The following is a 41,939-nucleotide window of genomic DNA, read 5'->3' on the forward strand; positions in this document are numbered from 1 at the left end:
TGGTCTGATCACCATGCTGCTGGGTGCGGTCATCGCGCTGTTCAAGGATGATCTAAAGGCGCTGCTGGCCTTTTCGACCGTATCCCATCTGGGCCTGATCACCATGCTGCTGGGCTTTGGCACCAAAATTGCCGCCGTGGCCGCCATTTTCCACATCATCAACCATGCGACCTTCAAGGCTGCCCTGTTCATGACCGCCGGGATCGTGGATCACGAGACCGGTACGCGGAACCTGAAACGGTTGGGCGGTCTGCGCCACCTGATGCCGATCACCTTTACCATCGGCACCATCGCGGCCCTGTCCATGGCGGGTCTGCCGCCGCTGAACGGCTTTTTGTCGAAAGAGATGATGCTGGAAGAGACCGTCCATACCACCTGGTTGCATTCACATTATCTGGTTCCGGGACTGGCACTTTTGGCAGCGCTGTTTTCGGCCGCTTATTCTTTCCGATTCGTCAGCCATGTTTTCCTTGGACCCCAGCGAGACGATTATCCCGCCCATCCGCATGACCCGCCTGTCGGGCTGTGGCTGGCACCCGCATTGCTGGTGGTGCTGGTCGTCCTGATCGGCCTGAATTCCGCAGTAATCGTTGGCCCCCTGATCGCCGTGGTTTCCAGCGCGGTAATTGGCGGAGAGAAGCTGCCGTATTACTCGCTCAAACTGTGGCATGGCTTCACGCCTGCACTTTACATGTCGGTTGTTGCGACGTTGGGCGGCCTGTTCCTGCTGGCAATGCACAAACGCGGCGAGCAGGTCTGGAATGCCCTGCCCCGACCCGAGGCCAAGGTGATCTTTGAGGCAATCATCGACGCGCTGACCAGGTTAAGCCGCTGGATAACCGATGAAATGCATAACGGTGTTCTCAGCCGCTATGCGGTCATCTTCGTCGCCTTCACTGTAGGCCTTGGTTATTACGCCTATTCGACAGGCACCATCGGTGTGGAAACACGCGTTCCGCTGCCAGCGCAGATCATTCCGATCATCGGCTGGATCTGTTTGGTGGGCGCGACGCTTGGTATCATGTGGTTCCACCGGAACCGCCTGTTGTCGCTGGTTTTGATCGGTGTCGTGGGCCTGATCGTTTCCATCGCGTTCAACTATCTTTCAGCTCCTGACCTTGCCTTGACGCAAATCTCGGTCGAGGTGGTAACGATGATCTTGTTGCTGCTGTCGCTGAACTTCCTGCCGACCGAGACGCCGTGGGACAGCAGCGCGGCGCGGCGATGGCGGGATGCCGCGATTTCCGTCGTTGCCGGTCTTGGCACCGGCGCGCTGGTCTACGCGATGATGATGCGCGATTTTGCATTTCCAACGATTTCAGAATTCCATCTGGCCAATTCCTATAAGGGTGGTGGCGGCACCAATGTTGTCAACGTGATCCTGGTCGACTTCCGGGGTTTTGATACGTTTGGCGAGATCATCGTGCTGGGCATTGCCGCGCTGATTATCTTTGCGCTGACGGAATCCGTGCTAAGCACCAATGTCCGCAGTTACCTGCTGAATCGCAAACCGCATTGGCCTCAATCCGGTGATTCACATCCGCTGATGATGGTTGTGGCGACCCGCGTGATGATGCCAATTGCGCTGATGGTCGGGGCTTATATTTTCTTCCGTGGGCACAACCAGCCAGGCGGCGGATTTATCGCGGGGCTGATCGTCGCCATCGCCTATCTGATGCAATACATGGCCAGCGGCTATACCTGGGCGATTGAGCGGCAGCGGTTTTATTACCATGGCACCATTGGCTGGGGCGTCCTGATCGCCGCAGCCACGGGTCTGGGGGCCTGGTTTAATGAACGCCCCTTCTTGACCAGTGATTTCGGCTATCTCCACTGGCCGCCACTTGAGGAATTCGAATGGGCCACCGCCATGCTGTTTGACACGGGCGTGTTCCTTGCGGTTCTGGGCGCGGTAATGCTGGCGCTCGACAGCCTGTCCCGCTTTGCATGGCAACCCGGAATGGCACAGGAATTTCCGATGGATATCAACCCTCTGCGGGACTCTCCACCGGAACAAGAACAAGAGAAGGAGCAGGCCTGATGGAAGCGCTCGTAGCCTCTGCCGTCGGTATCTTGACCGCTGCCGGAATATTCCTGATCCTGCGCCGCCGGACGTTCCCTGTTATTCTGGGCCTGTCGCTGATTACTTACGCGGTCAACGTGTTCCTGTTCGCGACCGGGCGCCTTGCGCTGAACGCCCCCCCGGTTCTGAACAAATACAAGGACGTCGCTTATACCGATCCTCTGCCACAGGCGCTGGTGCTGACCGCAATTGTGATTTCCTTTGGGATGACCGCGGTGATCGTGATGATCTCGCTCAGCGCGTACCTGTCCTCCAAGGATGACCATATCGACATGACAGCGCAGGACAGCGTAGATGCAGCAGGAGAAGACGCATGAACCACTGGATCGTTGCGCCGATCGTCCTGCCCGCGATCCTGGCTCCGTTTAACATCATGGTCCTGCGATACCATCTGGATTTGCAGCGCATCTTTTCGGTTGCCGGTGTTGTAGCCCTGTTGGGTATCGCCTTGACGATCACGGCACAGGCCTCGGGCGGAGATATTCAGGTATACGAGCTTGGCAACTGGCCTGCCCCGTTTGGCATTGTCATGGTGCTGGATCGAATGTCAGCCATGATGGTTTTGCTGACAGCTCTGCTTGCCCTGCCGATTGTGCTTTACGCCATTGCAACAGGCTGGGACAACCGGGGCAAGCATTTCCACGCCCTGTTCCATTTTCAGCTTATGGGTGTCTGCGGCGCTTTCCTGACCGGAGATGCCTTTAACCTTTTCGTGTTTTTCGAAGTTCTGCTGATCGCCTCTTATGGCCTGATGACCCATGGTGGCGGTGCGGTGCGGTTGAAGGCGGGTGTGCAATATGTCGCTTACAACCTGTTGGGATCGACTTTGTTCCTGTTTGCTTTGGGCACGATCTATGGCGTGACTGGGACACTGAACATGGCAGATATCGCCTTACGGGTAGCAGAAATCCCGGCCGAGGATACGGCATTGCTGCGGGTTGGCGCGGTTCTTTTGCTGCTGGTCTTTTGCATCAAGGCCGCCGTTCTGCCCCTGCATTTCTGGCTACCTGCCAGCTACGCCAATGCGCCAATGCCCGTCGCGGCCCTGTTTGCAATCATGACCAAGGTCGGGGCTTATTCGATTCTGCGGATGTTCACACTGGCCTTTGGCCCCGATGTCGCCGCAACACAGGGACTGGTGGGTGCGTGGTTGCAACCTGCTGCACTTGTCACTTTGGCTGTCGGGGCTATCGGCATTCTGGGGTCAAAACACATCGCCCGCATGGTGGCGTTCTGCGCGATTGCATCCATGGGCACCCTGTTGATCGCAATCTCGCAATTCACGCCTGATGCAACAGCCGCGGCACTGTACTATGTGTTCCATTCGACACTGGCGACAGCCCTGCTATTCTTGGTTGCCGATCTGGTGATGGCGCGGCGCGGCGGGGCCATCGCACCAACGCCACCCATGCCGCAAAGCGGGCTGGTGTCCGCGCTGTTCTTCGTGGGGGCGATTGCGATGGCGGGGATGCCGCCCTTGTCCGGCTTTATTGGCAAGCTGCTTGTGCTGGACGCCTCGCGCGATGCTTCGGATGCCACGACGGTCTGGGCCGTGATTCTGATCAGCTCGTTCGTCACAATAATCGGGTTGGCCCGAGCCGGAACTTTGATTTTCTGGAAAAGTTACGACACTCAGGCTGTTCCGATAGCTGAGCCAGCGGAAAATGAAGCTGCCCCTGCACCGGTCGCACCTGAACCGCAACCCGGTCTGGCCTTTACTGCCGTGTTTGGCGCCGTAGCCGGCCTGATCCTGCTGACATTGTTCGCGGGTCCTGCGCTGGAATATACAAGCCAAACCGCAGGGCAGCTGTTTATGCCTGAAAACTACATCTCTGCCGTATTGGGAGGGGCCGAGTGATGAAACTGCTACACCGGATTTTTCCGCACCCGCACCTGACCATTTTGTTGACGATCGTCTGGATTCTGCTGGCCAACAGCCCGTCACTGAATTCTCTGGTCTTTGGCCTGATCCTTGGAATCATCATTCCCTTCGTCACACAACCTTACTGGCCCGACAGGCCCAAGCTGCGCAACTGGCCCATGGTCGCCGAATACATGATCGTGGTGCTGTGGGATATTGTCGTTGCAAATATGACGGTGGCCCGGATCGTCCTCTTCAAACGCAATGAAGACCGGCGGCCCAACTGGGTTAGCATTCCGCTGGAGCTTCGGACACCCGAGGCCATAACCGTGCTGGCCGGAACCATCACGATGACGCCCGGCACCGTCAGTTGCGACCTGTCGGCACAGGGGCACAATCTGCTGGTTCATTGCCTGGACGCGCCGAACCCGGATCAGGTGCGCGACGAAATCAAGCAACGCTATGAACGTCGCCTGAAGGAGATTTTCGAATGATCGAATACGCAATCTACTTTGCATTTGCCTGTTTCGGCGCGGCGATCATGATGTGTCTGTGGCGGATAATTACCGCGGACGGCGTTGGGACCCGGGTTCTGGCTCTGGATACGATGGTCATCAATACGATTGCCCTGATGATCCTTTATGGCCTGTCGAAAGGGACCGAGATTTTCTTCGAAGCGGCGATGATCATCGCGATGCTGGGCTTCGTCTCAACCGTGGCTTATGCACGCTTCATGCTGCGCGGCAACATCATCGAATGAGGGCGATATGACATTCCTTGCAGAGCTGCTGATCGCCGTTTTCCTGATAGTCTCGGGTATCTTCGGGTTTGTCGGGTCCTTCGGCATGATCAAGTTGAATGACCCTATGTCGCGCCTTCACGCGCCGACCAAAGCGACAACTTTGGGTGTGGGCGGGGTGTTGCTGGCTTCGATCACCCATTCCGTTCTGCTGGAAGGCAAACTGTCGCTACACGAGCTTCTGATCACGCTGTTTCTATTCCTGACGGCTCCGATCACGGCCCTGTTCATTGCAAAATGGCACATTCACCGTCATGAACTGCCCAGCGACCTGCCCGATGCTGGCGAGGATGAGCTCTGGGCCACCCACGCGGTCGAGCAGGTCGAGGATGTTCCGGACCACAGCGCGAATTAACACAAATGCACACATCTCCGCTGCCCCTGACCCGTGATCTGGTTATTATTGGCGGCGGCCACACCCATGCCCTGCTGCTGCGCAAATGGGGAATGAACCCTTTGCCCGGCGCGCGGGTAACCGTGATCAACCCCGGCCCCACTGCCCCCTACTCAGGAATGTTGCCCGGATATGTCGCCGGTCATTACGACCGGTGGGAGTTGGATATCGATCTTGTCAGATTGGCCCGTTTCGCAGGTGCACGTGTGATCTTGGGTGCGGTCAGTGGCATCGACACCGAAACACATGAAGTGCACGTCCCCGGGCATCCTCCGGTAGGCTTCGATGTGGCTTCGGTCAATGTAGGGATCACGTCGGACATGCCCGCCCTGCCGGGCTTTGCGGAACATGCAGTGCCAGCCAAGCCGTTGGGACCTTTTGCTGCGAAATGGGCCGAGTATCTAAAGGGTCAAGGGCCGGCCTCGGTCGCTGTGATCGGCGGCGGCGTCGCGGGCGTCGAACTGGTCATGGCGATGGCGCACGCGTTAAAGGCCAGGGGGCGGGCGGCACAGATTACCCTGATCGATAGTGCCTCGGCCCTGACTGCAACCAAACCCAAGGCGGCGGCAACAATCCGGATTGCAATGCATGATCTTGGCGTGGAGGTGATCGAAAACACGGTGATCACCCGGATCGGGCAGGATCACGTGGAACTACAGGACGGGCGCACAATTCCGGCTGGTTTCGTGACCGGTGCCGCCGGAGCCCGCGCCTATGACTGGATCGCAAATACAGGGCTTGACCTTCAGGACGGATACATCCGCGTGAACAGCTACCTGCAATCCAGTGATCCGGCTGTGTTTGCCGCCGGGGATTGCGCCCATCTTTCGGAAAACCCCAGACCGAAGGCTGGCGTCTATGCGGTGCGCGAAGCGCCGGTTTTGTTCGATAATCTGCGCGCAGCGCTCGGCGCGGGACGGATGCGAAAATACACACCGCAAAAAGACTATCTCAAACTGATCTCACTAGGTGGCAAGTCTGCACTGGCCGAGCGTTTGGGAACATCGTTCAGCGGCCCGTTGATGTGGGCCTGGAAGAACCATATCGACCAGAGTTTCATGAAAAAGTTTCGCGACCTGCCGCGAATGACACCGCCCGCCCTGCCACGCGACCGGGCCGCTGGGCTTGATGGGGTTTTGGGTGAAAAGCCCATGTGCGGAGGATGTGGAGCAAAGGTCGGGCGCGACGCATTGCAAATCGCCCTGAAATCCCTCCCCGCCCCTACTCGTACCGACGTCGCTACCTTGCCCGGCGACGATGCCGCGCTATTGCAAACGGGCGGGGCGCAGCAAGTCATGACGTCCGACCATCTGCGGGCTTTCACCAACGATCCCGCACTGATGACGCGTGTTGCCGCGGTTCACGCCCTAGGGGATATCTGGGCCATGGGGGCCGCGCCTCAGGCGGCCACGGCAACGATCATCCTGCCGCGCATGTCCGCCCCCCTGCAAAGCCGCACAATGTCCGAAGTCATGTCAGTCGCGAGTGACGTCATGCGCGCTGCGGGCGCAGAAATCGTGGGCGGGCACAGTTCAATGGGCGATGAGATGACTGTTGGTTTCACGCTGACTGGCCTGTGTGAGGCTACCCCGATTACATTGGCGGGCGGGCAGCCGGGAGATCGCCTGATCCTGACCAAACCCTTGGGAAGCGGAGTTCTGATGGCAGCGGAAATGGCCGGTCTTGCCGAAGGGGCCTGGGTCGCGGCAGCCTACAAACATATGACACAGCCGCAGGGCGATGCAGCCCGCATTTTGGCCAACGCCCATGCGATGACCGACGTGACCGGGTTTGGTCTGGCCGGGCATCTGCAAGGCATCTGCGACGCATCGCATTGCGGCGCCATGCTTGATCTGGACGCTGTAAAGGTTATGGACGGTGCTCTTGCGCTGACGGATCAGGGGGTCCGGTCAACGATTTTTGCTGACAACAGCGCGATTGCGCCCAATCTTCCGTCCGGGGGCAAGGCGGCGCTGCTTTTTGATCCGCAATCAGCCGGGGGCCTGCTGGCCGCCGTGAATGCGAAGGACGCCGATACTCTTCTGCAAGATCTTCTGGACGCGGGATATCCGGCAATGATCATTGGCCAACTGACCAGCACACCCGGCTTGCGCATTCACAGCTGATCCAGCAGGCTTTCAATTTGCGCGGCCGCGTTGCTCAGCCCCGCATTGTCCAAAGTTGCGATATTGAGATTGGCCAACACCTGTACCGGGCGGGATTGCCGGGACTTGGTGTATGCGGGATCATAATGCTGTTCCATCAACGCCTGTGTCAGCGCCTGTTTTTCATCCGCATCAATCAAGCGCAGCCACCCGTCCACGACCTCATGCCCGCGATGGAACCGCAGCGGTGATAACCGGTCCCGCAATCGGTCACTGTCAGACAGAATGTCGTCATAAGCCCGCACCAGATAGGCCGAACGTGCTTCAATCGAAGCCGTAATGCTCACGCGCGGAGCCTTACACAACGCGTTCCAAAGGCTGGGTGGCAGAATCAAGCTGCCAATTTTGGAGGATTCCGCTTCGACCACGACTGGACGCGCCGGGTTCATTGCGCACAGCGCAGCGGACAGAGCAGATTCAAACCCCTTTTGGCTGGGCTGCCCCCCAGGCCTTTCGCCCAGCAAGGACCCGCGATGGTTGGCCAGCGCTTCAAGGTCCAGAACCTGTACACCTCGTGCGTGCAACAGAGCCAAAAGATCGGTTTTTGCGGTGCCCGTGTAGCCATCCAGCGCGATCAGCCGATGTGGCAAGGGATCATCGTACAAATAAGCGTTCACCAATCGACGGTAGGTACGATAGCCGCCCTCAACAACTTCCGCGCGCCAACCGATTTGCTGCAACATCCATGTGAATGATCCGGAACGCTGTCCACCGCGCCAGCAATAGACCAAGGGGCGCCACGCTCCGTCATGATGGCTGAGGTGGTGTTCGATGTGATTAGCTGCATTGCGGAACACCAAAGCAGCGCCCAGCTTGCGCGCCAGAAAGGGGCTGTCCTGTACATAAATGGTTCCGACCCGGGCGCGTTCCTCGTTGTTCAGCACAGGCAGGTTTATTGCACCCGGTAGATGATCTTCGGCAAACTCGGCAGGGCTGCGAACGTCGATCACGGTATCATACCCGTGCGCGTAAAGTTGGGTCAGGTCAGGAAATTTCAGAGCCATGCCGAAGGTTTAGCTTGCTGCGTTTCTAAAGAAAAGGTCACGCGTCATAAGGTTCGATCAGCTCTGGCCCGCTGGCCCGGTTCGAGTTCACCACAGGACTGACCCGGTGGAAGGTCAGCACATCCTCGTGCCCCGGCTGCATCAGCCGCGCGGCCCCTTTTCCGGCTTCACCCAACCACAATGGCCAGTCTTCGGGTTCTACGATCAAGGGCATTCGCTGATGAATGACCTCAAGCCTTTTGTTGGCAGCCGTCGTCACGATTGCACAGGTGCCCTGCCGTTCACCTTCAGGACCCCAGTCCTGCCAGACCCCGGCAAAAGCAATCGGAGCTTTGTCCTGACGGTGGATATACCAGGGCAGGCGCGTTCCCTGTTTCGTTTTTGTCCATTCATAGAACCCGGTCGCTATGATCAGACAGCGGCGTGTCCGGCAAGCATCGCGAAAGGCGGGCTTGTCCGCCAGGGTCTCGGCCCGGGCGTTGATCAGCAACGGCCCCGCTGTTTCGGTCTTGTACCAATGCGGCAGGAATCCCCACCGCAGCGCGTCCAGATGGCGCCCTGTTTCGCCACTACACACGACATGTACCTGATTTGTCGGACAAACATTGAAATTCGGCACCGCAGGCAGAGTGTTTGCCGGACGAGCCGAAAACAGCTGCGCCATTGCGTCGTTGGGAAGAGTTATTGCAAACCGTCCGCACATGGGTAATGAACCACCGATACATTCTTGATACAGGCACAGGATTTCACGGGGTCACATGGAAAACCAGACAACGCAATCCCTTAAGAGCAAAGCACTGGCCCTTCTGGAAGCAGGCAAGCTGCCGCAAGCTTTGAAAAAGGCCCAGTTGGGTGTCAAGAAATTCCCAAAAGACTCAGATTATCATGCCATCGCCGGCTTTGTCTTGACCGAGATGAAGCAATACAAGAAATCAATTCCGCATTTTGTTGAAGCCTCGCGGATGAAACCGGACGACCTGCAGTTTGTCGAAAACCTGGCGAATGCATTGATGCAGACTGGGCAAATTCCCAAGGCCCTGGAATATACCGAACAAAAGCTGGAGCAATTCCCCAACAACCAGGAATTGAACCGCGTGCTGGATGAAATTCACCTCAAAGGCACCAACTGGCGCATGATGATCGAACATGCGAGCAGGAAGCTGGAGAGCGATCCAGACAATGTGGACCTTCTTGCTAAACGTGCCAGAGCTTACGCCAATATCGGCTTTGACGATGAAAACTCGCGGGACGTCGCCCGCGCCTACGAGCTGGACCCCGAGAACACAAAAATTGCCCTTATAAAATCTGTAGACCTTCACCAAACCGGCGAAAAGAACGAGTCCAAAGCAATACTGAGGCGCATTCTTCAAAACGAACCCGAGCATGTGTCGGCTTTGCTGCAATTATCGGCAATGGCAACTACAGAGGAAGCTCCGGAGCTGCTGGAAGCCGTAAATAAAGCCATCTCCGAAAAGGGAGATGATAAGCTGGAACTCCAGTTCGCCAAGGCGCATTTGATTTCAAAGTTAGACGGTTTGAATGCCGCCATGCCGCATTACGCGCGGGCCAATGATATTCAGCACCAAGGCAACCCTTATGTCTCGGCCGATGAAGAGGAAAAACTGTTCCGGATCACCAGCTTGTTCCCCGTCGATTCAGATGAACCAGAGTCCGGCTTTGCCGAGGGGCCAACACCAATCTTTGTACTGGGTCAGCCCCGCTCTGGCACGACATTAATGGAAATGATGCTGAGTTCGGCCCCCGGAATTGCCGGTTGCGGTGAACTGACTCTGGGGGCCGACCTGTCGCGTGAATATGAGAAAAAAGGCAAGAAGTACGACGTTGCCAAAGCGTCCGAACTCGCGCGGGAATTCCTCGAATTGATGCCGCCCATTCCAGGCGACTCTATCGCCTTTGTCGACAAGATGCCGCACAATTATCAACGTATCGGCTTCCTGCTGTCTGCCTTCCCAAAGGCAAAGATTATTAATATGCTGCGCGATCCGCGTGATGTTGGATTGTCCAAATGGATCAGATGTTTTCCTGCCGGTGGAATGCGCTATGCCTCGAATATGCAGGCCATCGCCCATTCGGCAAATATGTATCGTCGCTACATGGCACATTGGGATGCCGTGTTCGGCAATCGTATTCTGACGGTGCCTTACGAAGAACTGGTGGCAGACCCGAAAACTTACAGCCAGCAGGTAGCCGCGTTCTGCGATTTGGAGTGGAACGAAACGATGATGCACCCTGAAAAGAACACGAAACAGGTGCGCACGGCCAGCATTGATCAGGTGCGCAGCAAGATCTCGACCAAGTCTATCGGAGGTTGGCGCGGGGTTGTCGAGCATATCAAGCCGATGCTCGACGGGATCGACCCCGAGCTCTGGCCCGAGTACGATTTCAGCTGAACGGTTACAAAACAAAAAAAGCCGCATCACAGGGATGCGGCTTTTGTCTTTGTCGTAAACCCAGTTATTTCTGCTTGATACGCCCGTCGACATAGGGCTGATAGGGCGCATTTTCCGCCAAGTATTCTGCGGTTACATCCGCAAGGTCCGGGCCGAAGTCATAGGCGTTCTTGTCGTCGCCTTCGAACATCTTGTACCCGTCACCGCCGTTGCGAACAAAGTTGTTGGTGACGACAAGGTAAGTCTTGTTCGGGTCGATCGGAATAAAACCGTCACCGTCGGCAACCATCACCTCGCTGACGCGTCCTTCATTCGGTGCAACGCTTGGGTCCCAGGTAAAGCTAAGACCAGCGACCTGCGGGAAACGACCTTTCACTTCTTCCACCTGACTTACGCCATTCTCCAGCGCGTCAATGACACCCTGTCCGCTGATTTCGAAGGTCGACAATGTGTTCTGGAAAGGTAGTACAGCCAGAACTTCGCCCATGGTTACATCGCCAGGGTCGATGGACGCCCGCAACCCACCCGAGTTGGCAATGGCGATCTGAACGCCCTGATCCGCCACGCGCGCCAGCATCGCATCGGCGACCAGGTTGCCCATCTGGCATTCCTGCACGCGGCAAATAGAGCGATCCCCTTCAACAGCTTCCGCGGCGCTGGCAACGACCTTGTTGCGGATTTCATCCAAAGGCACCGCCAGTTCCGCAATCCTGTCCAGCGCGGCCTGATCCTCGGTTACTGCGTTGTCCATGATCAAAGGCTCGCCAACTGCCTCGACCACTTTGCCGTCGTCATCGAAAGTGACGTTCAACTCGCCCAGAAACTTGCCATAGGCATAGGCCTGAACGATCTGTACGCCGTTTACCACCGTTGGGTACGGACCTGCCGCCTTATCCGACACATTCGAAAGATACGTATTTGAATGTCCGCCGACGATCACATCAACGCCGGTCGTCTCCTGCGCGACGCGCTGATCGACGCCATAGCCGGAGTGGCTGAGAACGATGATCTTGTTAACGCCCTCACCCGTCAGTTTATCGACTTCGGCCTGCACGGCTGGCACCGGGTCCGAGAACGTGACGTTGGGGCCGGGCGAGGCAAGCTCATCCGTGTCGATTGGGGTCAGACCGATCAGGCCGATCTTTTCGCCGCCCACCTCGATAACAGTCGATTTCTTGATCCTGTCCGTCAAAAGCTCTTCGTCGCGAATATCAGCGTTGGACATCAGGACCGGGAAGTCGACCGAGTCGATGAACCCCCGCAACACTTCGGGGCCGTCATCAAACTCGTGGTTGCCAACGGTCATGGCGTTATAGCCCAGCTTGTTCATGAACTCGGCCGCGACCTTGCCCTTGTAGTAGGTATAGAAAAGGGACCCCTGGAACTGGTCACCTCCATCCACCAGAATCGAGTTTTCTGCGCGCTCGCGCGCATCGGCAACTGCCGTAACAAGGCGCGCCGAGCCGCCAAAGCACTTACCTTCCGCATTGTCTTCCGCACCGCATCCGCTGTCGTATTTGTTGATCGGCTCAAAGCGCGAATGGAAATCGTTGGTGTGCAGAATTGTCAGCTTGTAGTCGGCTGCTGCGACGCCCGCAGTCAGGCCTACCACCGCAACCGAAGTTAAAAATCGGGTCAACATCTTGGAACTCCCTATTATTATTGCCGGGGATCGTGCGCTTATGTCGACCGAGAGTCAAAGGAGAAATCCAGCTTGATTCCAAGCGCCGTGCGGGGCATCAGGTCATCATGCTGATCTACAAGATTTTCCGAACCGACGAATGGGCTGAACTGCAAAGTCTGGGCGCCACAGACGGAGCACCCATTGACGTGTCAGACGGGTTTGTTCACTTTTCCACCGCTAAACAAGCTGCTGAAACCGCTGCCAAGCATTTTGCGGGCGTTGAAGGGCTTACACTGTTGGCATGTGATGCCGACGCCATGGGCGATGACCTGAAATGGGAAGTGTCGCGAGGAAACGCCCTGTTTCCGCATCTGTATCGTCAGATCAGGTTAAGCGATGTCGTCTGGGCGCGTCCCCTGCCTTTTGTCGGCACGGCACATCAGTTTCCCGAGGACATGGCATGACATCCTATGTCGATCCGGATCGCGCCCAGTTCGAGGCATTCAAGGCTCTGGACCGCGACCAGCCGATCGAGATGCTCAATCTAGTGAAGTTCCGCGCCGAGGCGCAGTATCCCAAATCACATGAATTGGCTGGCGCAGGGCTGACCGGGGCGCAGGCCTATCAGAAATACGGGACTGAAACCGCCCCAATCATTGGCCGTATCGGGGCAAGCATCCTGTGGCGGGGTGTATTTGAAACGACTCTGATCGGACCGGCTGATGAGGTATGGGATGCCGTCTTTATCGCACGCTATCCGACTGCATATGCGTTTCTTGAAATGGTGACTGACCCGGTCTACCGCGCAGCGGTGGTCCATCGGCGGGCTGCGGTTGAAACCTCGCGCCTGATCCGGTGCGGATCAAGCCAAAGTGGGAAAGCGTTTGGATGAAACTGACCGAGAAGTTCGGGCTTGCGGCCCTGCATTGCATGGACCCCGAGACCGCCCACGGAATGTCGATCAGGGCTTTGAAGGCGGGGCTTGCGCCTGCGCCGGGGCCGGTGGCAACGCCGCGCCTGAAAACCAGCCTTGCAGGTTTGGACCTGCCTAACCCGGTAGGATTGGCCGCGGGCTTCGACAAGAACGGTGAGGTTCTGACGCCGCTGTCACGCGCAGGATTCGGCTTCATCGAAGTCGGCGCCGTCACACCGCGCCCCCAACCGGGAAACCCCAAACCCCGCCTGTTTCGCCTGACCGAGGACAAAGCGGCGATCAACCGTTTTGGCTTCAACAACGAAGGCATGGAGGTGATGGCAAAACGGCTTGCTGATCGCCCCAAGAATGGGGTGATCGGCCTGAATCTGGGCGCCAACAAGGACAGCGACGATCGCGCAGGTGATTTCGTCAAGGTGCTGGCGCATTGTGCCGCGCATCTGGATTTTGCCACGGTCAACGTGTCATCCCCGAATACGGAAAAGCTGCGGGATTTGCAGGGCAAAGCAGCGCTGAGCGCACTTTTGAACGGTGTGATTGAAACCCGGGATGCGCTGCCTCGCCCGCTGCCCATCTTCCTGAAAATCGCGCCGGACCTGACCGATGCCGAGTTGCAGAACATTGCCGAGGTTGCGCGCGAGACCCGTGTGGATGCCGTGATCGCCACCAACACCACCCTGTCACGCGACGGGCTGCGCAGTTCGCACAAAGGTGAAACCGGCGGGCTGTCCGGCGCACCGCTGTTCGAGAAATCAACACGTGTTCTGGCGCGGCTCAGCCAGTTGACCGGGGGTGACATTCCCCTGATCGGCGTCGGTGGCATCAGCAATGCGGAACAGGCCTATGCCAAGATCTGCGCCGGGGCATCTGCTGTGCAGTTCTATACGGCGATGGTGTATGGCGGCATTTCTCTGGCGGCGGACATTGCGAACGGGCTGGATGAACTACTGGCCCGCGACGGCTTTGAGAATGTAGCCCAAGCCGTCGGCAGCAAACGAGAGGACTGGCTATGATCGAATATTGGCACAACCCGCGCTGTTCAAAATCCCGCGCGGGTCTTGCATTACTGGAAGAGAATGGCGCACGGGTCACGGTGCGCAAATATCTTGAGGATGCACCATCAATCGATGAGCTGCGAGCGGCACAATCCGCCTTGGGGCTTTCGCCCGTTGAGATGATTCGTACCGGAGAATCTCGGTTCAAGGAACTGGGGCTGACAAAGGCTTCGCCAGACGACGCCCTGATCCGGGCCATGGCTGAAAACCCGATCCTGATTGAGCGTCCGCTTGCAATTGCGGGGGATAAGGCCGCCATAGGGCGTCCGCCGGAAAACCTTCTTGCGCTGCTCTAGGCCACCTGCGCCTCGAGCTTGGGATAGCGCCATCCCAATGTCACGCCACGTGCTATATTAAGCACCATCAACGCGGCCCACAGGCCGTGGTTTCCGAAACTTGGCACCAGAATGAACAGCGCAACCAGATAGATAGCGACCGATTGGAACATCGCGCTACGCATGGCGCGGGTCCATGTAGCACCTATGTAGATGCCGTCAAACATCCAGCTTGCCACGCCGATAACGGGTGCCAACGCGGCCCAGATAAGAAACTCGCGCCCGGCCTCGCGCACCTGCGGCGATGTTGACATGAGGTCGATCAACGCCGGTCCGGCGACAAAGAAAACCACACCCAGTAACAGGGCACCGCCAACACCCCATTGCGAAGTCATGACGGACGCGCGGCGCACCTGATACCTGTCTCTGGCACCCACCGCGCTTCCGACCAGCGCCTCGGCGGAAAAGGCGAACCCGTCCAGCGCAAAAGCTGTGATTTCTAGAAACTGAAGCAAGACCTGATTGGCCGCCAGATTGACATCACCCAGATCGGAACCGACGAAAAGAAAGGTCGTGAAGGATCCGGTTAGCAAAACCGACCGGATCATGATATCGCCGTTGACCTGCAACATCCGGCGCAGTCGGGCAGCGTCAAATATGCGGGCCCAGTCACGCCAGATTCCGTCTTCGAACCCATCCCGACACAGCCAAAGGCCCAGCGCCAGACCTGTCCATTCCGCGATCAAAGTGGCTATGGCAACCCCTTCGACACCCCAGCCAAGACCAAGCACAAACCACAGGTCCAGAACGATGTTCAATCCGTTCATCCAGACCTGAAGAACAAAAACCCCACGCGTGCGTTCAACCGCAATCAACCATCCGGTAACCGCATAAAGCGCGATAGTTGCTGGCGCCCCCCAAATTCGAATCTCAAGATAGGCGCGGGCGAGCGTTTCGACCTCGGGGCTCGCCGGAGATAAAGCGAACGCACCCGCGAACACGGCCACTTGTGTAAGGATAAAGAACAGCCCAGCCGCGCCGCCAAGCATCAGGCCGCGCATCAGCAATGCCCGGGTTTCAACAGCGTCGCCTGCCCCGCGTGCCTGCGCCGCCATCCCGGTGGTTCCCATCCGCAAGAAACCGAAGATCCAGTAGATCGTTGACAGGATCACTGCACCGATCCCGACCGCACCAATAGGCGCAGCCTGCCCCAACTGGCCGACAACGCCGGTATCCACTGCCCCCAGAATCGGAACGGTGGCGTTCGACAGGACAATCGGCACAGCGATCTTCAGTACCCGTCGATGCGTGATGGGCGCCGAGGCGTCCTGCATGGTCAGCTCTTGCCCCGAGGCGGTTGCGGCATCAGGAAATGCCCGGAGGCCTGCGCAAACAGTTTCGCATGATTGTCCTGCCAGGCTTCAACCCGTACCGAGGCGTAACGCCGCCCCGACCGGCTGATAAATGCCCGCGCATAGGCGTCTCGCGGCAAGCCCGAACGCAGATAGTCAACGGTAAAGTCGATCGTCTTGGGAAATCGGATGCTTTCGTCTGACACGATGGCCTCTGCATCGATCTCTCCGCTTTCAATACTTGGGAACATGTGTTCCCAGCTCAGCGTGATAACGGCTGTCACTTCCAAAAAGGCAGCCGTCACACCACCATGAATTGCAGGCAGAAACGGATTGCCGATCAACTTGTCATCGAAATTCAAAACGCCGGTCAGCTCATCCCCGCGCCTGTCAAAACTGATGTTCAGGAAACGTATATACGGTACGCCGTCGACAAGCGCACGCAGGGCTGCATCGCGGCGCTGCTTGACCACCTGCATCGGCTCGGGACGAGGTCTTGGCATATTACTTCCCTTCAACCGTAAAGGACCCTGAGGCTGTCGCCACCGGCAGGTCCGTGTCGTTGTCCATTGCGGTGGCCCGCACGAAGGCAACGTTTCGCGTGATATGGTGACAGACGGCATGTGCAGTAATCGTCTGACCTGGCGTCGCCGCGCGCATATAGTCTATCCGCAGATCGATTGTTGCGGTTCCTCCGGGAGCCGATGGGTGGCTCATCACCGCAGCGCCACAACAGGTGTCCAGAATCGTGGATATCGCTCCCCCATGAATCACCGCTGTACGCGGATCCCCGATCAGGTCTTTGTTGTAGGGCAGAGTTATCTCTGCCTCACCCTCGCCGATCTGCGTGAGCGTAAGGTTCAATGCCCGCGCATGGGGGATCGCCTCGATAAACTGGCGGGCTAAAACTGTCTTATCGACCATAAGTATGCGTCCTGTTCTCTGCACCGCCTTTATGAGCCGGTGTTCCGGTAAAGAGCAAGCCTACCTGTTGCGCTTGGGATCGGGACCGCCTAGGTTGCTGACGAGGAGACCGGGAATGTCCAACAACCGTTTGTCATTCAAAGAAATGTGCGCCGAGTTTGACGTGACGCCGCGCACCCTGCGCTACTACGAATATATCGAGCTTTTGCAACCGGACCGCGAAGGGCGTTCGCGCTTTTACGGGCCCCGGGAATGCGCGCGGATGAAACTGATCATGCGCGGCCGAAAGTTTGGTTTTCCTCTAGAAGAGATTCGCCAATGGCTACTGATCTATGAAGATCAGGGAAACGAGGCCCAGATGGCCACCTTTGTCGAAATGGCGGACCGCCAGATGAGTGAGCTTCAGCAGCAGCGACAGCAACTGGATGAGGCAATGGACGAACTCAAAAGCCTGCGCGACCAAACGGCCAAGTCGCTGGAATAACCTTTTCCGATATTTCATAATCAAGCATTGCAGGTGGCAGAACCTGTCGAAACCGGTGCGCATCCCCTTCAAGGCACCCGTTTATTCATGCCGGAAATCAGTTGACGTAACGGTAACAAAATTACGCCGAAAGCCCCTTACGTGCACGGATGTTACGTCAACTTCAAAGTGACGCAGCGTCTGGATTACGTAAACGTCACTCACATGTTGTAAAGCACCCACCAACTGCGCAACTCATGTTTCATGACGCCAGTGACGAGAGTATGACGAATGACCGAAGATGTGATGACCATTCGCGAGATGTGCGAGACCTATGATGTCACACCACGCACCTTGCGGTTCTACGAGGCAAAGGAACTACTGTTCCCGATCCGCGAAGGCCAAAAACGTCTGTTCACCAAACGTGACCGGGCGCGGCTGAAGCTGATCCTGCGCGGTAAAAGATTCGGGTTCAGCCTCGAGGAAATTCGACAGCTGCTGGATCTCTACCATGTGGGCGATCAACAGGTCACCCAGATGAATCGCACATATGAAATCGCGTGCGAGCGTCTGGCTGACATGGAATCGCGCCGCGAAGAGCTGACGCAGGCCATCGACGATCTGAAAGAGCAGTTGCGCTGGGGCGAGAAAGTCATCGCCTCGATGAAACAGGAAAAGAAGGCGGCCGAGTAACCTCGCCCTGCCTTCCGGACATATGAATTAAGGGAGCTTCACATGCCCGTTTACAACGCGCCAACCAAAGACATGCAGTTCATTCTGCACGATGTTCTGAAAGTCTCGCAGTCGGACATCCCCGGCTATGATGAACTGGAGGCCGAATTCACCGGCGCAGTTCTGGAAGAAGCAGGCAAGGTTGCCGCCAACGTCCTGCATCCTTTGAACGTTGTCGGCGACACCGAAGGGTGCCGGTTGGAAAACGGCATTGTGTACACCCCTACCGGGTTCAAAGACGCCTTCGAGCAGATGAAGGAAGGTGGCTGGACTGGCCTCGACATGCCGGAAGAGTATGGTGGCCAGAACATGCCTTACGTGATCGGCACAGCCGTGGGTGAGATGTTCTCGGGCTCCAACCAGGCTTTCACCATGTATCAGGGCCTGACCCATGGCGCAGCCTCGGCCATTCTGGCGCACGGAACAGACGAGCAGAAGAACAAATACCTGCCCAACATGGTCAGCTGTGAATGGACCGGCACCATGAACCTGACCGAACCACATTGTGGCACCGATCTGGGCCTGATGCGCACCAAGGCAGAACCGCAGGGTGACTGCAGCTACAAGATCTCCGGCCAGAAGATCTTTATCTCGGCTGGCGACCACGACATGGCAAACAACATCGTCCACCTGGTGCTGGCCAAGATCCCAGGTGGCCCCGAGGGCATCAAAGGCGTGTCGCTGTTCATTGTGCCCAAGTTCATTGTGAACGAAGACGGCAGCCTGGGCGAGCGCAACGGCGTATCGGTCGGCAAGATCGAAGAGAAAATGGGCATCCACGGCAACTCGACCTGCGTCATGAACTATGACGAAGCCACCGGCTGGCTGCTGGGCGAAGAGCACAAGGGCATGCGCGCCATGTTCACCATGATGAACGAAGCGCGTCTGGGGGTGGGCATGCAGGGCCTGTCGCAAGCCGAAGCGGCCTATCAGAATGCTCTGGAATACGCCAAGGACCGTTTGCAGGGTCGCGATGTGACCGGTGTCAAGAACCCGGATGGTCCGGCCGATCCTCTGATCGTGCATCCTGATATCCGTCGCAACCTGATGGATCAGAAAAGCTTTACCGAAGGCGCGCGCGCGTTCATCCTTTGGGGCGCGACCATGATCGACAAGGCGCACCGCGCGGGAGACAAGGATGCGGACGGGCTGATCTCGCTGCTGACCCCGGTCATCAAAGGGTTTTTGACCGACGAAGGCTACGACATGACCGTTCAGGCGCAGCAGGTCTATGGTGGCCATGGCTACATCGAAGAATGGGGCATGTCGCAATATACCCGCGACGCCCGCATCGCGATGATCTACGAAGGTGCAAATGGCGTTCAGGCGCTTGACCTTGTGGGTCGCAAGCTGGCGCAGGATGGCGGCAAGCACGTCATGGCGTTCTTCGAGATGGTCAAAACCTTCTGCAAGGAAAACGCGGGCCAGAACGAAGCATACGACAAGGCGTTCATCGAACCGCTGAAAGCCGCATCCAAGGATTTGCAGGCCGCTGGCATGTATTTCATGCAGGAAGGCATGAAGAACCCGAATAACGCATTGTCCGGTTCCTATGACTTTATGCACATGTTCGGCCATGTTTGCCTGGGCCTGATGTGGGCGCAAATGGCGAAAGCGGCTCAGGAAGCGCTGGATGGTGGAGCCTCGGACAAAGAATTCTACGAGACCAAGATTGCCACCGGCCGTTTCTACATGGCCCGCCGCCTGCCCGCGACAGCGATGCATCTGGCACGCATCCAGACCGGCGCGGACACGGTAATGGCACTGGACGCGGCGAACTTCTGATCTCAGTCTGGGTCCGGGCAACACCGCCCGGACCCAGCTTACCGGAGGAGACCAAATGCCAAAACGTTTTCGCCTGACCCGCCGCTTTCCGGTTGCGATGACTGAAGATGGGTATCGCAAACTCAAAGCGTTCGCGCGGGATGCTGGTCTGGACGAAGGCGAGGCGCTGTCTTTCTTGTTCGAGAATTTCAACAGCGTGATTGATGAGGAGAACCTGACCCACCGCCTACGCATCTTCAATTCCGAACTTGAGGCACGGAAGAGGTGAACTGCTGCGGAGAAAACTCAACGGCGACTTTAATTTGAATGCCGGACGCCTCCGGCGGGAGTATTTGTGAAAAGATGAAGCGGCGATGCGTCCCTGCCACCGGGCGCACTCGCCATCAGGACAGGAACGACTTCACCTTTTGCGGTCATCGGCTCTCCAGCCTGTACTGCACGACCACTGAATACGAAGATGGTTGATGAAAGGTTACCTACTGCCCTTCATCTTTTCAAAAATACTCAAATCCGGCCTAGCCAAATGCGCCTTGGGAGGGGCGAGCACATGACCATCAAACTTCATTGCTTCGGAGAAAGTGGAAACAGCTACAAAGCTGCTTTGGCTCTGGAAATGTCCGGATTGGAGTGGGAACCGGTATTTGTCGATTTCTTCAAAGGTGTAACCCGCACGCCGGAATATCGTGCTGATGTAAACGAGTTGGGTGAGGCACCTGTTCTTGTCGATGGAGATTTTCGCACCAGCCAATCCGGTGCGATTCAGGCCTATGTCACAGAGAAATCCGGCAAGTTCGGTGGCAAGGACCGGGAAGAAAACTATGATGTTCTGCGTTGGGTTTTGTGGGACAATCACAAACTCAGCTCCATGGCTGGTTTGACGCGGTTCCTGATCAATTTCCTACCCGAGCAGCACCGCAACCCTGACATCATTACATTCAATAAAGGACGTTTGAAAGCAGCTTATGAGATCCTGAACGCGCATCTGGAAGGCCGCGACTGGATCGTCGGCGACGGCGTGACCAACGCCGACCTTAGCTGCTGCGGCTATCTGTATTACCCTGAACCATTCGGTTTTGACCGTGCCGACTGGCCCCATATCGACGCCTGGCTGACCCGCTTGTCCGAACAGCCCGGCTGGAAACACCCCTATGACCTGATGCCCGGCAACCCGTCGGATCGAGCTTGAGGAGAAGACCCATGACCGAAGCCTATATCTATGACGCCCTGCGCACGCCGCGCGGCAAGGGCCGCAAGGATGGCAGCCTGCACGAGGTAACCTCGGTGCGCCTGTCCGCCCTGACCCTGAACGCGGTGAAAGAGCGCAACAACCTGGAAGGTCACGCTGTCGAAGACGTGATCTGGGGAAACGTCACGCAAGTGATGGAGCAAGGCGGCTGTCTGGCGCGCTCGGCCGTTCTGGCGTCCGACCTCGACCAGTCGATCCCAGGTCTGGCGATCAACCGTTTCTGCGCCTCGGGCATGGAAGCCGTGAACTTGGCCGCAAACCAGGTGAAAGGTGGCGCGGGCGATGCCTATATTGCAGGCGGTGTCGAGATGATGGGTCGCGTGGCCATGGGCAGCGACGGTGCAGCAATCGCTGTTGACCCCTCGCTGGCGATGGAGACCTATTTCGTACCTCAGGGCATCTCGGCCGACATCATCGCGACCGAATATGGGTTTACCCGTGATGACGCGGATGCGCTGGCGGTTGAATCGCAAAGGCGTGCTGCGGAAGCATGGGCCGACAACCGGTTTGAAAAATCCGTGATCACCGTCAAGGATCAAAACGGTCTGACCATTCTGGACCGCGACGAATACATGCGTCCAGGCACCGATATGCAGAGCCTCGGCGCCCTGAACCCGTCATTCGCAATGATGGGCGAACAGATGCCTGGCTTCGACAAGGTTGCGATGCTGAAATACCCCCATCTTGAGCGCGTGAATCACATCCACCATGCCGGCAACAGCTCGGGCATCGTCGACGGAGCCGCTGCTGTTCTGATCGGCAACAAGGAATTTGGCGAGAAATACGGCCTCAAGCCGCGTGCCCGCATCAAAGCGACCGCCAAGATCGGCACAGATCCGACCATCATGCTGACTGGTCCGGTTCCGGTGACCGAGAAGATTTTGGCCGACAATGGCATGAAGATCAGCGATCTGGACCTGTTTGAAGTGAACGAGGCCTTTGCCTCGGTCGTGCTGCGTTTCCAGCAGGCATTTGATGTCGACCCTGCACTGGTCAACGTCAACGGCGGTTCGATCGCGATGGGTCACCCGCTGGGTGCCACGGGTGCGATGATCATCGGTACGCTGCTGGATGAGCTTGAGCGTCAGGACAAGGAAACCGGTCTGGCCACGCTTTGCATTGCATCCGGCATGGGTGCGGCAACCATTATCGAGCGCGTCTGATGCCTAAGCTGGATCTTTCTCAGATCCCGTTTCAGGGCGGCTCGGCCTATCCCGGCAAGCTGGCCGAAGCGACCGCAGGTCGCTTCGCGCAGCGGGTGGGCGATGCAGGCGGGCTGACCCAATACGGGGTCAACATCGTGCGGCTGGAACCGCAGGGCCTGTCCTCGCTGCGCCATTACCACATGAAGCAGGACGAGTTTGCCATCATCCTCACCGGCTCGTGCACGCTGGTCGATGATGATGGCGAGCACGAGATGCAGCCCGGCGATTGCGCCGCCTGGCCCGCAGGTGAGGCCAACGGCCATCATCTTGTGAACAAGACCGATGCGCCCATGACCTTTCTGGTGGTGGGCACACGGACCCCGACCGAGACCGGCTATTACAGCGACATGGACATGATGGTGAAGGTTGATGAGAACGGATTCTCCTTCACCCGCAAGGATGGCAGCCCGCTGACGGCTGACCAGATTGGAGATGACAATGACTGATTTCACTCTGAGCAAAGACGCAGACGGCGTCGCCACGATCACCTGGGACGTGCCCGGGAAGACCATGAACGTGATGTCCTTTGATGGGCTAGCAGAATTGAGCGATTGCATCGATCAGGCGCTGGCCGACGATGAGGTGAAAGGCATCATCGTTACTTCGGGCAAAGAAGGGTCATTTGCGGGCGGCATGGATCTGAACCTGCTGGCGGTGATGAAAGAACAGGCGGGCGACAATCCGGCCAAGGGTCTGTTCGAGGGAACGATGAAAATGCACGCCCTGTTGCGCAAGATCGAGCTGGCGGGCATGGATCCCAAGACAAAGAAGGGCGGCAAACCGATTGCCACCGCCCTGCCCGGCACCGCCGCAGGGATCGGTATGGAACTGCCGCTGTCCACCCATCGTATCTTTGCGGCTGAAAACCCAAAGGCGAAGTACGGCCTGCCCGAGATCATGGTCGGCATCTTCCCCGGTGCGGGCGGCACCACCCGCATGGTCCGCAAGGTTGGCGCCATTGCCGCGGCTCCGCTGTTGCTGGAAGGCAAGATGCTGGACGTCAAGAAAGCCAAGGGCGCAGGCTATATCGACGAGATTGCAGCCGATCCAATGGCAGCAGCCAAGGAATGGGTGCTGAACGCCAAGGACGCCGATCTGGTCAAGCCATGGGACGCGAAGGGTTATAAGATGCCCGGTGGCGCCCCCTATCATCCTGCAGGCTTCATGAACTTCGTTGGCGCGTCGGCGATGGTGAACGGCAAGACCCAAGGGTCTTTCCCGGCAGCCAAGGCTCTGCTGAGCGCGGTTTACGAAGGCGCTCTGGTGGATTTCGACACCGCGCTGAAAATCGAAGCGCGCTGGTTCACGTCCGTGCTGATGAACCCTTCGTCAGGTGCGATGATCCGGTCGCTGTTCCTGAACAAGGAAGCGCTGGAAAAAGGCGCCGTGCGCCCCGCCGGTGTCCCGGATCAGTCGGTCAAGAAGATCGGTGTTCTGGGCGCGGGCATGATGGGGGCTGGTATCGCCCTGGTTTCGGCGCAGGCCGGTATGGAAGTGGTTCTGATCGACCGCGACCAGGAGGCTGCAGACAAAGGCAAAGCCTATACCGATACCTATCTCGACAAAGGCATGAAGCGCGGCAAGGTCACGGCTGAGAAAAAAGAGGCCATGCTGGGTCGCATCACCGCGACGCCGGATCTGGACAACCTGAAAGGGTGTGACCTGATTATCGAAGCCGTCTTTGAAGAAATGGGCGTCAAGGCTGAGATGACCAAGAAGGTCGAGGCGATTATCCCCGAGGACTGCATCTTTGCATCGAACACCTCGACCCTGCCGATCAGCGATCTGGCCAAAGCCTCGGTGCGGGCTGACCAGTTCATCGGCATCCACTTCTTCTCACCGGTCGAAAAGATGTTCTTGGTCGAGATTATCAAGGGCAAGGAAACCGGGGATCGTGCGGTGGCCAAGGCGCTGGACTATGTGCGCCAGATCCGCAAGACCCCGATCGTGGTCAACGATGCGCGTTTCTTCTACGCAAACCGCTGCATCATTCCATATATCAACGAAGGCGCGCGCATGGTCACTGAAGGCGTCAGCCCCATTTTGATCGACAATGCCGCGCGGCAGTTGGGTTTCCCGGTCGGTCCGATCCAGTTGACCGACGAAACCTCGATTGATCTGGGTGCCAAGATCGCCCGCGCGACAAAGGCGGCGATGGGCGATGCCTATCCGGAAAGCCCCTCGGACGATTTGATCTTCTGGATGGAGGAACAAGGCCGTCTGGGTCGCAAGGCGAACGCGGGTTTCTTCGACTATGACGAAAAGGGCAAGCGCGTCGAATACTGGAAGGGCCTGCAAGAGAAGTATCCGCTTGCCGATGACCAGCCTGACCTGATCGAAGTGCAGGAACGTCTGATGTTTGCTCAGGTTCTGGAAGCGGTCCGCGCACTGGAAGAAGGTGTTCTGGAAGACATCCGCGAGGGCGATGTCGGTGCAATTCTGGGCTGGGGGTTTGCCCCGTGGTCGGGTGGTCCGTTCAGCTGGCTGGACATCATCGGCACGCCCTATGCGGCCGAGCGTTGTGATCAATTGGCCGAGACATACGGCGAACGCTATGCCTGCCCGCCGCTGCTGCGCGAGATGGCAGAAAAAGGTCAGAGCTTCTACGGTCGCTTCAACTCCGAAGCAAAAGCCGCTTAATCCAATGACGCGGGCGCATGTCATCATGCGCCCGCATCGTTCTTGTCAGTGTTTGGTTAGATCTGCCATTCGGGCCGCAGGAACAGAACCGGCGCGCTTGGGCGTCCCGGTCGACCCGGTCGCCTGACCCCAAATGGCGGGCGGATCGGAAATATCGGTTCCTGGGGAATGGGTGCAGGCAGCGCACCCAATGGGTTAGCAAGAGCCGACATATCGCCTCTGCTTGTAAGCGAATGGATCAGGTCGGAGGCAACCTCTTCGGTCGCGACTTCATACCGTGTTCCCGTAGTTGCGCCGCGCATGTTGAAGCGACCGGACGGGCAATAGGCCTGCAATCCGCCTTCGACAAAGATCACCTGATCATCATCAAAGAACAAGGAAAACACTTCAAAAGACGACCCCGGTGCCTGTGACGTCAGGCGACCGGCTCCGTTCAGCAAACGCGCGGGCACCACCGAAGGTCCATCGGCCTTGGCGTTGATCCGGGACAGGTTCAGCGCCATGCCCTGTTCGGGCATCAACCAGACAGCTCGCCCGTTATATGCGGCGTGGGCAGGCACGAGGACCGGCAGGAACTCGACCCGGCGTTCATCGGCCGGAATGACCACAACGCTTATTGAGATGCGCCGAACCTCTTTGAACCCATGATCGAGGGTTCGAACCAGATCACCTACCGCGATCCGTTCGACCGGCTTCCACCCTGCAGTCGTGGCGATCTTGGTGCCGTGCAAAAACCCGCCACGGCGCGCATTTACCGCCTGTTTTTTGTTGGTTCGATCAACTTCTGGCAGCTGATCCAGATAAACAGAAATACTTGTTACTTCGGACACGTGCCTTACCCCCTTTTGGCACAAAACGGTTATGCCAATGAGCTAACACCAAAAATTCTGCCCGTCACATTTCAGACATATTTGCGCCCATTTTTGGCCAATTCCGCGTAATTACCGAGGGTTTTCGTGAACACTCCAGAAAGCTCACCGAGCATTTTTGCCATTTCTGAAACGAATGCCATTTGTCGATCCTCCGAATCCACGGCGTTTCACTGGATACGGAAATAACAAAACGGTCTGGCTTAGGCGTACATACGACCCAATCGCGTCAGGCAACTTTTTGCTGGTCAGATGATCGGCTGGCGCGCCACCCCAGCAACAGACCCGCTGACGCAATCATAAGGATGCCCGAAATCTGAAAGACGCCAATGGTTTGTCCAAAGGCCACAAAAGCGAAAAGCGGGCCGAAAATCATGACAGAATACTCGAACACCGCCACATAAGACGGCTCGCCCACCTGATACGCCTTGATCAGCATGAAAACCGCGATTGTAGAACCGATAGCCTGAGTAACCAGCCACGGTATGGCAGGCCCCATATCCCAGACCCATCCACGCGTAACAAACCCCTCGGCACCGTCTGCCGTAACGACCGGCGAGATTGTCAGAAACGTGAGCCCCATCGCACCGGCCAAACCCAGCGTAATGACCATGACGGCCAGCATGGCCACAGTGCTTTCCTGAGAACAATGTGTACGCGTGAGGATCGAACTGAGGGCATAGAAAAACCCGGCCGCCACGGGCACCAACGTGCGCAGGTCAAAATCGCCGGGGTTTGGCTGAAGCACCAGAAGGATGCCAGTAAATCCAATCAGTACGGCCAGTATGCGCCACGGCCCTATTGGTTGCCTGAGCACTAGAGCGGAGATCAGCAGCACAAAAATCGGTGAGGTGAACAACCCTGCCAGCGCCTGTGCAATAGGCATCATGGCAAGGGATGCAAAATAGAACAGCATTGCCGTGGTAATCAGAACGCTGCGCAAAATGACAGGACCCCACCGCACGGGCCTCAACCCGCCCAGCCCCAGAAACGACAGGCCAACTATCAGCGGCAGCATCAACAGTGCACGGGTCAGATGGAACTGCCACAGCCCGACGGTTTCGGCCAAAAGGATCACAACATTGTCGATGACGCCGATAATTGCCATGGCACTGACCATCAGGGCCGAAGCCAGCACAGCAGAAGATGAGGAATGCGCCTGCATGAAGTCGTGTCCTGATTGTGATCGTGGACCGACAGTCTCGATCCTTTCGGGTATCCAGCACAATTCGCAGTGACTGCGCAACAGGTTTGCGCCCTGCGATTTCACCATGCTAAGCTGCGGCAAAACAAATTCGAGCAGACCCACCCAGATGACGGCCCTGAAACAGTACCAGCGGATCGAAGCCACCGGTCTGTGGCGCCCCTCGCCCGATGAACAGCGGCGCGAGGTTGTGGTGTCTATCGGCGAAGCCACCCTGACCATTTCCGATTTCAATGACAGGGCGCTGACCCACTGGTCGCTGGCGGCACTTGAACGCCAGAACCCCGGTTCCTTTCCGGCCATATTCAACCCGGACGGTGATCCGGATGAAACGCTTGAGCTGGCCGAATCCGAAACCACGATGCTTGAAGCGATCGACCGATTGCAGCGCGCTATAGATCGGTCCCGCCCCCACCCGGGGCGTTTGCGCTGGCTGAGTGTCGGAGGCGTCGTGGCCGCTGTGCTGGCGCTGTTGCTATTCTGGCTGCCCGGTGCGCTGCAAAACCATGTTGTCTCGGTCGTGCCCCAAGTTAAACGGCAAGAAATCGGCGATATGATCTTGCATCGGATCGAGCGCGTCTCGGGCCGGGCCTGTACGTCGCGGGATGCTCGGGATTCACTGGAACAATTGGCCCGGCGCACCGGCGTACGGCAGATCATCATTCTGCCCGCAGGCGTTCAGGACAGCCTCAGCCTGCCTGGCGGCACAGTCCTGCTAAGCCGTGCTTTGGTAGAGGATTACGAAGACCCTGCGGTCGCAGCGGGCTATGTGATTGCTGAACGGGCGCGGACCGCGCACAAAGACCCGCTGGATGACTTGCTGGACAGAACCGGCGCAACCTCTGCCTTTAGACTGCTGACAACCGGCGGACTGACGTCCGAGATTATCGACATATATACCGAGCAGGTCCTGTCACAGCCCCGCCCGGCCATTTCTGACGACGATTTGCTGGCGATGTTCTCGCAAAGCGCGCTTCCGTCAACCCCCTACGCCTATGCCCGTGATGTGACCGGCGAAACCGTTCTTGGCCTGATCGAAGCGGATCCAATGGCGGGAAGGGAGCTGGAACAGGTGCTGCCGGACCGCGACTGGGTCCGGCTACAGAATATTTGCGGCGAATAAACCGGGTTACTTGGTTCCGAACATCCGGTCACCGGCATCCCCCAGACCGGGCATGATGTAGCCTTTCGAGTTCAACTCGCGGTCCAGCGCTGCTGTAACGATACGCACGTCAGGGTGCGCTTCTTTCATCCGCGCGACACCTTCGGGTGCCGCCAACAGGCACAGAAAGCGAATATCCGTCGCCCCGGCCTCTTTCAGTAGGTCAATGGCCGCGGCCGAGCTGTTGCCGGTGGCCAGCATTGGATCCACCGCAATGACCAAACGGTCCTTCAGGCTTTCGGGGGCCTTGAAATAATACTGTACGGGTTTCAGCGTTTCTTCGTCGCGATACAGCCCCACGAAACCGACGCGTGCTGAAGGCACAAGTTCAAGCACCCCATCCAGCATCCCGTTTCCGGCGCGCAGGATTGACACCAGCGCCATTTTCTTACCTGCCAGAATGGGGGCGTCCATCTCTTCCATCGGCGTTTCGATATTGCGCGTGGTCAAGGGAATGTCGCGCGTGACCTCGTAGGCCAGCAGCAATGTGATTTCGCGCAACAACTGCCGGAACCCGGCGGTCGAGGTGCCCTTGTCCCGCATGAGCGTCAGCTTGTGTTGCACCAGCGGGTGATCGACGACGGTCAGATGTTCGCTCATGTGTTCTCCAGTCTTTTCTTGACCCGCGCGCGGGTGTCTTCATCGCAGAAGGCCGCATTCAGGGCCATCTCATTCAATGCCGCAAAATCCCCGGCCTCCCAACCGAAAGCCGCGTTCAACATCTCATATTCCCGCCGCATGGTCGTGTGAAAAAACGGAGGATCGTCGGTGGAAACCGTAACCTTTACGCCCGCATCGCGCAGTTTCGCGATGGGGTGGGCAGCAAAATCCGGGAAAAGGCCCAGAACCACATTCGAACCCGGACACACTTCAAGCGTGATATCCCGGTCAACCAGTTCACGAACAAGATCAAGGTCTTCGATGGCGCGGACGCCGTGCCCGATACGCTCAACCCCCAGATCGCGCACAGCGTCGCGCACACTGTCAGGACCGCCAAACTCACCCGCATGCGTGGTCAGGCGCAGCCCGGCTTCGCGGGCACAATCGAAAGACCATTTGAAATCGCCCTGCGTGCCAATGGATTCGTTGCCGCCCATGCCGAAACCGGTGATCCAGTTTCCGGCGGTCTCGGCCGCACAATGGGCACTTCGCCTGGCTTGTTCGGCGCCAAAATGGCGGACACAGGTAACGACACCGCGCAAGGTGATACCAAATTTACGCTCGGCCTCGTCTGCCGCATCCTGAATGGCGTTCAGATAATCCCGCCACGCATGCAGGTCGCCACCGCCGCAAAAATCAGGGCTGAGGAAGGTCTCGGAATAAACCACGCCATTTTCAGCGCTTTCCTCAAGAATGGCCAATGTCAGCCGCCGGAAGTCTTCGGGCGTTTTCAGAACTTCGCAAGCGGCTTCGTACACGCTCAGGAAATGCGCGAAATCACGAAAATCATACGACCCGTCCGCCTTGAAGATACCGCTCAGATCCACCCGTTTTTCATGCGCAAGCTGGCGGATGAAGGCCGGAGGCGCTGCACCTTCGTGGTGAAGATGCAGTTCAATTTTGGGCAGGTCTGCAACGCTCATAAAAAGTTCCTTCCCGGCCCTTGCGCCGGAATATTCAGATGATGGGCAATGCTGGCCGCGATATCGGCAAAATCCACTTGCCCGATCTGTCCCGCACCCTGCCCCGCAATCAGAACCGGAACCTGTTCACGTGTGTGATCTGTTCCGGTCCAGCTTGGGTCATTGCCATGATCGGCAGTCAACAGCAACAGGTCGCCCGGGTGAAGCTTCTTAAGGACTTCTCCAATCTCGCGGTCGAACCATTCCAACGCACGCGCATATCCGCTGATGTCCCGGCGATGTCCGTACAGGCTGTCGAACTCGACAAAGTTGGCGAAGGTCAGACTACCCTCTTCCGCCTCGTCCACAAGGTCAGACAGGTGCTGCATCAGCTGGGCATCCGACCCTTTGCGCAGCGTGTCGATCCCCTGCATCGAGAAGATGTCGCCGATCTTACCTACAGCATGAACCCGCCGCCCTGCATCCTGCACCCAATTGGTCAGCACCGGTGCCGGGGGCAGAATGGCGAAATCCTTCCGATTGGTCGTCCGATCAAACCCCGTCTCAGGCGTTCCGACAAAGGGGCGCGCAATGACACGCCCGACTTTCATCTGATGCAAACGCGGAGCAAGCGCGCGGCACATGTCCAGCAACCGTTCCAGCCCAAAGCTTTCCTCATGAGCCGCGATCTGAAATACACTGTCAGCGGATGTGTAGCAGATCGGCCAGCCGGTGCGCATATGCTCGGCGCCCAGCTCGGCAATGACCGCTGTTCCGGACGCGTGGCAGTCGCCAAGAATGCCTTCGGTCCCGGCAGCTTCGGCTGCCGCGCGGCTCAGTTCCGTTGGAAAAGCCGGAACCGTGTTTGGAAAGTAATGCCAATCCCAGGGCACCGGCAGGCCAGCCAGTTCCCAGTGGCCTGAGGGCGTGTCCTTACCGGGCGAATGCTCACGCGCGCAGCCCCATAGTCCAGCGGGTTCGGCATCGAGGCCCGGAGTAGCCTCTCCAGACGCCAGCCGCACAGCCGCGCCCAAACCCAGCGCGTCTAGGTTGGGCAGGTGCAATGGGCCGGTGCGCCCCTCTTCTGCACGGCCTTCCGCGCAGGCTTGGGCGATATGGGCCAGCGTGTTTGCCCCGTTATCCGGGACATCACCGTTGAAAAACTGATCTGCGTCGGGTGCCCCGCCTATTCCGACGGAATCCATAACCACAAGGAATGCACGGCTCATACGCTGATCCTTTCGTGGATCAGATCGGGACGCTTGGGAGCTGTATCGCTGATCGTCATCGCGCACAGCACAGTTTCCGCCGCGCGCCGTGCGGCGCCTTCCCGCGCAGTGTGGACCACGGCAATCGGTGAACCTTTGGACACACGATCCCCCAGCCTGAGGATGTTAGATATTCCTACTGCCGGATCGATCTCATCGCTTTCGACCTGACGGCCGCCACCCAGCGCGACGACCGCAAGGCCCAGCGCCTCACCGTCGATGGAGGAGATGTAACCGTCTTCGGGAGCAGGAACCTCCTGAATAACGCTCGCCTCAGGAAGGAAACGGGTCCAGGTATCGACAAATTTCACAGGACCACCAACCGCAGCCAACATGCGACCAAACCGTTCGGCGGCGCGACCGTCACGGATGATCTCGGCGATCTGCTCGCACCCCTCCTCGACCGATTTGCACATGCCTGCATCGGCCAACAGGACGCCGCCCAACTCGGAAGATATGTCCACCAGAGGCGAAGCATCCGGACCGGTCAGAACCTTCATCACTTCCGCGACCTCCAGTGCATTGCCCAGCGCCGGTGCCAAAGGCTGGTTCATGTCGGTGATCACCGCCGAAGTCCGGCACCCGGCCGCGTTTGCAGTCTCGGTCAATGCTGTGGCCAGCTTACGAGCATCCTCAATTGTTTTCATAAAGGCACCGCTGCCGACCTTGACGTCAAGAACCAACGCATCCGGGCTGGCCGCCAGCTTTTTGGACAGGATTGATGCTGTGATCAGATCCAGACTTTCAACTGTCGCCGTCACGTCCCGAACCGCATAAAGCCGCTTGTCCGCCGGTGCAATCTGGCCCGTCGCGCCGACGATAGCCGCGCCCGTTTCGCGCAATATCTGCGCAAGTCGGTCCTGACTGATCTGAGTGCTGACCCCCGGAATCGCCTCGAGCTTGTCAAGCGTTCCACCCGTGTGCCCCAAACCCCGGCCCGAGATCATCGGAACAAACGCACCGCATTCCGCCAGCGCCGGAGCAAGCACAAGGCTGACACAGTCCCCGACCCCGCCGGTCGAGTGCTTGTCAATCACCGGTCCGTCCACATCCCAACTGAGAACATCGCCGCTATCGCGCATCGCAATCGTCAAGTCCGCACGCCCCTGAGGACCCAGCCCGCCCATACAGACGGCCATAGCAAACGCACCGGCCTGCGCATCGCTGACGCTGCCGTCTGCCAACCCTTGCGCGAACCAGATCAGCTCGTCGCGGCCCGGAACTTCGTGCCTGCGCAGTTTGGCTATGATTGAACGGGCGTCCATGCGTTCAGACATCCTCCATGTGCGACGCGTCGAACGCACCCGGCAGCAAATCTCCGATGGTTGTCTCAAACTCCGCACCATCGACGGTTGCCAGAGTAACTTTTACATCGCGCTTGCCAAACTCGGCCAGCTTCTGACGGCATCCACCGCAAGGCGGCACAGGCTGAGGGCTGGAGGCAACCACGTAGACTTCGGTCAGTTCCTGCTCACCCGCGGCCACCATTGCGGCAATTGCACCTGCTTCCGCGCAGGTGCCCTCGGGATAGGCCACATTTTCGACGTTGCACCCGGAAAAGACTTGGCCCGAAGAAGACCGGAGCGCTGCGCCAACTTTGAAGTTCGAATATGGCGCGTAGGCGTTTTCCCGGACAGACAAGGCAGCGTCTTTCAGCGACATGGCGATTCCCTATTTTTGATCATCTGGTCAGAAATTTGCACGCTAACGTATTAAGGCGGGGAAATTGAAGCCCCCGACCCGTGTTTTTCGCTTAACCCAGCGTTGTGTTGAAGGTACCGGGTAAGGTGACTTCCAACAATTCGATATTGTCTGTTGGGTCGGACAGCCGTGTGCGCATCCCAGGTGGGATGACGAACGCATCCCCTTGCTCCAGCCGGTAGGGATCGCGCCCCTCTCCTTCCAGGGTGACCTCTCCGTCCATCACAAAGGTAAAGTGAATGTCGGTGTCATGGATGGCCCATTCCGGATCACCCGATCCTTTGCGCACAACCTGCACCCCAGCGACGCCCTTGGTGTTCTCGGCAATCGTGGTGTCGCGGCAGATGTAACCCGGAAGACGGAAGGGCATCCACTCGGCACCCTTGGCCTGATTATAGACAAAACGTTGCCCCTGCCATTCGCGGTCCGGGCGGATGTGCGGAGTGGGAAGCATCATGTCATGGTCGATTTCCGTGACATGCTCAGCCGGCACTCCAATCTCGATGACCTGAACATTATCAGAGGCTTCGAGAACACGGTGCCGGATTTCCGGTGGTTGAATAAAGCAGTCCCCCGCTGTCAGGCGCATTTTCTCGCCCTGATCCTCATAGACTACATCCACCCAGCCATGGATGCAAAAGATCAGCTGAAACCCGACCTTGTGAAAATGCACCATGTCCGGGACCGGTCCGCCATCGGGAATGCGGATATGGCTGGCGATGATCGACCCGCCCAGCCGATCCGGCACCAGATCGCGATAGTGCATCCCGGCCCGACCGATGATCCAAGGGGCCTGATCCTTGAGCCTGCGCACGACAAAGGAATGCACGGTCTCTGGCATCACCAGTGGCGGATTTCGTTCTTCAATTTCGACCCGGGTGCCATTTGGGGCCACCAGAACGCGTTCACCACCCGCGAAATCAGACGGATTATCCGTCAGAATACGCAAGGTACCAGGGCTTTCCGGTGCGTCTTTTTCAATGCGCAACCGCACGCCATGCCCCGAAAACACCGCGACGCGCGGATCGTCAGCGGGATAGATCATGTCCATCTTCATCCCCAGTTTTTTCGTGTAAAAGGGGATGTCGTCGCGAATTTCCCGCGTGGGCAGGCGAATCTCAGCGTGCGTTTTCGCCAGATCGGATGTCTTGGTCATCAGTATTCTCTTCGAATTGCAACTTTGGCCATCCGATCAGAACAGACGCCAAAATGCCAACCGAAAAGAACATCCCCGGCATTTCTTCCACAGCGAAGAACCGCATTTCAATGATCACGGGTAAAACGCCGCCGTTCAGCGCGGTGAACTCGACCAAAATCCGGGCGCCAACAACTGCCCAGCATCGCTGCAACCAACATCCAACCTACTGATCCCTCATTGTTTACCAGCCATGTCATCAGTCCTGAATGTCACGACGGCCTTGCCAGAGTGATCTTGGACGTCGCAATGTGAAAAGATGCAAAAGAACTCAGACAATACCAATCCAAATTCTGGTTGCGACATCACGGCAGAGTGACGTAGCGTAGCCAAGCCCAAATAAATAGTTTAAGGCTAAATCAAATTCTCAATGGGAGCTGAATCGCCGATGTCTGACACCCCCAGCCTGCGACAAGCTGCGCTCGAATATCATGAATTTCCCAAACCCGGAAAGCTTGAGATCAAGGCCACCAAACCGATGGCCAACGGTCGCGATCTGGCCCGCGCCTATTCGCCCGGCGTGGCGGAGGCCAGCCTTGAAATCAAGGCCGATGCAGCCAATGCCGAGCGGTACACCGCGCGCGGTAACCTTGTTGCTGTGGTGTCAAACGGCACCGCCGTGCTCGGCCTGGGGAATATCGGGGCACTCGCGTCGAAGCCGGTTATGGAAGGCAAGGCCGTTCTGTTCAAGAAATTCGCAGGCATTGATTGTTTTGATATCGAGGTCGATCAGCCCGATCCCGAAAAGCTGGCGGATATCGTCTGTGCCCTTGAACCGACATTTGGTGCCATAAACCTTGAAGACATCAAGGCCCCCGATTGCTTCATCGTCGAAAAGCTCTGCCGTGAACGTATGAACATCCCGGTTTTCCATGATGACCAGCACGGAACTGCCATTGTGGTCGGGGCTGCGGCCAAGAATGCGCTACATGTGGCCGGAAAGTCTTTTGAGGACATCAAGGTCGTGTCGACCGGTGGCGGGGCTGCCGGGATTGCGTGCCTGACCATGCTGGTCAAGCTGGGTGTGAAGCGCGAAAACATATGGCTGTGCGACATTCACGGGCTTGTCTACGAAGGGCGGGCCGAGGACATGAACCCACACAAGTCACAGTTCGAGCAGAAGTCGGACTTGAGGACGCTGGACGATGTGATCGGTGGGGCTGACCTGTTTTTAGGTCTCAGCGGACCAAATGTTCTGAAGCCTGATATGGTCCGGAAAATGGCCAGCCGCCCGATTATCTTCGCCCTGGCCAACCCGACGCCGGAAATCCTGCCAGAGGACGCGCGCGCAGTGGCACCAGACGCAATCATCGCCACGGGTCGCAGCGATTTTCCCAATCAAGTCAACAACGTGTTGTGTTTTCCGTTTATCTTCCGGGGTGCATTGGACGTCGGCGCGACCGAGATCAACGACGCGATGCAGATTGCCTGCGTGGATGGTATCGCTGAGATGGCGCGCGCAACCACAAGCGCCGAAGCCGCGGCTGCCTATAAGGGCGAGCAACTGACCTTTGGCCCGGATTACCTGATCCCAAAACCATTTGACCCGCGTCTTGTGGGCGTGGTGTCATCGGCGGTCGCCAAAGCCGCCATGGAAAGCGGTGTTGCAAAACGCCCTATCGACGACTTTGACGCCTATAAGGAAAAGCTCAACCAGACTGTCTTCAAGTCTGCCCTTCTGATGCGTCCTGTGTTCGAGGCTGCGGCCGTCGCATCCCGTCGCATCGTTTTTGCCGAAGGTGAAGATGAAAGGGTTCTGAGAGCCGCGCAGGCCATTCTCGAAGAGACGACGGAAACGCCAATTCTGATCGGGCGACCCGATGTGATCGAAACCCGGTGTGAAAAGCTGGGGCTGACCATTCGTCCGGGCAAGGACTGTCAGATCGTTAACCCGGAGAACGACCCGCGCTATTACGATTATTGGACTTCCTACCACCAGATTATGCAGCGCCGTGGGGTGACACCGGATCTGGCCAAGGCGATTATGCGCACCAACACAACAGCCATCGGTGCGATCATGGTGCATCGTGGCGAAGCGGACAGCATGATCTGCGGCACGTTCGGCGAATACCGCTGGCATCTGAACTATGTTGAGCAGGTGCTTGACGAGGGCAACCTGCGCCCGCATGGTGCCTTGTCCCTGATGATCCTGGAAGATGGCCCCCTGTTCATCGCCGACACGCATGTCCGGCAATTGCCGTCGCCGGAAGAACTGGCAGAAACCACCATTGGTGCTGCGCGACATGTTCGCCGGTTCGGGATCGAGCCCAAGATCGCCTTCTGTTCGCAATCGCAATTTGGCAATCAGGCTGAAGGATCAGGCAAACGGCTGCGGGCGGCACTGGAAATCCTTGATCGGCAGCCGCGCGATTTTGTCTACGAAGGCGAAATGAACGTAGATGCGGCTTTGGATGCAGACCTGCGGGCGCGCATCTTCCCGGCGTCGCGGTTGGAAGGGGCGGCCAACGTTCTGATATTCGCCCACGCAGATGCGGCCAGCGGCGTGCGCAATATTCTGAAGATGAAGGCGGACGGGATTGAAGTTGGCCCGATCCTGATGGGAATGGGCAACAAGGCCCATATTGTTACTCCATCCATCACCGCACGCGGTCTGCTGAACATGGCGGCGATTGCAGGAACACCCGTGGCGCATTACGGTTAACCTGGGGCGGCCTGGCTGGCGCCCCTGTCAACAGGGGGGAAGCGCATCAAAGGACATTGCCACTGCAACGCCGTGCATTGGGAAAGCGATGCCCAAGCCGCATGGAGCTGTTATTGCCACTGTTCAGATTGCAGGCGAAACTGCGCCGCGCCGGTCACGGCTTTTTTCGGACTGCCGCATGAAGCAGTCAGATGGCTGGGTCAGGCACCAAAGATCTATCGTTCATCTGAAGGGGTCGAACGTCTTTTTTGCGGCAACTGCGGAACCCAGATGGCCTATCGCACAGCGCGCGATTGCGTGAACATACATCTATACACCGCAACGCTGGACGAACCGGAAACCCTGCCACCACAGTTTCACGTGTTCCACGCCGATCACCTGCCCTGGCTGAACCTTCAGGACAAGCTGCCACGTTACGCCAAAACGGCTGGTTGAGATGATTCCCGGAGGAGCCCAAGATTTGCATGTAAAAGTTTGCAACTTTGCAAATCTTCGCACTGCGGCGATGAAAACTCTGCTACACCTGCGATTTTGCAAAAATTTGCAAGTCATATTCCGCTGATCTGCAAATTTTTTGCGATAAACTGACGCGTCGTCATGCGTCGCGCTTGCCCGGATGTTTTCTGCAACCTAACACAATGTCCAGGCCGTTGTGAGGAGGACGAGATGGCGTATCAGGACGTTTATGACAGCTGGAAGACTGACCCCGAAGCGTTCTGGATGAACGCCGCAAAAGGGATCGATTGGGTCAAGGCCCCCAGCAAGGCATTGTTCGACGACAATGCGCCCTTGTACGAATGGTTCAGCGACGCGCGGGTCAATACCTGTTGGAATGCCGTGGACCGTCATGTGGAAAACGGGCGCGGTGAACAAACCGCCATCATCTATGACAGCCCCATCACCCACACCAAGCGCGAGATATCCTATGTCGAGCTTCGCAACCGCGTGGCCACTCTGGCCGGCGCGCTTCGCGCAAAGGGTGTCGAGAAAGGTGACCGTGTCATTATCTACATGCCGATGATCCCCGAAGCGCTTGAGGCAATGCTGGCCTGTGCCCGCCTCGGCGCCGTGCATTCAGTTGTGTTCGGCGGGTTTGCCAGCAACGAACTGGCTGTGCGCATCGACGACGCCAAACCCAAAGCAATCATCGCCGCGTCCTGCGGGATGGAGCCGGGCCGCGTGGTTCATTATAAGCCCCTGCTTGACGGCGCGATCGACCTGGCTAACCACAAGCCTGATTTTTGTGTGATCTTCCAGCGGGAACAAGAAGTCGCTCAGTTGATTGAAGGGCGCGACTTCAACTGGCATGGCTTCCAATACGGTGTCGAACCGGCTGAATGCGTACCGGTCGATGGCAATGACCCGGCTTATATCCTGTACACCTCTGGCACTACGGGTGCACCCAAAGGGGTCGTGCGCCCCACTGCCGGACACCTTGTGGCACTGAACTGGACGATGAAGAATATCTATAACGTCGATCCGGGTGACGTATTCTGGGCAGCCTCCGACGTGGGCTGGGTCGTGGGACACTCCTATATCTGCTACGCGCCCCTGATCCATGGAAACACCACAATTGTGTTCGAGGGCAAGCCAGTCGGCACCCCGGACGCGGGCACCTTCTGGCGCGTGATCTCGGAACATAAGGTCAAAAGCTTCTTCACCGCACCTACAGCCATCCGCGCCGTCAAACGAGAAGACCCAAAAGGCGAATTGATCGCCAAATACGATCTGTCTCATCTACAGGCCCTCTATCTGGCAGGCGAACGGGCTGACCCTGACACAATTATCTGGGCACAAAACGCGCTGAAGGTTCCGGTGATCGACCATTGGTGGCAAACCGAAACCGGCTGGGCCATTGCCGGAAACCCGCTGGGTATCGAAGAGCTTCCGGTCAAGCTGGGCTCGCCCGCAAAACCGATGCCGGGTTATGACGTGCAAATTCTGGATGAAGGCGGTCACCCGATGAAGGCCGGTGAACTGGGTGCCATCGCGGTTAAACTGCCCCTGCCCCCAGGCACCTTGCCAACACTGTGGAATGCCGAAGCACGGTTCAAGAAATCTTATCTTGAACACTTCCCCGGATATTACGAAACCGGCGATGCCGGGATGATTGACGAAGACGGGTACCTCTACATAATGGCGCGCACCGATGACGTCATCAACGTAGCGGGCCATCGCCTGTCGACGGGTGGGATGGAAGAAGTGTTGGCCGCCCACCCCGATGTGGCAGAATGCGCGGTAATCGGTGTTTCGGACCAACTGAAGGGGCAGATGCCGGTCGGCTTCCTGTGCCTGAATGCTGGTGCCACACGGGATCATGGCGATGTGGTTCAGGAAGTCGTCAAAATGGTTCGGGAAAAGATCGGGCCGGTGGCCGCCTTCAAACTGGCTGTTGTTGTCGACAGGTTACCCAAGACCCGTTCCGGTAAGATCCTGCGCGGCACGATGGTGTCGATTGCAGACGGTCAAGATTACAAAATGCCTGCAACAATTGACGATCCTGCCATCCTTGATGAGATCAAGGTGGCGTTGCAGACAATTGGTTACGCAAAGTAACCATCGGGCGGCATCGGCCGCCCATACCATGTCCGCCCTTGCAACCTGAATCTGGGCCCCTACTGTCGCTGTAAGACAGTGAGGGCCCATGACACATACCGATATCTGGCGTCTCAGCGCCACAGAGCTGACCACCCTGACCCGACGCGGCGATCTGAGTGCAACCGAGGCGGTTCAGGCCTCGATTGATCGCATGGACGCGGTGAACCCCGCGCTGAACGCAGTCGTCGAAGATTTGCGCACCGAGGCCCTGGAACGCGCGCAGTCGCTAGATGCTGCACGGGAGCGTGGTCAGCCGACCGGCCCGCTGCATGGAGTTCCGGTAACAATCAAGGTGAATGTCGATCAGAAAGGCCACGCCACCACCAACGGCGTTATTGCGCTGAAGGATGTGATCGCACCGGATGACGCGCCGGTGGTCAGCAATTTGCAAAAAGCGGGGGCCATTGTGATCGGGCGAACGAATACGCCCGAGTTTTCCTTCAGGGCCGACACCGACAACCCCCTGCATGGGCGCACGTTCAACCCGTGGGGACGGCACATTTCACCCGGGGGATCATCCGGTGGCGCTGCTGCCGCCGTGATGGCGGGTGTCGGTGCTCTGGCCCATGGCAACGATATTGGCGGCAGCCTGCGCTTTCCGGCTGCCGCCATCGGTGCCGTGACGGTCAAACCGGGGTTGGGACGCGTTCCCGCGTGGAACCCAAGTCAGAAGGCCGAACGCGGATTGCTGGCGCAGTCAATGTCGGTTCAGGGCCTGATCACCCGGTCGGCTGCGGATCTGCACCTGTCCATGCCCAGCCTGATCGCCACCGATGCGCGGGACCCATTCCACGTTCCAATGCCCTGGCACGGCGAGAGTTTTGACCAGCCGATCAAGGTGGCATTCACCAAGAACACCTTCGGCTATGCTCTGCACCCCGAGGTCGAAAAAGCCCTCGACACTGCGCGCGATGCGCTGGTCGATGCAGGGTACGTCGTTGAAGAGGTCGATCCGCCCGATGTCTTTGAATGTGGCCGGATCGGGTATCGGACCTTGATGGGCGAAGTGCTGACCCTGATGAAATCGGACATTGAAGCCGCTGGTTCCAGAACCATCCGCGACATCTTTGACGTCTACTTTCAGGAGTTCCCACCCATCGTTGAAACAGAATTGGTTCGGATGCTGGCCAAGCGTAGCCATTATGCACGCGAATGGTCCCTGTTTTTGCAGGACTATCCGCTGGTTTTGTCCCCTTTCCTGCCACAGCCATTTTTCAAACCTGACCGGGACACCGAAGGCGCGGAAGGCGTGCATGATGTTTTGGGATGCGCTGTCTATTCCTATGCGATGAACTTTCTAGGACTGCCAGCAGCTTGCGTTCCGTCGCGGCTGGCCAATCTTCCCAAAGGGCCTCAACCTATCAACGTACAGATCGCGGCACAGCGCTGGCGCGAGGATCTGGCCGTGGATGCCGCCGCCGCGATAGAAGCCCGCGTGGGACAGATGTGTTTGCCGCTTTGGGATCATATGTAGCAAAAATAGACCCCGGGTCATTGTGCCCGGGGTCCAACTGCTAAAATAAGCCCGGATTTCTGATGACGAGCGTAGCACCACCCACCCTCGCCAGCGCAAAATCTGCGCAACCATTCGAAAACACCGTTCAGGTGGCCACTCACTCCCACCTTGGCGCGTTCTCCGGGCAAGTTCACATTAGCCAATCGTTAAGGGAATTCCTGTGAACTGCTTCACACAGGCGTGAGAAAAATTTGGGGAATCCTAATATTATGTGAATTGTTCGGATATTAGACGTTCTTCCAACCCATGGCCGGGGTCGAAAAGGATACGGTGCGCAATGGCTGGTTCCGACCTGATCTCGACCCAGTCTATATCCGGGAAAGACACGGAATCAGCAGCCACAATGACCGGTCTCTTGTCAGCTTCGACCACATCGAACCTGACTTTCGCCATTTTCGGCAATAAGGCACCGCGCCACCGCCGTGGGCGAAACGCCGCGATGGGTGTCAGGGCCAGAACGTCAGCGCCAATCGGAACAATCGGCCCATGCGCGGAATAGTTGTAGGCGGTCGATCCCGCAGGCGTGGCAAGCAACGCCCCGTCACAGACCAGTTCGGCCATGCGCACCCGGCCGTCTACGCTGATCTTGAGCCTTGCTGCCTGAGGACCGGCACGCAGCAATGACACTTCGTTGATCGCCAGCGCCTCGTGCAGTTTTCCAGATTGATCCATCGCCTGCATGGCCAACGGGTTGATAACCTCTTCCTCGGCATCCTCCAGCCGCGCCATCAGGTCGTCTTCGTGATACTCATTCATCAGAAAGCCGATCGTGCCGCGATTCATCCCGTAGACCGGAATATCAAGATGCTGCATGTTGTGCAGGGTGTGCAACATGAAGCCGTCCCCACCTAATGCAACCACAATATCTGCGTCCCGAGGTGCCACGTTACCATGTTTGGCCACCAGGATGTCGCGCGCCGTTTGCGCCACTTTGACCTCACTGGCGAGAAAGGCGATTCTCTTTTTCATGTTTTGTGGTTTCCGGTGTTGCACATTTGGTTCCGAAACAAACATACCTTTCCCCAATAGGCCAGTCTTGACGCCGCAGCAGGCCAAATCGTCGCTTTAAGCCTTTTGCGAAAGTGGCGTTTCCGATAGGAAATCCGCAAGATTTTACCCAGCCATGTGGAGCGCCAATGAACGCCAATCTTCGTGACACCGGATTTTTCACCCAGTCCTTGTCGGACCGCGATCCTGAGCTTTTTGGCTCGATCCGGTCTGAGCTGGGTCGTCAGCGCGACGAGATCGAG

General features: G+C 57.8%; 41 protein-coding genes (1 of these 41 running past the window's edge). 25 read left to right on the forward strand and 16 right to left on the reverse strand.

All coding sequences use genetic code 11. From position 1 onward, the window contains the following. The 7 genes in view from ACR0AM_RS02800 to selD are tightly spaced (at most 7 nt apart) and all read left to right on the forward strand, a layout consistent with a single transcriptional unit that may run on beyond the window. Positions 1 to 2,041 carry the 3' portion of a monovalent cation/H+ antiporter subunit A gene (locus ACR0AM_RS02800; protein ID WP_480473520.1) on the forward strand. It extends 830 nt beyond the left edge of the window, so 2,041 of the gene's 2,871 nt are visible here — the last part of the coding sequence; its start codon lies off the left edge, out of view; it ends in the stop codon at positions 2,039 to 2,041. Then, positions 2,041 to 2,400, forward strand: coding sequence for a Na+/H+ antiporter subunit C (locus ACR0AM_RS02805; RefSeq protein ID WP_209503290.1), 360 nt, complete (start codon positions 2,041 to 2,043; stop codon positions 2,398 to 2,400). Before ACR0AM_RS02800 ends, ACR0AM_RS02805 begins: the two co-directional genes overlap by 1 nt. Further along, entirely contained in the window at positions 2,397 to 3,941 is a 1,545-nt protein-coding gene (locus tag ACR0AM_RS02810) for a monovalent cation/H+ antiporter subunit D (RefSeq protein ID WP_480622050.1), read from the forward strand. Before ACR0AM_RS02805 ends, ACR0AM_RS02810 begins: the two co-directional genes overlap by 4 nt. After that, positions 3,941 to 4,438: a Na+/H+ antiporter subunit E gene (locus tag ACR0AM_RS02815; RefSeq protein ID WP_480473523.1), complete on the forward strand. Its 498-nt coding sequence runs from the start codon at positions 3,941 to 3,943 to the stop codon at positions 4,436 to 4,438. The genes ACR0AM_RS02810 and ACR0AM_RS02815 overlap by 1 nt, the downstream gene beginning before the upstream one ends. Next, positions 4,435 to 4,704: a K+/H+ antiporter subunit F gene (locus tag ACR0AM_RS02820; RefSeq protein WP_209503286.1), complete on the forward strand. Its 270-nt coding sequence runs from the start codon at positions 4,435 to 4,437 to the stop codon at positions 4,702 to 4,704. The genes ACR0AM_RS02815 and ACR0AM_RS02820 overlap by 4 nt, the downstream gene beginning before the upstream one ends. Positions 4,705 to 4,711: 7 nt before the next feature. Continuing rightward, positions 4,712 to 5,098: a Na+/H+ antiporter subunit G gene (locus tag ACR0AM_RS02825; protein ID WP_480473524.1), complete on the forward strand. Its 387-nt coding sequence runs from the start codon at positions 4,712 to 4,714 to the stop codon at positions 5,096 to 5,098. Between the two features lie 5 nt (positions 5,099 to 5,103). Beyond that, positions 5,104 to 7,263: a selenide, water dikinase SelD gene (selD, locus tag ACR0AM_RS02830; RefSeq protein WP_480622051.1), complete on the forward strand. Its 2,160-nt coding sequence runs from the start codon at positions 5,104 to 5,106 to the stop codon at positions 7,261 to 7,263. On the opposite strand, the gene mnmH is transcribed toward selD, so the two are convergent. Further along, a complete protein-coding gene (mnmH, locus tag ACR0AM_RS02835; RefSeq protein ID WP_480603084.1) occupies positions 7,254 to 8,306 on the reverse strand; it encodes a tRNA 2-selenouridine(34) synthase MnmH in 1,053 nt (350 codons plus the stop codon). The two genes, selD and mnmH, sit on opposite strands and share 10 nt — an antisense overlap. Before the next feature lie 37 nt (positions 8,307 to 8,343). Continuing rightward, entirely contained in the window at positions 8,344 to 9,009 is a 666-nt protein-coding gene (locus tag ACR0AM_RS02840) for an SOS response-associated peptidase (protein WP_480622052.1), read from the reverse strand. A 55-nt stretch (positions 9,010 to 9,064) separates the two neighbouring features. On the opposite strand from ACR0AM_RS02840, the gene ACR0AM_RS02845 reads away from it, so the two are divergent. Then, positions 9,065 to 10,717, forward strand: coding sequence for a tetratricopeptide repeat-containing sulfotransferase family protein (locus ACR0AM_RS02845; RefSeq protein WP_480622053.1), 1,653 nt, complete (start codon positions 9,065 to 9,067; stop codon positions 10,715 to 10,717). Between the two features lie 64 nt (positions 10,718 to 10,781). On the opposite strand, the gene ACR0AM_RS02850 is transcribed toward ACR0AM_RS02845, so the two are convergent. Further along, complete coding sequence (locus ACR0AM_RS02850) at positions 10,782 to 12,359, reverse strand: bifunctional metallophosphatase/5'-nucleotidase (RefSeq protein ID WP_480517669.1); 1,578 nt, start codon at positions 12,357 to 12,359, stop codon at positions 10,782 to 10,784. Positions 12,360 to 12,466: 107 nt separating this feature from the next. On the opposite strand from ACR0AM_RS02850, the gene ACR0AM_RS02855 reads away from it, so the two are divergent. From ACR0AM_RS02855 to arsC, 4 genes are read left to right on the forward strand one after another with little or no spacing between them, the layout of a single operon-like run. Next, entirely contained in the window at positions 12,467 to 12,805 is a 339-nt protein-coding gene (locus ACR0AM_RS02855) for a DUF952 domain-containing protein (RefSeq protein WP_480622054.1), read from the forward strand. Then, a complete protein-coding gene (locus ACR0AM_RS02860) occupies positions 12,802 to 13,233 on the forward strand; it encodes a DUF1330 domain-containing protein (protein WP_480622055.1) in 432 nt (143 codons plus the stop codon). Before ACR0AM_RS02855 ends, ACR0AM_RS02860 begins: the two co-directional genes overlap by 4 nt. Next, positions 13,230 to 14,288, forward strand: a complete 1,059-nt coding sequence (locus ACR0AM_RS02865; protein ID WP_480622056.1) for a quinone-dependent dihydroorotate dehydrogenase — start codon at positions 13,230 to 13,232, stop codon at positions 14,286 to 14,288. Before ACR0AM_RS02860 ends, ACR0AM_RS02865 begins: the two co-directional genes overlap by 4 nt. Continuing rightward, entirely contained in the window at positions 14,285 to 14,626 is a 342-nt protein-coding gene (gene arsC, locus ACR0AM_RS02870) for an arsenate reductase (glutaredoxin) (protein ID WP_480473534.1), read from the forward strand. The genes ACR0AM_RS02865 and arsC overlap by 4 nt, the downstream gene beginning before the upstream one ends. Here the strand turns inward: arsC and ACR0AM_RS02875 are convergent. Genes ACR0AM_RS02875 through ACR0AM_RS02885 form a run of 3 tightly spaced genes read right to left on the reverse strand, consistent with a single transcriptional unit; the run spans position 14,623 to position 16,881 of the window. After that, positions 14,623 to 15,939 (reverse strand): MATE family efflux transporter, encoded by a 1,317-nt coding sequence (locus ACR0AM_RS02875; protein WP_480622057.1) that lies wholly within the window; start codon positions 15,937 to 15,939, stop codon positions 14,623 to 14,625. The two genes, arsC and ACR0AM_RS02875, sit on opposite strands and share 4 nt — an antisense overlap. Before the next feature lie 2 nt (positions 15,940 to 15,941). Then, positions 15,942 to 16,460 (reverse strand): PaaI family thioesterase, encoded by a 519-nt coding sequence (locus ACR0AM_RS02880; RefSeq protein WP_267364663.1) that lies wholly within the window; start codon positions 16,458 to 16,460, stop codon positions 15,942 to 15,944. 1 nt (position 16,461) lies between these two features. Beyond that, positions 16,462 to 16,881 (reverse strand): PaaI family thioesterase, encoded by a 420-nt coding sequence (locus tag ACR0AM_RS02885; RefSeq protein ID WP_480546472.1) that lies wholly within the window; start codon positions 16,879 to 16,881, stop codon positions 16,462 to 16,464. A gap of 115 nt (positions 16,882 to 16,996) precedes the next feature. Here ACR0AM_RS02885 and ACR0AM_RS02890 point away from each other — a divergent pair, with 115 nt between their 5' ends. The 8 genes from ACR0AM_RS02890 to ACR0AM_RS02925 all read left to right on the forward strand — a co-directional run bounded on the left by ACR0AM_RS02890 (position 16,997) and on the right by ACR0AM_RS02925 (position 24,952). Next, positions 16,997 to 17,365, forward strand: a complete 369-nt coding sequence (locus tag ACR0AM_RS02890) for a MerR family transcriptional regulator (protein WP_480485170.1) — start codon at positions 16,997 to 16,999, stop codon at positions 17,363 to 17,365. Between the two features lie 270 nt (positions 17,366 to 17,635). Beyond that, positions 17,636 to 18,037 (forward strand): MerR family transcriptional regulator, encoded by a 402-nt coding sequence (locus ACR0AM_RS02895; protein ID WP_209503256.1) that lies wholly within the window; start codon positions 17,636 to 17,638, stop codon positions 18,035 to 18,037. Positions 18,038 to 18,079: 42 nt separating this feature from the next. Next, positions 18,080 to 19,861 carry an acyl-CoA dehydrogenase C-terminal domain-containing protein gene (locus tag ACR0AM_RS02900; protein ID WP_480622058.1) on the forward strand — a complete coding sequence of 594 codons (1,782 nt, stop codon included), beginning with the start codon at positions 18,080 to 18,082 and terminating at the stop codon, positions 19,859 to 19,861. Positions 19,862 to 19,916: 55 nt separating this feature from the next. Then, positions 19,917 to 20,129, forward strand: a complete 213-nt coding sequence (locus tag ACR0AM_RS02905; RefSeq protein WP_209503252.1) for a hypothetical protein — start codon at positions 19,917 to 19,919, stop codon at positions 20,127 to 20,129. A 279-nt stretch (positions 20,130 to 20,408) separates the two neighbouring features. Further along, positions 20,409 to 21,047, forward strand: a complete 639-nt coding sequence (locus ACR0AM_RS02910; protein WP_480622059.1) for a glutathione S-transferase family protein — start codon at positions 20,409 to 20,411, stop codon at positions 21,045 to 21,047. Between the two features lie 11 nt (positions 21,048 to 21,058). Further along, positions 21,059 to 22,270, forward strand: a complete 1,212-nt coding sequence (locus ACR0AM_RS02915) for an acetyl-CoA C-acetyltransferase (protein WP_209503248.1) — start codon at positions 21,059 to 21,061, stop codon at positions 22,268 to 22,270. Beyond that, positions 22,270 to 22,758 carry a cupin domain-containing protein gene (locus ACR0AM_RS02920; RefSeq protein ID WP_480492872.1) on the forward strand — a complete coding sequence of 163 codons (489 nt, stop codon included), beginning with the start codon at positions 22,270 to 22,272 and terminating at the stop codon, positions 22,756 to 22,758. The genes ACR0AM_RS02915 and ACR0AM_RS02920 overlap by 1 nt, the downstream gene beginning before the upstream one ends. Further along, on the forward strand, positions 22,751 to 24,952 hold the full coding sequence (locus tag ACR0AM_RS02925) for a 3-hydroxyacyl-CoA dehydrogenase NAD-binding domain-containing protein (protein WP_480622060.1): 2,202 nt from the start codon (positions 22,751 to 22,753) through the stop codon (positions 24,950 to 24,952). The genes ACR0AM_RS02920 and ACR0AM_RS02925 overlap by 8 nt, the downstream gene beginning before the upstream one ends. A 56-nt stretch (positions 24,953 to 25,008) precedes the next feature. On the opposite strand, the gene ACR0AM_RS02930 is transcribed toward ACR0AM_RS02925, so the two are convergent. Then, positions 25,009 to 25,782, reverse strand: coding sequence for a Hint domain-containing protein (locus ACR0AM_RS02930; protein ID WP_480622061.1), 774 nt, complete (start codon positions 25,780 to 25,782; stop codon positions 25,009 to 25,011). A 268-nt stretch (positions 25,783 to 26,050) separates the two neighbouring features. After that, entirely contained in the window at positions 26,051 to 26,986 is a 936-nt protein-coding gene (locus tag ACR0AM_RS02935) for a DMT family transporter (RefSeq protein WP_480473545.1), read from the reverse strand. 148 nt (positions 26,987 to 27,134) lie between these two features. Between ACR0AM_RS02935 and ACR0AM_RS02940 the strand changes: the two genes are divergently transcribed. After that, a complete protein-coding gene (locus ACR0AM_RS02940; RefSeq protein WP_480622062.1) occupies positions 27,135 to 28,148 on the forward strand; it encodes a hypothetical protein in 1,014 nt (337 codons plus the stop codon). A gap of 6 nt (positions 28,149 to 28,154) precedes the next feature. Here ACR0AM_RS02940 and upp read toward each other — a convergent pair whose 3' ends face one another. The 7 genes from upp to ACR0AM_RS02975 all read right to left on the reverse strand — a co-directional run bounded on the left by upp (position 28,155) and on the right by ACR0AM_RS02975 (position 34,067). Beyond that, complete coding sequence (gene upp, locus ACR0AM_RS02945) at positions 28,155 to 28,787, reverse strand: uracil phosphoribosyltransferase (RefSeq protein WP_480473547.1); 633 nt, start codon at positions 28,785 to 28,787, stop codon at positions 28,155 to 28,157. After that, positions 28,784 to 29,770, reverse strand: coding sequence for an adenosine deaminase (locus ACR0AM_RS02950; RefSeq protein WP_480622063.1), 987 nt, complete (start codon positions 29,768 to 29,770; stop codon positions 28,784 to 28,786). The genes upp and ACR0AM_RS02950 overlap by 4 nt, the downstream gene beginning before the upstream one ends. Then, positions 29,767 to 30,978 (reverse strand): phosphopentomutase, encoded by a 1,212-nt coding sequence (locus ACR0AM_RS02955; RefSeq protein ID WP_480622064.1) that lies wholly within the window; start codon positions 30,976 to 30,978, stop codon positions 29,767 to 29,769. The genes ACR0AM_RS02950 and ACR0AM_RS02955 overlap by 4 nt, the downstream gene beginning before the upstream one ends. Next, positions 30,975 to 32,282: a thymidine phosphorylase gene (locus tag ACR0AM_RS02960; RefSeq protein ID WP_480622065.1), complete on the reverse strand. Its 1,308-nt coding sequence runs from the start codon at positions 32,280 to 32,282 to the stop codon at positions 30,975 to 30,977. The genes ACR0AM_RS02955 and ACR0AM_RS02960 overlap by 4 nt, the downstream gene beginning before the upstream one ends. A gap of 4 nt (positions 32,283 to 32,286) precedes the next feature. Continuing rightward, positions 32,287 to 32,679: a cytidine deaminase gene (locus ACR0AM_RS02965; protein ID WP_480622066.1), complete on the reverse strand. Its 393-nt coding sequence runs from the start codon at positions 32,677 to 32,679 to the stop codon at positions 32,287 to 32,289. Between the two features lie 91 nt (positions 32,680 to 32,770). Continuing rightward, positions 32,771 to 33,874 (reverse strand): cupin domain-containing protein, encoded by a 1,104-nt coding sequence (locus ACR0AM_RS02970; protein ID WP_480622067.1) that lies wholly within the window; start codon positions 33,872 to 33,874, stop codon positions 32,771 to 32,773. Beyond that, positions 33,837 to 34,067 (reverse strand): hypothetical protein, encoded by a 231-nt coding sequence (locus ACR0AM_RS02975; protein ID WP_480622068.1) that lies wholly within the window; start codon positions 34,065 to 34,067, stop codon positions 33,837 to 33,839. Before ACR0AM_RS02975 ends, ACR0AM_RS02970 begins: the two co-directional genes overlap by 38 nt. A 234-nt stretch (positions 34,068 to 34,301) precedes the next feature. On the opposite strand from ACR0AM_RS02975, the gene ACR0AM_RS02980 reads away from it, so the two are divergent. From ACR0AM_RS02980 to ACR0AM_RS02995, 4 genes are all read left to right on the forward strand, one after another. Further along, positions 34,302 to 36,575 carry an NADP-dependent malic enzyme gene (locus ACR0AM_RS02980; protein ID WP_480504506.1) on the forward strand — a complete coding sequence of 758 codons (2,274 nt, stop codon included), beginning with the start codon at positions 34,302 to 34,304 and terminating at the stop codon, positions 36,573 to 36,575. Between the two features lie 45 nt (positions 36,576 to 36,620). After that, positions 36,621 to 37,010, forward strand: a complete 390-nt coding sequence (locus ACR0AM_RS02985; protein ID WP_480622084.1) for a GFA family protein — start codon at positions 36,621 to 36,623, stop codon at positions 37,008 to 37,010. 231 nt (positions 37,011 to 37,241) lie between these two features. Next, positions 37,242 to 39,131: a propionate-CoA ligase PrpE gene (gene prpE / locus ACR0AM_RS02990; RefSeq protein ID WP_480622069.1), complete on the forward strand. Its 1,890-nt coding sequence runs from the start codon at positions 37,242 to 37,244 to the stop codon at positions 39,129 to 39,131. A gap of 88 nt (positions 39,132 to 39,219) precedes the next feature. Further along, entirely contained in the window at positions 39,220 to 40,647 is a 1,428-nt protein-coding gene (locus ACR0AM_RS02995; protein WP_480622070.1) for an amidase family protein, read from the forward strand. 249 nt (positions 40,648 to 40,896) lie between these two features. Here the strand turns inward: ACR0AM_RS02995 and ACR0AM_RS03000 are convergent, their stop codons facing one another. Then, on the reverse strand, positions 40,897 to 41,703 hold the full coding sequence (locus tag ACR0AM_RS03000) for an NAD kinase (RefSeq protein WP_480622071.1): 807 nt from the start codon (positions 41,701 to 41,703) through the stop codon (positions 40,897 to 40,899). Between the last annotated feature and the right edge of the window lie 236 nt (positions 41,704 to 41,939).

This window comes from Ruegeria sp. AD9 (assembly GCF_056542305.1).

Coding starts and splice junctions, on each gene's coding strand:
- ACR0AM_RS02805 (WP_209503290.1), top strand. CDS start 2,041: ATGGAAGCGCTCGTAGCCTCTGCCGTCGGTATCTTGACCGCTGCCGGA.
- ACR0AM_RS02810 (WP_480622050.1), top strand. CDS start 2,397: ATGAACCACTGGATCGTTGCGCCGATCGTCCTGCCCGCGATCCTGGCT.
- ACR0AM_RS02815 (WP_480473523.1), top strand. CDS start 3,941: ATGAAACTGCTACACCGGATTTTTCCGCACCCGCACCTGACCATTTTG.
- ACR0AM_RS02820 (WP_209503286.1), top strand. CDS start 4,435: ATGATCGAATACGCAATCTACTTTGCATTTGCCTGTTTCGGCGCGGCG.
- ACR0AM_RS02825 (WP_480473524.1), top strand. CDS start 4,712: ATGACATTCCTTGCAGAGCTGCTGATCGCCGTTTTCCTGATAGTCTCG.
- selD (WP_480622051.1), top strand. CDS start 5,104: ATGCACACATCTCCGCTGCCCCTGACCCGTGATCTGGTTATTATTGGC.
- mnmH (WP_480603084.1), bottom strand. CDS start 8,306: ATGGCTCTGAAATTTCCTGACCTGACCCAACTTTACGCGCACGGGTAT.
- ACR0AM_RS02840 (WP_480622052.1), bottom strand. CDS start 9,009: ATGTGCGGACGGTTTGCAATAACTCTTCCCAACGACGCAATGGCGCAG.
- ACR0AM_RS02845 (WP_480622053.1), top strand. CDS start 9,065: ATGGAAAACCAGACAACGCAATCCCTTAAGAGCAAAGCACTGGCCCTT.
- ACR0AM_RS02850 (WP_480517669.1), bottom strand. CDS start 12,359: ATGTTGACCCGATTTTTAACTTCGGTTGCGGTGGTAGGCCTGACTGCG.
- ACR0AM_RS02855 (WP_480622054.1), top strand. CDS start 12,467: ATGCTGATCTACAAGATTTTCCGAACCGACGAATGGGCTGAACTGCAA.
- ACR0AM_RS02860 (WP_480622055.1), top strand. CDS start 12,802: ATGACATCCTATGTCGATCCGGATCGCGCCCAGTTCGAGGCATTCAAG.
- ACR0AM_RS02865 (WP_480622056.1), top strand. CDS start 13,230: ATGAAACTGACCGAGAAGTTCGGGCTTGCGGCCCTGCATTGCATGGAC.
- arsC (WP_480473534.1), top strand. CDS start 14,285: ATGATCGAATATTGGCACAACCCGCGCTGTTCAAAATCCCGCGCGGGT.
- ACR0AM_RS02875 (WP_480622057.1), bottom strand. CDS start 15,939: ATGCAGGACGCCTCGGCGCCCATCACGCATCGACGGGTACTGAAGATC.
- ACR0AM_RS02880 (WP_267364663.1), bottom strand. CDS start 16,460: ATGCCAAGACCTCGTCCCGAGCCGATGCAGGTGGTCAAGCAGCGCCGC.
- ACR0AM_RS02885 (WP_480546472.1), bottom strand. CDS start 16,881: ATGGTCGATAAGACAGTTTTAGCCCGCCAGTTTATCGAGGCGATCCCC.
- ACR0AM_RS02890 (WP_480485170.1), top strand. CDS start 16,997: ATGTCCAACAACCGTTTGTCATTCAAAGAAATGTGCGCCGAGTTTGAC.
- ACR0AM_RS02895 (WP_209503256.1), top strand. CDS start 17,636: ATGACCGAAGATGTGATGACCATTCGCGAGATGTGCGAGACCTATGAT.
- ACR0AM_RS02900 (WP_480622058.1), top strand. CDS start 18,080: ATGCCCGTTTACAACGCGCCAACCAAAGACATGCAGTTCATTCTGCAC.
- ACR0AM_RS02905 (WP_209503252.1), top strand. CDS start 19,917: ATGCCAAAACGTTTTCGCCTGACCCGCCGCTTTCCGGTTGCGATGACT.
- ACR0AM_RS02910 (WP_480622059.1), top strand. CDS start 20,409: ATGACCATCAAACTTCATTGCTTCGGAGAAAGTGGAAACAGCTACAAA.
- ACR0AM_RS02915 (WP_209503248.1), top strand. CDS start 21,059: ATGACCGAAGCCTATATCTATGACGCCCTGCGCACGCCGCGCGGCAAG.
- ACR0AM_RS02920 (WP_480492872.1), top strand. CDS start 22,270: ATGCCTAAGCTGGATCTTTCTCAGATCCCGTTTCAGGGCGGCTCGGCC.
- ACR0AM_RS02925 (WP_480622060.1), top strand. CDS start 22,751: ATGACTGATTTCACTCTGAGCAAAGACGCAGACGGCGTCGCCACGATC.
- ACR0AM_RS02935 (WP_480473545.1), bottom strand. CDS start 26,986: ATGCAGGCGCATTCCTCATCTTCTGCTGTGCTGGCTTCGGCCCTGATG.
- ACR0AM_RS02940 (WP_480622062.1), top strand. CDS start 27,135: ATGACGGCCCTGAAACAGTACCAGCGGATCGAAGCCACCGGTCTGTGG.
- upp (WP_480473547.1), bottom strand. CDS start 28,787: ATGAGCGAACATCTGACCGTCGTCGATCACCCGCTGGTGCAACACAAG.
- ACR0AM_RS02950 (WP_480622063.1), bottom strand. CDS start 29,770: ATGAGCGTTGCAGACCTGCCCAAAATTGAACTGCATCTTCACCACGAA.
- ACR0AM_RS02955 (WP_480622064.1), bottom strand. CDS start 30,978: ATGAGCCGTGCATTCCTTGTGGTTATGGATTCCGTCGGAATAGGCGGG.
- ACR0AM_RS02960 (WP_480622065.1), bottom strand. CDS start 32,282: ATGGACGCCCGTTCAATCATAGCCAAACTGCGCAGGCACGAAGTTCCG.
- ACR0AM_RS02965 (WP_480622066.1), bottom strand. CDS start 32,679: ATGTCGCTGAAAGACGCTGCCTTGTCTGTCCGGGAAAACGCCTACGCG.
- ACR0AM_RS02970 (WP_480622067.1), bottom strand. CDS start 33,874: ATGACCAAGACATCCGATCTGGCGAAAACGCACGCTGAGATTCGCCTG.
- ACR0AM_RS02980 (WP_480504506.1), top strand. CDS start 34,302: ATGTCTGACACCCCCAGCCTGCGACAAGCTGCGCTCGAATATCATGAA.
- prpE (WP_480622069.1), top strand. CDS start 37,242: ATGGCGTATCAGGACGTTTATGACAGCTGGAAGACTGACCCCGAAGCG.
- ACR0AM_RS02995 (WP_480622070.1), top strand. CDS start 39,220: ATGACACATACCGATATCTGGCGTCTCAGCGCCACAGAGCTGACCACC.
- ACR0AM_RS03000 (WP_480622071.1), bottom strand. CDS start 41,703: ATGTTTGTTTCGGAACCAAATGTGCAACACCGGAAACCACAAAACATG.